At 63.5% G+C, this 54,791-nt stretch carries 56 protein-coding genes (1 of these 56 running past the window's edge); 29 read left to right on the forward strand and 27 right to left on the reverse strand.

The genetic code is table 11. The features are described 5' to 3' along the window. Positions 1-223: 223 nt before the first annotated feature. The 8 genes from ACMNAY_RS02800 to ybaK all read right to left on the reverse strand — a co-directional run bounded on the left by ACMNAY_RS02800 (position 224) and on the right by ybaK (position 7,439). Entirely contained in the window at positions 224-1,396 is a 1,173-nt protein-coding gene (locus ACMNAY_RS02800) for a phosphoribosylaminoimidazolecarboxamide formyltransferase (protein WP_418718309.1), read from the reverse strand. Positions 1,397-1,409: 13 nt separating this feature from the next. Further along, positions 1,410-2,147 carry an IMP cyclohydrolase gene (locus tag ACMNAY_RS02805; protein ID WP_418718310.1) on the reverse strand — a complete coding sequence of 246 codons (738 nt, stop codon included), beginning with the start codon at positions 2,145-2,147 and terminating at the stop codon, positions 1,410-1,412. 43 nt (positions 2,148-2,190) lie between these two features. After that, positions 2,191-2,790 carry a phosphoribosylglycinamide formyltransferase gene (purN, locus tag ACMNAY_RS02810; protein WP_418718311.1) on the reverse strand — a complete coding sequence of 200 codons (600 nt, stop codon included), beginning with the start codon at positions 2,788-2,790 and terminating at the stop codon, positions 2,191-2,193. Further along, positions 2,784-3,824, reverse strand: a complete 1,041-nt coding sequence (gene purM, locus ACMNAY_RS02815) for a phosphoribosylformylglycinamidine cyclo-ligase (RefSeq protein WP_418718312.1) — start codon at positions 3,822-3,824, stop codon at positions 2,784-2,786. Before purM ends, purN begins: the two co-directional genes overlap by 7 nt. A 17-nt stretch (positions 3,825-3,841) precedes the next feature. Next, positions 3,842-5,281 carry an amidophosphoribosyltransferase gene (purF, locus tag ACMNAY_RS02820; protein ID WP_418718313.1) on the reverse strand — a complete coding sequence of 480 codons (1,440 nt, stop codon included), beginning with the start codon at positions 5,279-5,281 and terminating at the stop codon, positions 3,842-3,844. Between the two features lie 45 nt (positions 5,282-5,326). Then, positions 5,327-6,034 (reverse strand): phosphoribosylaminoimidazolesuccinocarboxamide synthase, encoded by a 708-nt coding sequence (purC, locus tag ACMNAY_RS02825; RefSeq protein WP_394975184.1) that lies wholly within the window; start codon positions 6,032-6,034, stop codon positions 5,327-5,329. Between the two features lie 45 nt (positions 6,035-6,079). After that, entirely contained in the window at positions 6,080-6,586 is a 507-nt protein-coding gene (purE, locus tag ACMNAY_RS02830) for a 5-(carboxyamino)imidazole ribonucleotide mutase (protein ID WP_418718314.1), read from the reverse strand. A 367-nt stretch (positions 6,587-6,953) separates the two neighbouring features. Next, complete coding sequence (gene ybaK, locus ACMNAY_RS02835) at positions 6,954-7,439, reverse strand: Cys-tRNA(Pro) deacylase (RefSeq protein WP_394975190.1); 486 nt, start codon at positions 7,437-7,439, stop codon at positions 6,954-6,956. 344 nt (positions 7,440-7,783) lie between these two features. On the opposite strand from ybaK, the gene aroF reads away from it, so the two are divergent. The 7 genes from aroF (at position 7,784) to ACMNAY_RS02870 (ending at position 16,188) form a co-directional block, all read left to right on the forward strand. Then, on the forward strand, positions 7,784-8,797 hold the full coding sequence (gene aroF / locus ACMNAY_RS02840) for a 3-deoxy-7-phosphoheptulonate synthase (protein ID WP_418718315.1): 1,014 nt from the start codon (positions 7,784-7,786) through the stop codon (positions 8,795-8,797). A gap of 95 nt (positions 8,798-8,892) precedes the next feature. Beyond that, positions 8,893-10,173, forward strand: a complete 1,281-nt coding sequence (locus tag ACMNAY_RS02845; RefSeq protein ID WP_394968760.1) for an O-acetylhomoserine aminocarboxypropyltransferase/cysteine synthase family protein — start codon at positions 8,893-8,895, stop codon at positions 10,171-10,173. Positions 10,174-10,202: 29 nt separating this feature from the next. Further along, on the forward strand, positions 10,203-11,126 hold the full coding sequence (metA, locus tag ACMNAY_RS02850) for a homoserine O-acetyltransferase MetA (protein ID WP_418718316.1): 924 nt from the start codon (positions 10,203-10,205) through the stop codon (positions 11,124-11,126). A 71-nt stretch (positions 11,127-11,197) separates the two neighbouring features. Continuing rightward, entirely contained in the window at positions 11,198-11,893 is a 696-nt protein-coding gene (locus ACMNAY_RS02855) for a response regulator transcription factor (RefSeq protein WP_418718317.1), read from the forward strand. Then, the gene (locus ACMNAY_RS02860) at positions 11,890-13,236 is read left to right on the forward strand and encodes an ATP-binding protein (protein ID WP_418718318.1); all 1,347 of its coding nucleotides are present in this window, start codon (positions 11,890-11,892) and stop codon (positions 13,234-13,236) included. The genes ACMNAY_RS02855 and ACMNAY_RS02860 overlap by 4 nt, the downstream gene beginning before the upstream one ends. A gap of 160 nt (positions 13,237-13,396) precedes the next feature. Further along, positions 13,397-15,034: a SulP family inorganic anion transporter gene (locus tag ACMNAY_RS02865; protein WP_418718319.1), complete on the forward strand. Its 1,638-nt coding sequence runs from the start codon at positions 13,397-13,399 to the stop codon at positions 15,032-15,034. A gap of 137 nt (positions 15,035-15,171) precedes the next feature. Further along, complete coding sequence (locus ACMNAY_RS02870) at positions 15,172-16,188, forward strand: PepSY domain-containing protein (protein ID WP_418718320.1); 1,017 nt, start codon at positions 15,172-15,174, stop codon at positions 16,186-16,188. 58 nt (positions 16,189-16,246) lie between these two features. Here the strand turns inward: ACMNAY_RS02870 and ACMNAY_RS02875 are convergent, their stop codons facing one another. After that, entirely contained in the window at positions 16,247-17,401 is a 1,155-nt protein-coding gene (locus ACMNAY_RS02875) for an FKBP-type peptidyl-prolyl cis-trans isomerase (RefSeq protein WP_394975204.1), read from the reverse strand. A 222-nt stretch (positions 17,402-17,623) separates the two neighbouring features. On the opposite strand from ACMNAY_RS02875, the gene ACMNAY_RS02880 reads away from it, so the two are divergent. From ACMNAY_RS02880 to ACMNAY_RS02905, 6 genes are all read left to right on the forward strand, one after another. Continuing rightward, positions 17,624-18,799 carry an NAD(P)-dependent malic enzyme gene (locus ACMNAY_RS02880; RefSeq protein WP_418718321.1) on the forward strand — a complete coding sequence of 392 codons (1,176 nt, stop codon included), beginning with the start codon at positions 17,624-17,626 and terminating at the stop codon, positions 18,797-18,799. Further along, the gene (locus ACMNAY_RS02885) at positions 18,796-19,635 is read left to right on the forward strand and encodes a fumarate hydratase (protein WP_394968746.1); all 840 of its coding nucleotides are present in this window, start codon (positions 18,796-18,798) and stop codon (positions 19,633-19,635) included. Before ACMNAY_RS02880 ends, ACMNAY_RS02885 begins: the two co-directional genes overlap by 4 nt. A gap of 13 nt (positions 19,636-19,648) precedes the next feature. Next, positions 19,649-20,203: a Fe-S-containing hydro-lyase gene (locus tag ACMNAY_RS02890; protein WP_418718322.1), complete on the forward strand. Its 555-nt coding sequence runs from the start codon at positions 19,649-19,651 to the stop codon at positions 20,201-20,203. A 489-nt stretch (positions 20,204-20,692) separates the two neighbouring features. After that, positions 20,693-21,727 (forward strand): ABC transporter substrate-binding protein, encoded by a 1,035-nt coding sequence (locus tag ACMNAY_RS02895; protein WP_418718323.1) that lies wholly within the window; start codon positions 20,693-20,695, stop codon positions 21,725-21,727. 70 nt (positions 21,728-21,797) lie between these two features. Next, the gene (locus tag ACMNAY_RS02900; RefSeq protein WP_394975212.1) at positions 21,798-22,703 is read left to right on the forward strand and encodes an ABC transporter permease; all 906 of its coding nucleotides are present in this window, start codon (positions 21,798-21,800) and stop codon (positions 22,701-22,703) included. 1 nt (position 22,704) lies between these two features. Then, a complete protein-coding gene (locus ACMNAY_RS02905; RefSeq protein ID WP_418718324.1) occupies positions 22,705-23,511 on the forward strand; it encodes an ABC transporter ATP-binding protein in 807 nt (268 codons plus the stop codon). Between the two features lie 86 nt (positions 23,512-23,597). On the opposite strand, the gene ACMNAY_RS02910 is transcribed toward ACMNAY_RS02905, so the two are convergent. From ACMNAY_RS02910 to ACMNAY_RS02920, 3 genes are all read right to left on the reverse strand, one after another. Then, positions 23,598-24,713, reverse strand: coding sequence for an FAD:protein FMN transferase (locus ACMNAY_RS02910; protein WP_418718325.1), 1,116 nt, complete (start codon positions 24,711-24,713; stop codon positions 23,598-23,600). Between the two features lie 105 nt (positions 24,714-24,818). Continuing rightward, a complete protein-coding gene (locus ACMNAY_RS02915; protein ID WP_418718326.1) occupies positions 24,819-25,805 on the reverse strand; it encodes a hypothetical protein in 987 nt (328 codons plus the stop codon). A 143-nt stretch (positions 25,806-25,948) separates the two neighbouring features. After that, positions 25,949-26,335 (reverse strand): DUF3783 domain-containing protein, encoded by a 387-nt coding sequence (locus ACMNAY_RS02920; protein ID WP_394975220.1) that lies wholly within the window; start codon positions 26,333-26,335, stop codon positions 25,949-25,951. A 227-nt stretch (positions 26,336-26,562) separates the two neighbouring features. On the opposite strand from ACMNAY_RS02920, the gene clpB reads away from it, so the two are divergent. Further along, a complete protein-coding gene (gene clpB, locus ACMNAY_RS02925) occupies positions 26,563-29,163 on the forward strand; it encodes an ATP-dependent chaperone ClpB (RefSeq protein WP_418718327.1) in 2,601 nt (866 codons plus the stop codon). Between the two features lie 60 nt (positions 29,164-29,223). Here clpB and ACMNAY_RS02930 read toward each other — a convergent pair whose 3' ends face one another. Continuing rightward, the gene (locus ACMNAY_RS02930) at positions 29,224-30,744 is read right to left on the reverse strand and encodes a hypothetical protein (protein WP_418718328.1); all 1,521 of its coding nucleotides are present in this window, start codon (positions 30,742-30,744) and stop codon (positions 29,224-29,226) included. A 226-nt stretch (positions 30,745-30,970) separates the two neighbouring features. On the opposite strand from ACMNAY_RS02930, the gene ACMNAY_RS02935 reads away from it, so the two are divergent. Continuing rightward, complete coding sequence (locus ACMNAY_RS02935) at positions 30,971-32,317, forward strand: MATE family efflux transporter (RefSeq protein WP_418718329.1); 1,347 nt, start codon at positions 30,971-30,973, stop codon at positions 32,315-32,317. 41 nt (positions 32,318-32,358) lie between these two features. Here ACMNAY_RS02935 and ACMNAY_RS02940 read toward each other — a convergent pair whose 3' ends face one another. Further along, positions 32,359-32,703: a hypothetical protein gene (locus tag ACMNAY_RS02940; protein WP_394968725.1), complete on the reverse strand. Its 345-nt coding sequence runs from the start codon at positions 32,701-32,703 to the stop codon at positions 32,359-32,361. Positions 32,704-32,820: 117 nt separating this feature from the next. Here ACMNAY_RS02940 and ACMNAY_RS02945 point away from each other — a divergent pair, with 117 nt between their 5' ends. From ACMNAY_RS02945 to ACMNAY_RS02965, 5 genes are read left to right on the forward strand one after another with little or no spacing between them, the layout of a single operon-like run. Further along, positions 32,821-33,600, forward strand: a complete 780-nt coding sequence (locus ACMNAY_RS02945; RefSeq protein ID WP_394968724.1) for a threonine/serine exporter family protein — start codon at positions 32,821-32,823, stop codon at positions 33,598-33,600. Further along, positions 33,597-34,052, forward strand: a complete 456-nt coding sequence (locus ACMNAY_RS02950) for a threonine/serine exporter family protein (protein WP_394968722.1) — start codon at positions 33,597-33,599, stop codon at positions 34,050-34,052. The genes ACMNAY_RS02945 and ACMNAY_RS02950 overlap by 4 nt, the downstream gene beginning before the upstream one ends. A 17-nt stretch (positions 34,053-34,069) precedes the next feature. Further along, positions 34,070-34,936: an EamA family transporter gene (locus tag ACMNAY_RS02955; RefSeq protein WP_418718330.1), complete on the forward strand. Its 867-nt coding sequence runs from the start codon at positions 34,070-34,072 to the stop codon at positions 34,934-34,936. A 26-nt stretch (positions 34,937-34,962) separates the two neighbouring features. Then, the gene (locus ACMNAY_RS02960; protein WP_418718331.1) at positions 34,963-35,667 is read left to right on the forward strand and encodes an AzlC family ABC transporter permease; all 705 of its coding nucleotides are present in this window, start codon (positions 34,963-34,965) and stop codon (positions 35,665-35,667) included. Position 35,668: 1 nt separating this feature from the next. After that, on the forward strand, positions 35,669-35,992 hold the full coding sequence (locus tag ACMNAY_RS02965) for a branched-chain amino acid transporter permease (protein WP_418718332.1): 324 nt from the start codon (positions 35,669-35,671) through the stop codon (positions 35,990-35,992). Positions 35,993-36,038: 46 nt separating this feature from the next. Here the strand turns inward: ACMNAY_RS02965 and ACMNAY_RS02970 are convergent, their stop codons facing one another. From ACMNAY_RS02970 to ACMNAY_RS03010, 9 genes are all read right to left on the reverse strand, one after another. Next, positions 36,039-36,644 carry a helix-turn-helix domain-containing protein gene (locus ACMNAY_RS02970; RefSeq protein ID WP_394968714.1) on the reverse strand — a complete coding sequence of 202 codons (606 nt, stop codon included), beginning with the start codon at positions 36,642-36,644 and terminating at the stop codon, positions 36,039-36,041. Positions 36,645-36,793: 149 nt separating this feature from the next. Next, positions 36,794-37,750, reverse strand: a complete 957-nt coding sequence (locus ACMNAY_RS02975; RefSeq protein WP_418718333.1) for an ABC transporter permease — start codon at positions 37,748-37,750, stop codon at positions 36,794-36,796. A 2-nt stretch (positions 37,751-37,752) separates the two neighbouring features. Next, positions 37,753-38,853, reverse strand: coding sequence for an ABC transporter permease (locus tag ACMNAY_RS02980; RefSeq protein ID WP_394968710.1), 1,101 nt, complete (start codon positions 38,851-38,853; stop codon positions 37,753-37,755). Further along, positions 38,850-40,388, reverse strand: a complete 1,539-nt coding sequence (locus ACMNAY_RS02985) for an ABC transporter ATP-binding protein (protein WP_394975236.1) — start codon at positions 40,386-40,388, stop codon at positions 38,850-38,852. The genes ACMNAY_RS02980 and ACMNAY_RS02985 overlap by 4 nt, the downstream gene beginning before the upstream one ends. 93 nt (positions 40,389-40,481) lie before the next feature. Beyond that, positions 40,482-41,651, reverse strand: a complete 1,170-nt coding sequence (locus ACMNAY_RS02990; protein ID WP_418718334.1) for a BMP family ABC transporter substrate-binding protein — start codon at positions 41,649-41,651, stop codon at positions 40,482-40,484. Positions 41,652-41,939: 288 nt separating this feature from the next. After that, positions 41,940-42,719: a YhfC family glutamic-type intramembrane protease gene (locus tag ACMNAY_RS02995; protein ID WP_418718335.1), complete on the reverse strand. Its 780-nt coding sequence runs from the start codon at positions 42,717-42,719 to the stop codon at positions 41,940-41,942. 22 nt (positions 42,720-42,741) lie between these two features. Continuing rightward, positions 42,742-43,056 (reverse strand): heavy metal-binding domain-containing protein, encoded by a 315-nt coding sequence (locus tag ACMNAY_RS03000; protein WP_418718336.1) that lies wholly within the window; start codon positions 43,054-43,056, stop codon positions 42,742-42,744. Next, positions 43,037-43,678 (reverse strand): MerR family transcriptional regulator, encoded by a 642-nt coding sequence (locus ACMNAY_RS03005; protein WP_418718337.1) that lies wholly within the window; start codon positions 43,676-43,678, stop codon positions 43,037-43,039. Before ACMNAY_RS03005 ends, ACMNAY_RS03000 begins: the two co-directional genes overlap by 20 nt. A gap of 121 nt (positions 43,679-43,799) precedes the next feature. Continuing rightward, entirely contained in the window at positions 43,800-44,981 is a 1,182-nt protein-coding gene (locus ACMNAY_RS03010; protein ID WP_418718338.1) for a DEAD/DEAH box helicase, read from the reverse strand. Between the two features lie 192 nt (positions 44,982-45,173). Between ACMNAY_RS03010 and ACMNAY_RS03015 the strand changes: the two genes are divergently transcribed. From ACMNAY_RS03015 to ACMNAY_RS03045, 7 genes are all read left to right on the forward strand, one after another. Continuing rightward, positions 45,174-45,677 carry a GreA/GreB family elongation factor gene (locus tag ACMNAY_RS03015; RefSeq protein WP_418718339.1) on the forward strand — a complete coding sequence of 168 codons (504 nt, stop codon included), beginning with the start codon at positions 45,174-45,176 and terminating at the stop codon, positions 45,675-45,677. A gap of 89 nt (positions 45,678-45,766) precedes the next feature. Continuing rightward, positions 45,767-46,243, forward strand: coding sequence for a peptidylprolyl isomerase (locus ACMNAY_RS03020; RefSeq protein ID WP_418718340.1), 477 nt, complete (start codon positions 45,767-45,769; stop codon positions 46,241-46,243). After that, complete coding sequence (locus ACMNAY_RS03025) at positions 46,240-46,683, forward strand: GtrA family protein (RefSeq protein WP_394969212.1); 444 nt, start codon at positions 46,240-46,242, stop codon at positions 46,681-46,683. The genes ACMNAY_RS03020 and ACMNAY_RS03025 overlap by 4 nt, the downstream gene beginning before the upstream one ends. Positions 46,684-46,807: 124 nt before the next feature. Continuing rightward, positions 46,808-47,128 (forward strand): PadR family transcriptional regulator, encoded by a 321-nt coding sequence (locus ACMNAY_RS03030; RefSeq protein WP_418718341.1) that lies wholly within the window; start codon positions 46,808-46,810, stop codon positions 47,126-47,128. Then, positions 47,125-47,802 (forward strand): DUF1700 domain-containing protein, encoded by a 678-nt coding sequence (locus tag ACMNAY_RS03035; RefSeq protein ID WP_418718342.1) that lies wholly within the window; start codon positions 47,125-47,127, stop codon positions 47,800-47,802. The genes ACMNAY_RS03030 and ACMNAY_RS03035 overlap by 4 nt, the downstream gene beginning before the upstream one ends. A 3-nt stretch (positions 47,803-47,805) precedes the next feature. Beyond that, entirely contained in the window at positions 47,806-48,192 is a 387-nt protein-coding gene (locus ACMNAY_RS03040) for a hypothetical protein (RefSeq protein WP_418718343.1), read from the forward strand. Between the two features lie 24 nt (positions 48,193-48,216). Then, complete coding sequence (locus ACMNAY_RS03045) at positions 48,217-48,411, forward strand: PspC domain-containing protein (RefSeq protein WP_394975254.1); 195 nt, start codon at positions 48,217-48,219, stop codon at positions 48,409-48,411. 121 nt (positions 48,412-48,532) lie between these two features. Here ACMNAY_RS03045 and ACMNAY_RS03050 read toward each other — a convergent pair whose 3' ends face one another. Next, complete coding sequence (locus ACMNAY_RS03050) at positions 48,533-49,315, reverse strand: MerR family transcriptional regulator (protein ID WP_418718344.1); 783 nt, start codon at positions 49,313-49,315, stop codon at positions 48,533-48,535. Positions 49,316-49,528: 213 nt separating this feature from the next. Here ACMNAY_RS03050 and ACMNAY_RS03055 point away from each other — a divergent pair, with 213 nt between their 5' ends. Next, positions 49,529-49,978, forward strand: a complete 450-nt coding sequence (locus tag ACMNAY_RS03055; protein WP_418718345.1) for a hypothetical protein — start codon at positions 49,529-49,531, stop codon at positions 49,976-49,978. Continuing rightward, complete coding sequence (locus ACMNAY_RS03060; protein ID WP_418718346.1) at positions 49,966-51,519, forward strand: hypothetical protein; 1,554 nt, start codon at positions 49,966-49,968, stop codon at positions 51,517-51,519. The genes ACMNAY_RS03055 and ACMNAY_RS03060 overlap by 13 nt, the downstream gene beginning before the upstream one ends. A 164-nt stretch (positions 51,520-51,683) precedes the next feature. Here ACMNAY_RS03060 and ACMNAY_RS03065 read toward each other — a convergent pair whose 3' ends face one another. From ACMNAY_RS03065 to ACMNAY_RS03075, 3 genes are all read right to left on the reverse strand, one after another. Continuing rightward, positions 51,684-53,075 carry a hypothetical protein gene (locus ACMNAY_RS03065; RefSeq protein WP_418718347.1) on the reverse strand — a complete coding sequence of 464 codons (1,392 nt, stop codon included), beginning with the start codon at positions 53,073-53,075 and terminating at the stop codon, positions 51,684-51,686. A 2-nt stretch (positions 53,076-53,077) separates the two neighbouring features. Continuing rightward, positions 53,078-53,560, reverse strand: coding sequence for a sigma-70 family RNA polymerase sigma factor (locus ACMNAY_RS03070; protein ID WP_394969202.1), 483 nt, complete (start codon positions 53,558-53,560; stop codon positions 53,078-53,080). A gap of 117 nt (positions 53,561-53,677) precedes the next feature. Beyond that, positions 53,678-54,791: the 3' portion of a HAMP domain-containing sensor histidine kinase gene (locus tag ACMNAY_RS03075; protein WP_418718348.1), read on the reverse strand. Its footprint extends 440 nt past the window's final position; the window shows 1,114 of its 1,554 coding nt (coding positions 441-1,554); its start codon lies beyond the right edge, outside the window; its stop codon occupies positions 53,678-53,680.

Genomic DNA, 54,791 nt, shown 5'->3' on the forward strand with positions numbered 1-54,791 from the left:
TGAAAAACAATCTGGACCGCTACAAGCCGGACGTTTATAATCTGTAAAGGCGATACCACATAATTTCAGGTGGTGGAGCGCGCCGGAAAATTTTTTGCGGGATGAACCCAAAAGCGCAGGCAAGCCTTGGTGGCTTGACGAGCATTTTGGGAAAATCCCACGGAAAATTTTGGCGCGATACGCCGCCTGAGGCGCTCCGCCGTGAATTGTGCGGTGTTGCCTTTTAGTGATGGAACAGCCGCAGGCCGCAGAAGGCCATGGCGATGCCGTATTTGTTGCAGGTGTCGATGACCTGCTGGTCACGGATGGAGCCGCCGGGCTCCACGATGGCCACAACGCCGCTGCGGCGGGCCCGCTCGATGTTGTCGCCGAAGGGGAAGAAGGCGTCGCTGCCCAGGCACACGCCGCTCACCTGCGCCAGCCATTCCTTCTTCTCGGCGGCGGTGAAGGGCTCGGGCCGCTCGGTGAAGGTCTCGGCCCACACGTCCTCGCCGATGACGTCCTCATACTCGTCGGAGATGTAAACGTCGATGGCGTTGTCCCGGTTGGGGCGGGAGACATCATCCCTAAAGGGCAGAGCCAGCACCTTGGGATGGTGGCGCAGCTGCCAGATATCCGCCTTGTTGCCCGCCAGACGGGTGCAGTGGATGCGGCTCTGCTGGCCCGCGCCCACGCCGATGACCTGCCCGCCCTGAGCATAGCACACGGAGTTGGACTGGGTGTACTTGAGGGTGATGAGGCAGAGAACCAAATCCCGCTTCTGCTCGGGCGTGAGGGTCTTGTTCTCGGTGACGAGATTTTCCAGCATGTCCTCGCCGATGCGCAGGTCGTTGCGGCCCTGCTCGAAGGTGATGCCGAACACCTGCTTGTGCTCGATGGCGGCGGGCACATAGGAAGCGTCAATTTGCACGATGTTGTAATTGCCCTTGCGCTTGGATTTCAGAATCTCCAGCGCGGCGGGGGTGTAGCCGGGGGCGATGATGCCGTCGGACACCTCGTGCTGGATGACCTTGGCGGTGGACTCGTCACACTCGTCGGAGAGGGCGATCCAGTCGCCGAAGCTGCTCATGCGGTCGGCGCCGCGGGCCCGGGCGTAGGCGCAGGCCAGGGGGGAAAGCTCCAGCCCCTCGCAGAAGTACATTTTTTTGAGGGTGTCATCCAGAGGCAGGCCCAGAGCCGCACCCGCCGGGGAGACGTGCTTAAAGGAGGCGGCGGCGGGCAGGCCGGTGGCCTCTTTCAGCTCCTTCACCAGCTGCCAGGAGTTCAGCGCGTCCAGAAAGTTGATGTAGCCGGGCTTGCCGTTGAGAACGGTGACCGGCAGCTCGCCCTCTTCCATGTAGATGCGGGCGGGTTTCTGGTTGGGGTTGCAGCCGTATTTCAGTTCCAGTTCCTTCATCCTTCGTTCCCCCTTATTCTTCGCAGACTGCGTCGTACTTGTTGATGATGACATCTTCCGTCTCACCGGTGGCAAGGTCGATGGCCCGCACGAACAGGCTGACCTTGTTGTCCTCGTTCAAAGACTCCCACATCTTTGCCGCCAGCTCCTCCGCCTCTTCCGGCAGGGCCACCCGCTCCGGCTCGCCCTCAAAGCTGGGGATGGGGCTGCCGTCGCACTTGTAGGTGTGGAGGAAGTGGCCTTCGCCGGCCACCGGCTGGGGATACTCGAAGAAGTACCGCCGGCAGCTTTCGCCGTTGCCGTCGGCGCTCTTCAAAATGGACAGCTTGTAGCTGCAGGCGCCTTCGGCCAGCTCCACCACGCCGCTGATGCGGGGGGTCCAGTTGGGGCCGTCCGGCTCGAAGGTGCGGGTGCGCAGGGCCGCCTCGAAGCTCTCGCCCCTGGCCATGAAGTCATACACCGTGTCGGTCTGGTCGCCGTTGGTCACGATGTGGGTATTCTCCCCCACCGTGCGCACCGGGTTATAGATGATGAGGCTGGGGTCCTGGAGCTTTGCCGGGTCGGCCGCCAGGGTGCGGATGCCGCCGATGGCCTCCACCGGGTCGAACACCCGGTTGCGGCTGTTGGCGCTGCGGCCCATGATGAAGTAGGCGATGAGCGCCTTTTTGCCGCTGGGGGCAAGGCCCAGAACGATGCCCCGGCCGGGGTAGGCGTTGGTCTTCAGCTGTTCGTACAGGTTCAGCAGTTCCATTTCCTCATTCTCCCTTTGTGTTCTCGCGCGCCGGGGCGCGGGTTCAGCCTTTGTCGTAATCAGCGCACACCTTGGCCAGCGCCGCGGGCAGCAGCAGCCATTCGGCCTGCTCCATCACCCGCCGCTGCAAAGTCTCGGGGGTGTCGCCCTCGGCCACCTCCACCGCCTTCTGGGCGATGATGCGCCCGCCGTCGCACACTTCGTTGACAAAGTGAACGGTGGCGCCGGTGACCTTGACCCCTTTGGCCAGGGCCGCTTCGTGCACCTTGAGGCCGTACATCCCCTCGCCGCAGAAGCTGGGGATGAGGCTGGGGTGCACATTCAAAATGCGCTCGGGATAGGCGGCGATGACGCTCGGCCCCAGAATGGAGAGGAAGCCCGCCAGCACCACCACGTCGATGCCGTTTTCTTTCAAAGTGCCCAGCAGGGCCGCGTCGAATTCCTCGGCGGTGGCGTAGTCCTTGCGGCGGACCACCACGCCGGGCACGCCGGCGTTCTTGGCCCGTTCGAGGGCGTAGACGCCGGGCTTCGAAGCCACCACCAGGCTGATTTTGCCGTGGGGGTTTTCGCCCCGGGCCTCGCTGTCCAGCAGGGCCTGGAGGTTGGTGCCTCCGCCACTTATCAGCACCGCTACCTTCAGCATAACTCCACCCCGTCGCCGGCGACGATTTCGCCCAGGACCCAGGCGGCCTCGCCGTTCTTTTCGAGGATCTCAACGGCACGGCCGGCGTCCTCTTTGGCCACCACCAGGATCATGCCAACGCCCATGTTGAAGGTGTTGAACATGTCCCGCTCGGGGATATTGCCGGCGGTCTGGATGTGCTTGAAGAGGGCGGGGGTGCGCACGTCGCTCTTGGCGATGCGGGCGGCGCAGCCTTTTTTGAGGCAGCGGGGGATGTTCTCATAGAAGCCGCCGCCGGTGATGTGGCTCACGCCCTTGACGGTGACTTCCTCCATCACCGCCAGCACGGGCTTGACGTAAATCTTGGTGGGGGCCAGCAGGGCCTCGCCCAGGGTGCAGCCCAGGTCGGCGTGATACTCTTTCAGCACCTCGGGGTGGTTTTCCAGGTCAAAGACCCGGCGCACCAGCGAGAAGCCGTTGGAGTGAACGCCGGAGGAAGGCAGGGCGATGATGACGTCGCCCTCCTGCATGGTGCTGTTGTCCAAAAGTTTGCCCTTGTCCACAGCGCCCACGGTGAAGCCCGCCAGGTCGTATTCGTCCTCGGGGTAGAAACCGGGCATCTCGGCAGTCTCGCCGCCCACCAGGGCGCAGCCGGCCTGCACACAGCCCTCGGCCACGCCGGCCACCAGCTGGGCAATTTTTTCCGGCACGTTTTTGCCGCAGGCGATGTAGTCCAGAAAAATCAGAGGCTTGGCGCCGGCGCAGATGACGTCGTTGACGCACATGGCCACGCAGTCGATGCCCACGGTGTCGTGCTTGTCCATCAAAAAGGCGATTTTCAGCTTGGTGCCCACGCCGTCGGTGCCAGAGACCAGCACGGGGTGGGGCATATCGGTGCAGTCCAGCTCAAACAGGCCGCCGAAGCCGCCCAGACCGCCGATGCAGCCGGAGGTCATGGTGCGGGCAACGTGCTGTTTCATCAGTTCCACCGCCTTGTAGCCGGCGGTGATGTCCACTCCGGCGGCGGCGTAGCTGGCGGAATAACTCTTTTCCATGGCGCGCTCCTTTGCGTTCATTCAGTCACTTCGGGGATCTTGCTTTCAAATTTGCTCTTTTCGGTCACAGCGGGGGTATCGGCGGGGTACTTGCCGGTGAAGCAGCCGGTGCACAGGCCCACCTTGCAGCCCTCGGCGATGTTCTTCACGCCCTCCACGCTGAGGAAGCCCAGGCTGTCCACGCCCAGAATTTCCCGCATCTCCTCCAGGGTGTGGTTGGCGGCGATGAGGTTCTCGCGGCTGTCCACATCCACGCCGAAGTAGCAGGGATAGAGGAACTCCGGCGCGCTGGAGAGGAAGTGCACCTGGGTGGCGCCGGCCTCCCGCAGCAGCTGCACGATCTGGCGGCTGGTGGTGCCGCGGACGATGGAGTCGTCCACCAGGACCACCCGCTTGCCCCGCACCGTGTCGGCGATGGGGTTCAGCTTGATGCGCACGGTGTTCTCACGCAGCTTCTGGTCGGGCTGGATGAAGGTGCGGCCGATGTATTTGTTCTTCAAAAATCCGATGCCGTAGGGGATGCCGCTCTGCTGGGAATAGCCGAGAGCCGCGTCCAGGCCGGAGTCGGGCACGCCGATGACCACATCCGCCTGGATGGGGTGCTCCAGCGCCAGCATGGCGCCGGCGCGGCGGCGGGCACGGTGGACGGAAGCGCCGTCCACCACCGAGTCGGGCCGGGCGATGTAGACGAACTCAAAGACGCACAGGCTGCTGGGCTTGCCGCAGTGGGTGCGGATGGAGCGCATGCCGTTCTCGTCAAAGACGATGATCTCGCCGGGCTCCACGTCCCGCACGAACTCGCCGCCGGCGGCGGCAATGGCACAGCTCTCGCTGGCGATGACGTCGCTGCCGTGCAGCTTGCCGATGCACAGGGGCCTAAAGCCATTGGGATCGCGGGCGGCGATGAGCTTGCGGGGGCTCATGATGACCAGGCTGTAGGCGCCTTTCAGCATGGGCATGGTCTTTTCCACCGCTTCCTCGATGCTGCCGCTGGAAAGGCGCTGGCGGGTGATGGTATAGGCGATGACCTCGGTGTCGCTGGTGGAGTGGAAGATGCCGCCCTCCAGCTCGATGGCCCGCCGCAGCTCGTAGGAGTTGGTCAGGTTGCCGTTGTGAGCCAGGGCCATGGGGCCCTTCACATGGCGGATGACGAAGGGCTGGGCGTTGGACCGCAGGGGGGTGCCGGTGGTGGCATAGCGGCAGTGGCCGATGCACATCTGGCCCCGGGGCATGGTCTCCAGCACGTCCTTGGTGAACACCTCGTTCACAAGGCCCAGTTCACGGCGCTTGTAGATCACGCCGCCGTCGTTCACCGCCATGCCGCAGCTCTCCTGGCCGCGGTGCTGCAAGGCGTACAGGCCGTAGTAGGTGGCGGCCACCACATCCTGACTCTCGTCCCGGCGGTAGATGCCGAACACGCCGCACTCCTCGTGCAGTTTTGCGTCAAATTGTTCCATAGTTTCCCTTTCTTTGCCTTAAGTCGTGCCGGACGGATGGGCAGCTCAGCCCAGAAGACGGGCCATGACCTCCTGATACGCCTCTTCCTCACCGCCCAGGTCGCGGCGGAACAGGTCCTTGTCCAGGTGCGCGCCGGTGGTGGCGTCCCAGAAGCGGCAGGTGTCGGGGCTGATCTCGTCGGCCAGCACGATGGTGCCGTCGGCAAGGCGGCCGAACTCCAGCTTGAAGTCGATGAGGCGGATGCCAAAGCCCAGCAGGTACTCGCTGAGGATGCTGTTCACCTTGAAGGCGTACTCGCTGATGGTGTCGATCTCGGCCTGGGTGGCAAGGCCCAGAGCCAGGGCATGGTAGTGGTTGATGAGGGGATCGTGCAGATCGTCGTTCTTGTAGCTGAACTCCAGGGTGGGGCACTGGAGAACGGTGCCCTCTGGCACGCCCAGGCGCTTGGTGAAGCTGCCGGCGGCCACGTTGCGCACGATGACCTCCAGAGGCACGATCTCAACCTTCTTCACCAGGGTCTCACGGTCGCTGAGCTCCTCCACGAAGTGGGTGGGAACGCCCTTTTCCTCCAGCATCTTCATCAGGTTGTTGGACAGGCGGTTGTTCACAACACCCTTGCCCCGGATGGTGCCCTTCTTGGCGCCGTCGCCGGCGGTGGCGTCGTCCTTATAATCCACGATGACCAGGTTCGCGTCGTCGGTGGCGAACACTTTCTTGGCTTTGCCTTCGTACAGCTGCTCCATCTTTTTCATCGTTATACTCTCCTTTTTATTGTAAAAGTTCGTGATGGGTTTTTATCACAGCTCGGCAAGCTGGGCCTGCAGGGCTTCTTCCTTTTTGGCGATCTGGGCGGCCATGGCGGCGCGGTCGGCGGCCAGCAGGGCGGCCAGGCGCTCGTCGGTGACGGCCAGGATCTGGACGGCCAGCACGGCGGCGTTCTTCGCGCCGTTCAGCGCCACGGTGGCCACGGGGATGCCGCTGGGCATCTGCACGGTGGCAAGCAGGGCGTCCAGCCCGTCCACAGCGCCGCCCTTCATGGGAATGCCCACCACCGGCAGGGTGGTGTTGGCGGCAACGGCGCCGGCCAGATGGGCGGCCATACCCGCCGCGCACAGGATGACGCCAAAGCCCTTGTCCCGGGCAGTTTTAGAGAATTCCGCCGCCTCGGCGGGGGTGCGGTGGGCGCTGAGGATGTGGGCCTCGAAGGGGATGTCCAGCCGTTTCAGCTCGGCGCAGGCGGCTTTCACCACCGGCCAGTCACTGTCGCTGCCCATCAAAACGGCCACTTTTTTCGTCTGTGTCACCTTTGTTCGACCTCCCTGTTTTAAAAAAAGAAAAGGCGTGGTGCGCACTTACACCACGGCCTTTGGTTTACTTTGTGATAGGGGTGCTCTTTCCCCGCTGCTTGCGGATGCGGCACTTCGCCCCGCCACGGGAACCGGGCCGCCCGAAGAAACAACGTCCCATGCCGCGCACCTCCTGCAAAAAAATCTTGCCCACCGCCGCAAAAGTGCGGCGCGCGGGCGTGCTTTCTACCCTTTCAGTTTAAAGGGTGCGGCGGCAAAATGCAACCAGTTTCGCACCCCCGAAAACATTTTCAGAACATTTGCTTCGGGCGCATTGTTTTCCCCGCGCTTTTTTGGCACGATTACCAATCAAATCGCTTGGTAGTCATACTTTCCCGGCGGTGATGGCGGCGTATTTTGCGCCGGTGACGGCCAGCAGATCGGCGGGGGCGAGCTCCACCTGGGCCCCGATGCGCCCGGCGCTGACCATGATGGTCTCCTTGTCCTCGGCGGAGGCGTCCACGGTGGTAACGAAGGCCTTTTTCATGCCCACCGGGCTGCACCCGCCCCGGATATAGCCGGTGGTCTTGAGCAGGTCGGCCACATGGAGCATGGCCACGCTCTTCTCCCCCACCGCCCGGGCGGCGGCTTTCAGGTCCAGTTCTTCCGCCACCGGGATGACGAACACATAAAAGGCCCGGCTGGCCCCCTGGGTCACCAGTGTTTTGAACACCCGCGCCGGGTCCTGCCCCAGCTTTGCCGCCACGGCCACGCCGTCGATGGCCCCGTCGGAATGGTCGTACTCGTGGAACGTATAATTCACCTTCGCCTTGTCCAGCATGCGCATGGCGTTGGTCTTGGGCTGCGCCATTGTTTCTTTCCCCTTTTTGCCGCCGCGGCCATTGAGCCGGGCGCTTTTTTCTTTTATTGTAGCACGGGATGCAAGGGGGGGCGCTTTTTCTTGACAAAGCGTGCGGGGCGTGCTATGCTTTGCACAAATCTTTCGAACGCGCGAGGTGCGCCATGACCACTCTGTTCACCGCCGGCATGTATTATTACGGCTTTTCCTTCATGATGGGGAAAGGTCTTGTTTGCTGCGGTCAGCCGGGAGTGTAAGGGCGCCGAGGGGCGCGTTCCAACGCACAAAACCACCGGGAAGTCTGCGGCAGCAGGCTTCCCGGTTTTTTGTTTTGACAAACAAGGGGGTTTTTCCAAATGATCATCATTCTGAAGCAGAACGCCGACCAGGCGGCGGTAAAGGACCTTTGCAAAGAGCTGGAGGGCCGGGGGCTTTCCATCCACGAGAGCCAGGGCGCGGAGACCCACATTCTGGGCCTTGTGGGCGACACCAAATCCATCGCCGAGAGCTGGCTGCGGGCCAGCCCGGTGGTGGAGGACGTGCGCCGGGTGAGCGAGCCCTACAAAAAGGCCAACCGCAAGTTCCACCCGGAGGACACGGTGGTGGACGTGAGCGGTGTGAAGGTGGGCGGCGGGCACTTCGCGGTCATCGCCGGGCCCTGCAGCGTGGAGAGCGAAAGCCAGATCGAGACGGTGGCCGCCTCGGTGCAGGCGGCGGGGGCCAAACTTCTGCGGGGCGGCGCCTTCAAGCCCCGCACCTCTCCCTACTCCTTCCAGGGCATGCGGGCGGAAGGGCTGGAGCTGCTGCGCCACGCCCGGGCAAAGACCGGCATGCCCATCGTGACCGAGATCATGAACAACGAGCATCTGCCCCTCTTCGCCGACGTGGACCTCATCCAGATCGGCGCGCGGAACATGCAGAACTTCGAGCTGCTCAAGGCCGTGGGCCGCAGCGGGCGGCCGGTGCTGCTCAAACGGGGACTTTCCGCCACGCTGGAGGAGCTGGTGATGAGCGCCGAGTACATCATGGCCGAGGGCAACGACCAGGTCATTCTGTGCGAGCGGGGCATCCGTACCTTTGAGACCAGCATGCGCAACACGCTGGACATCAGCGCCGTGCCCATGCTGAAAAAGATGACCCACCTGCCGGTGGTCATCGACCCCAGCCACGCGGCGGGCATCGCCTGGATGGTGGAGCCGCTGGCGGCCGCCGCGGTGGCCGCCGGGGCGGACGGTCTGATGGTGGAAGTGCACAACGACCCCGCCCACGCTCTGTGCGACGGGGCCCAGAGCCTGACGCCGGCGCAGTTCTCCGCTTTGATGGACAAGCTGCGCCCGCTGGTGAGCCTGATGGGCAAGACGCTGGACTGAATCGCCTTGCAACGCCGGCACAGATAGGCTAAAATAATAAAGTAACGTGTTTTTTTCCGCCCGCCGGGCGGAACCTATATGGGGAGGGTTTTAAAATGGATCTGCATCTCAACAGCATCTGCGTACAGGGCGGCTACACGCCGGGCAACGGCGAGCCCCGCCAGGTGCCCATCATTCAGAGCACCACCTTTAAATACGCCACCAGCGAGGACATGGGCAAACTGTTCGACCTGGAGGCCAGCGGCTACTTCTACAGCCGGCTGCAGAACCCCACCTGCGACACGGTGGCCGCCAAGATCTGCGCGCTGGAGGGCGGCACCGCCGCCATGCTCACCAGCTCCGGCCAGGCCGCCAGCTTCTATTCCGTGTTCAACATCGCCGGCTGCGGCGACCACGTGGTGAGCAGCAGCACCATCTACGGCGGCACCTACAACCTCTTTGCCGTGACCATGAAGCGGATGGGCATCGAGTTCACCTTCGTGGACCCGGACTGCACCGAGGAAGAGCTGAACGCCGCCTTCCGCCCCAACACCAAGGCCGTGTTCGGCGAGACCATCGCCAACCCCGCCCTCACCGTGCTGGACATTGAAAAGTTCGCCAAGGCCGCCCACGCCCACGGCGTGCCCCTCATCATCGACAACACCTTCGCCACCCCGGTGAACTGCCGGCCCTTCGAGTGGGGCGCGGACATCGTGACCCACTCCACCACCAAGTACATGGACGGCCACGGCTCGGCGGTGGGCGGCGCCATCGTGGACAGCGGCCGCTTCGACTGGACCAAGTACCCCGACAAGTTCCCCGGTCTGTGCACCCCCGACGAGAGCTACCACGGCGTGGTGTACACCGAGCGTTTCGGCCTTGCCGGCGCCTACATCACCAAGGCCACCGCTCAGCTGATGCGTGACTTTGGCAGCGTGCAGAGCCCCCAGAGCGCCTACCTTTTGAACCTGGGCCTTGAGAGCCTGCACGTGCGCATGAAGCGCCACTGCGAGAACGCCCAGGCCGTGGCGGAATTCCTCCATGACCACCCGAAGGTGGCCTGGGTGAGCTACTCCGGCCTGCCCGACGACAAGCACTACGCTCTGGCGCAGAAGTATCTGCCCAACGGCGGCTGCGGCGTGGTGAGCTTCGGCGTGAAGGGCGGGCGCAAGGCCGCCGAGACCTTCATGAAGCATCTGAAGCTGGCGGCCATCGAGACCCATGTGGCCGACGCCCGCACCTGCTGCTTGCATCCCGCCAGCGCCACCCACCGCCAGATGAACGACGAGGAGCTGGCAGCCGCCGGCGTGAGCCCCGATCTTGTCCGCTTCAGCTGCGGTCTCGAGGACAGCCGCGACCTCATCGCCGACATCGCCCAGGCGCTGGAGCAGGCCTGACCATTCCCATTTGAAAGGAGAGCGGCAGCGTGCCCCTCATCATTCCCAAAACACTGCCCGCCTACGGGGTGCTGGGCAGCGAGAACGTCTTTGTCATGCACGAGCGCCGGGCCCGCACCCAGCACATCCGGCCGCTGCGCATCGTGGCGCTGAACCTGATGCCCACCAAAATCGCCACCGAGACCCAGCTGGCGCGCCTGTTGGCCAACAGCCCGCTGCAGGTGCAGCTGACCCTGCTGCACACCGCCAGCCACGCCGCCAGCCATGTGCCCGGCGGCCACATGGAGGCCTTTTACAAGACCTTTGACGAAATTCGCAATGAGCGGTTCGATGGCATGATCATCACCGGCGCGCCGGTGGAGCAGATGCCCTTTGAGGAAGTGGACTACTGGCAGGAGCTGTGCGAGATCATGGACTTCACCCGCACCAATGTCTACTCCACCCTCCATGTCTGCTGGGGGGCCCAGGCGGCGCTCTACCACCACTTCGGCATCGAGAAGCGCCCTCTGCCCGAAAAGTTGTTCGGCATCTTCCCCCACCGGGTCACCCGGCCCTCGAATCCGTTGGTGCGTGGCTTCGACGAGGAGTTCTGGGCGCCCCACTCCCGCCACACCGGCGTGGACGAGGAGCAGGTGAAAGCCTGCGAGGCCCTGCGGGTGCTGGCGGAGAGCGACGAGGCGGGCATCTACCTGATGAGCACCGACAGCGGCCGGCAAATTTTCGTCACCGGACATCCGGAGTATGAGCGGCTGACGCTGGACGCGGAGTACCGCCGGGACGTGGCCAAAGGCCTGCCCATCGCCCCGCCCAAGCACTACTACCCCGGCGACGACCCATCCAAAGAGCCGGTCTACCGCTGGCGGGCCCACGCCTTCCTGCTCTACACCAACTGGCTGAACTATTATGTGTACCAGAACACCCCCTACGACCTGGGCGAGCTGGACACCCTGTGACCTGACGCGCGCGCCGGGGGCCCTCACCGGCCTGCCCGGCGCGCTTTTTTATAAAGGAAAGGAGTGGTCTCATGCGCATCCTCGTGGTGGAGGACACCCGGGACATGAACCGGCTCATCGTCAAAGCCCTCACCAAGGCGGGCTACAGCGTGGACGGCTGCTATGACGGCGAAGAGGCGCTGGACTATCTGGCCGGGGCGGAATACGACGCCATGGTGCTGGACGTGATGATGCCCAAACTGGACGGCCACCAGCTCCTGGCAAAGCTGCGGGCCGAGGGCAGCGACCTGCCGGTGCTGTTCCTCACCGCCCGGGACTCCATCGCCGACCGGGTGGAGGGGCTGGATCTCGGGGCGGACGACTATCTGGTGAAGCCCTTCGCCTTTGAAGAGCTGCTGGCCCGCATCCGGGCCATGACCCGCAAGCACGCGGGCAGCCGAACCGACACGCTGACGGTGGGCGATCTTGTGCTGGACACCCGGGGCCGCACCGCATCCCGGGCCGGGCGGGATATCCCCCTGCTGCCCAAGGAATACACCATTCTGGAACACCTGATGCGCAACCCCGGCGCGGTGCTCAGCCGGGAACAGCTGGAGGACCGCATCTGGAACTACGAAAAGGCGGGCAGCTCCAACAACATCGACGGCTACATGAGCCGCCTGCGTAAGAAGATTGACGCGGACGTGCCCGACGAGCAGCGCCTGCTGCACACGGTGCGGGGCTCCGGCTGGGTGCTGCGCCCGCCCAAGGAAGGAGGCGCGCTGTGAAGCCTTCTTCCATCAAAACGCGCATCGCCCTGCTCATCACCCTGCTGGTGGTGGCGCTTTTTTCGCTGATGCTGCTCTTTGCCTTCAGCATGAGCAATTCGGTGGTGCAGCGCACCGCCCGCCAGCAGCTGGCGGACACGGTGCGGGCCAACGCCGCCTTTGTAAGCCTTGGGGACGACGGCAAACTCGCCACCGCCGAGGGTTTTGCCTTCTCCCGCGGGGGCGTGACGTGTCTTGTCTACAGCAAGGCCGAAGCCCTGTTGGCGGGGCAGCTGCCGGTGGGCTTTTCCGGCGCCGTCTCCTTTGAGAACGGCACGGTGCGCACGGTGGAGGCCGCCGGCGGGGACTGGTATCTGCTGGACCTGTGGGTAGCCCACGGCTGGGAGGACGGCGTGTGGCTGCGGGGGCTGATGGAGGTGCCGGACACGGCGGCCGCCGCCCGCAACCTGCTGCTGGCCGCGGCGGTGGCCCTGCCCCTCTTTGTGCTGGCGGGGGCGCTGGGCTGCTATTTCATCCTGCGCCGCTCGCTGCGGGGGCTGGACACGGTGAACGCCGCGGCGGCCTCCATCGGCGAGGGCAAAGACCTCTCGGTGCGCATCGGGCCGGTGCCCGGCGGGCGGGAGCTGACCAAACTGGCGGAAAACTTCGACGCCCTTCTCGAACGGCTGCAGCGCAGCTTTGAGGCGGAGCGCCGCTTCACCGCCGACGCGTCCCACGAACTGCGCACCCCGGTGGCGGTCATCAAGAGCGCCTGCGAGTACGCCGAGGCCTTTGACGAGACCGACGAGGAACGCCGGGAGACGCTGGGCATGATCCGCCGCCAGGCGGACAAGATGACGGCCCTCATCGGCCAGCTGCTGGCCCTCACCCGGCTGGACCAGGGCACCGAGCCCCTGCGCGCCGTGCCGCTGGACCTGGGTCAGCTGGCCCGCAAGACGCTGGAAGAGCAGGGCTGCGACCCCGCCCGGCTGCGCCTTGCGCTGGCCGAGGGGGTGACGGTGAAGGGGGACGAGGCGCTGCTGGGGCGGCTGATCGCGAACCTTGCGGACAACGCTTTCAAATACGGTCTGCCCGGCGGCACGGTGACGGTGGAGGTGCGCGCCGAAAACGGCGAAGGGCTGCTCACCGTGGCCGACGAGGGCCCGGGCATCCCCGCCGACCAGCAGGAGAAAATCTGGCGGCGGTTCTACCAGGTGGACGCCGCCCGGGGCGACGAGCAGCAGGGCGTGGGGCTGGGCCTCTCGCTGGTGCAGCGCATCGCCCAGCTTCACGGCGGGCGCATGACGCTGGAGAGCGCCGAGGGCGCGCCCAGCGCCTTCACCCTCCACCTGCCGCTGGCGTAAAATCACATTACAGGACGGGAAACCGGCGGTTTCCCGTCTTTTTTTGTTTTTCCGCCTTGCCAAGCGGCTACCCCGGTGGTACACTGGAAGGGCTGCGCCCGGGCCGCTTGCGGTTTTTGGCCCGGCGCAGCCATCGCTTTGAGAAAATGAGGGAGCAAACATGAAACAGTTTTGGAGCAGCCTTCGGGCTGAGTTCAAGGGCTACAACGCCGCCCGCCTGGGCGGCGACGTGATGGCCGGCCTCACGGTGTGCGCCGTGGCGCTGCCGCTGGCGCTGGCCTTCGGCGTGTCCAGCGGGGCCTCCGCCGCCTCCGGCCTTGTCACCGCCATCGTGGCCGGCGTGGTCATCGCCCTGCTGGGCGGCGCATCCTACCAGGTGTCCGGCCCCACCGGCGCCATGAGCGCCGTGCTGGTGGGCATCGTGGCCCGCTACGGCCTGCAGGGCGTGTTCCTGGCCTGCTTTGCCGCCGGCGCACTGCTGCTGGCCGCCGGCGTGCTGCGGCTGGGCAAGCTCATCAGCTTCATCCCCATGCCGGTCATCATGGGCTTCACCTCCGGCATCGCGCTGGTCATCGCCCTGGGCCAGGTGGACAACTTCTTCGGCACTGTGTCCGAAGGGGCTTCCAATCTGGAAAAGCTGGCCTCCTACGCCCGGCTGGGTTTCCGGCCCCAGTGGCAGTCGGTGCTCATCGGCGCGCTGGTGGTGGCGGTGATGGTGCTGTGGCCCAAAAAGTGGGGCGCACGGGTGCCCGGCTCGCTGGTGGGCATCGTGCTGGCCACCGTGGTGGCCACCGTCGCCGGCTTTGATGAGCTGGCGCTGGTGGGCGACATCCCCCGCACCCTGCTGCTGGAGGACCGGCTGGACCTGATGAAACTTGACCTCTCCATGCTCAGCGGCCTTGTCTCCCCCATCGTGACCATCGCCGCCCTGGCCATGATCGAGAGCCTGCTCTGCGGCGCTTCCGCCAGCCGGATGAAGGGCGAAAAGTTCAACGCGGATCAGGAACTCATCGCCCAGGGCGCGGGCAACATGGTGCTGCCTCTCTTGGGCGGCGTGCCCGCCACCGCCGCCATCGCCCGCACCAGCGTGGCGGTGAAGAGCGGCCAGCAGACCCGTCTGACCAGCGTGTTCCATGCGGTGTTCCTGCTGGCCTCCATGTTCCTCTTAGGCGGGGTGATGGCCCGGCTGCCCCTGGCGGCGCTGGCCGGCGTGCTGATGGTCACCGCCTGGCGCATGAACGACTGGGAGGGCATCCGCTACCTGCTGGGCCACCGCTTCAAGTCCGGCATCAGCCAGTTCTTCATCACCATGGTCGCCACCGTTGTGGCGGACCTGACGGTGGCCATTCTGGTGGGCATCGTCTATTCGGCCATTCTCTACATCGCCAAGGCCAGCCACATCAACGTGAGCTTTTCCCACATCGACGCCTCCCGGCTGCCCGGCGAGCCGGCGGCTGCGATGCCCAACGCAGGCGTGGCCTATGTGACCGGCTCGCTGTTCTTCGGCGCGGTGGACGAGTTCAATCGTCTGATGGAACAGATGCCGGCCTACGACCAGGTCATCTTCTCGCTGCGGGGCATGCCCACCATGGACGTGTCCGGCGCGCAGGCGATGATGGAACTGTGCGCAAAGCTCAAAGAGCGGGGCTGCGGCGTGGCCTTCTGCGGCGTTGCGCCGGAGGTGCGCGTTTACTTCGACCGGGCAGGTATCACCGAGCTGGTGGGCGAGGAGGCCTTTTTCTGGAGCGCGGACCAGGCCATCTTCGCGCTGCTGGAACAGCAGGGCGCGGCGGTCTGAAACATTCAACGGGGCGGCTTTTGAGCCGCCCCCGTTTTCTTTGAAAAAATTTTTGAGAATTCCTCTCAAATTTCATGTTCGTTTCATGTTGGGGGCCTATACTGGCATCAGAACAAAACAGGAAGGAGAATCCCCTGATGAAAAAATTGATCGCTGCGGCCCTTGCCGCTCTCACCATCGCCCTTTTCACCGCCTGCGCCAACGCCGGCCAGCTGGCCTACATCGGCGACGAAGCCGCCCGGGCCGCCGCCCTTTCCGGAGCGGGGCTTTCCGCCGACGCGGTGACCTTCACCGGAATCGAACTTACCCGCCGGGACGGCGTGGAATACTACGTCGTTTCCTTCACCTCCGGCGACAGCCGCTACGAAAGCCAGGTGGACGCGCTTTCCGGCGTGGTCATCCAGTCCGAGACCGCGCCCCTGAGCCAGAGCGCTTCCTCCGCTTCCGGCGCCTCCATCACCGCCGAGGACGCCAAGGCCAAGGCGCTGGCCCACGCGGGCCTTGCCGCCGCCGACGTGACCTTCATCAAAGCCGAACTGGACCGGGACGACGGCCGCCTTGTTTACGACGTGGAGTTCTACACCGCTGACAACAAGGAATACGATTACGAGATCGACGCGGCCACCGGCGATGTGGTGAACTTTGACTACGACGTGGAGCACTACGCTCCGCCCGCTGCCTCCGGCAACCAGTCCGGCGCCGCTTCCGCCGCCTCCCTCACCGCTGAGGACGCCAAGGCCAAGGCGCTGGCCCACGCGGGCCTTGCCGCCGCCGACGTGACCTTTGTGAAGGCCGAGCTGGACCGGGACGACGGCCGCCTTGTCTACGACGTGGAGTTCTACACCGCCGACTATAAAGAATACGACTACGAGATCGACGCGGCCACCGGCGACGTGGTGAGCTACGACTACGACGCCGAAAGCTACGCCCCGCCCGCCGCCTCCGGCACCATCAGCGCCGAGGACGCCAAGGCTCTGGCGCTGGCTCAGGTGCCCGGCGCCGCTGCTTCGGACATCCGGGAGTTTGAGACCGACCGGGACGACGGTCGCGTGGAGTACGAGGGCAAGATCGTCTACGGCGGCATGGAGTACGAGTTTGAGATCGACGGCTACAGCGGCGCCATCCGCAGCTGGGAGGCCGAACCGCTGCACTGACAACCACACAGAAAAAGAGCGCCGGGCGTTGCCGCCCGGCGCTCTTTTTTGTTGATGCTCAGTTCTCGTCCAGCAGCAGCTGGTCCACTTTGCCGATCATCACGTCCTGCTTGATGTAGTTCAGGCCGTAGGTCTCCACATAGCTGTCGTAGTTGTCGCCCAGCATCTCTTTCAGCTCGGCTTCCTCCACGGTCATGCCCTCCTGCTCGGCGATGGCCTGACGGATCAGGCTGAACTTGGCCGCCTCGGGCAGCTGCTCGTCCAGCATGGCCAGGTAGTCGGCCTCGCTGCCGTAGCCGGACAGCATCATCAGCATATCCACAGACAGGCCGTAGCTGGCCGCCTGGTTGTTGATGGCCGCCAGCTGGGCCTCCCGCATGTTCTCAGAGATAGAGGCGGGCACCTCGGTGATCTCGCTGTTCTCAGACAGGTAGTCCAGCATATAGTTGTACTTCTTGGTGTTGCGGATGGCCTCGGCGATGCCCTCCTCCGCCTCGGCGGCGGTGGTCCAGCCGTAGGTGGCCTGCAGGTTCTCCGCCACGAAGGCGTCGTCCATCTCAGGGTAGTTCAGCGTGTCGCCCTGGATGTAGTTGATGGTGGTGGTGAACACGGCGTCCTTGCCCGCCAGCACGATGGTGTTGCCGTCGGCGTCGGTGGAGTCGTTGTAGTCCTCGGGGAAGGTCACGTTCACGTCAAAGGTCTCGCCGGGCTTGTGGCCGATGAGCTGCTCCAGGAAATCGTCGATGTAGCTGGTCACGCCGATGGTCACGGTGGTGCCGGCGCCATTGGTGTTGCCGCCGGTGAACTCCACGCCGTCCACGCTGCCCACATAGTCGATGTTCACGGTGTCGCCGTCCTCCACCGCGCGGTCGGTGATCTCATCGTAGTAGGCCCACTGACTCAGCAGGCTCTCGCGGTTGCTCTGCAGCTCCTCCTCGGTGGGCTCGATCTCCTCAGAGGGGATCTCCACGCCCTTGTACTCGGGCAGGGTGACGTAGTCCAGCGCGTGGATGTCCTTCCAGAAGCCGTTCTCGTCAATGTACTTGCTGTAGTCGATCTCCACCATCTCGGGCACGTCCTGAGAGGCGGAAGAGCCGGAAGTGGAAGAAGAGCCGGAGGCGGAGTTGCTGCCGGCCGTGCCGCAGCCCGCCAGCGCGGCGGTCATGGTAAGCGCCAGGGCAGCAGCGCCCAGGCGGATCATCTTGCTTTTCAAGGTGGTATTCCCTCCTGTAATTTCGCGGCCCGAAGCACCGCGCAGTATCGGTTTTTATTATATCACGCCTTGTCAAACCGTCGAGGGCTGCCGCCATAAATTCACAAATTTGTATCTATTTTTATACCTTTTGTAAATTTCATTCCGGGTTATACCTGTTTTTGTTTGGCTCGGGCCGGGGAATGCGCTATAATTGAAAAAAACGGGAAAGAGGGGCACAACATGGATTACAACAAGGAATCGCTGGCGCTGCACGCCGCGCACAAAGGCAAACTGGAAGTGGTGGGCAAGGTGCCGGTGAAAACCCGGGACGACCTTTCCCTGGCCTACACTCCCGGCGTGGCGGAGCCCTGCCGGCGCATCGCCCAGGACCCGGACGCAGTCTATGACTACACCGGCAAGGGCAATCTGGTGGCGGTGGTGACCAACGGCACGGCGGTGCTGGGCCTGGGGGACATCGGCCCCAAGGCGGGCCTGCCGGTGATGGAGGGCAAGGCGCTGCTGTTCAAGGCCTTCGCCGGGGTGGACGCCTTCCCCATCTGCCTGGACACGAAGGACCCCGCCGAGGTGGTGCGGGCGGTGGAGCTCATCGCCCCCGGTTTTGGCGGCGTGAATCTGGAGGACATCCGCAGCCCCGAGTGCTTTGAAATTGAACGCATTCTGCAGGAAAAGCTGGACATCCCCGTGTTCCACGACGACCAGCACGGCACCGCCATCGTGGTGACGGCGGCGCTGTTGAACGCCCTGAAGCTGGTGGGCAAACAGCTGGAAAGCGTGCGCATCGTGCTGAACGGCCCCGGCGCGGCGGGTACCGCCATCATCAAGATGCTGCTGGCTGCGGGCGCCACCGACGTGACCGCCGTGGACGAGCACGGCATCCTGGTGGAGGGCCGGCCGGCGGGCCTGGCCGACCACAAGGCCTCGCTTGCCACCGTGACCAACCCCCGCCATCTCACCGGCGGCCTTGCGGAGGCGGTGAAGGACGCGGACGTGTTCATCGGTGTGTCGGTGCCCGGGGCGCTGAAACAGGAAATGGCCGCGAGCATGGCCAAGGACGCGGTGGTGTTCGCCATGGCCAACCCCACCCCGGAAATTCTGCCCGACGAGGCCAAGGCCGCCGGCGTGCGGGTGATGGGCACCGGCCGCAGCGACTTTGCCAACCAGATCAACAACGTGCTGGCCTTCCCCGGCGTGTTCAAGGGCGCGCTGTCGGTGCGGGCGAAGTGCATCAACGACGCGATGAAGGTGGCGGCGGCGAAGGCCATCGCCGGCCTCATCGGCGTCGACGAGCTGAACGAGGACTACATCATCCCCGGCGCCTTTGACGAGCGGGTGGCCGGTGCGGTGGCTGACGCGGTGGCCGCCGCCGCCCGGGAAAGCGGGGTGGCCCGGCTGTGAGAGAGATCAAAGCCGCAGCCGTCACCGAAGCGGTGGCCGCCCTGTGCATCGAGGCCAACGCCCATCTGCCTGCGGATGTAGCGGCGGCCCTTGCCGCCGCCCGGGCCGCCGAGCCCTGGCCGCTGGCAAAGCACACCCTGGGCCTTCTGGAACAAAATCTGGAAATGGCAAACGCCTGCGCCCTGCCCATCTGCCAGGACACCGGCATGGCCGTGGTCTTTGCGGAAGTGGGCCAGGAGGTGCACATCGACGGCGATTTTGAGGCCGCGGTGAACGAGGGTGTGCGCCGGGGCTACGGAGACGGGTACCTGCGCAAGAGCATCGTGGGCGACCCGCTGCGCCGGGTCAACACCGGCGACAATACCCCCGCCGCGCTGCACCTGCGCCTTGTGCCCGGCGACAAGCTGCGGCTGACGGTGGCCCCCAAGGGCTTCGGCAGCGAAAACATGAGCCGCCTTGCCATGCTGCGCCCCGCCGACGGGGTGGAAGGGGTGGAGCGCTTCGTGCTGGAAACGGTGCGGCTGGCGGGCCCGAACCCCTGCCCGCCCATGGTGCTGGGCGTTGGCATCGGCGGCAGCTTTGACGGGGTGGCCCTGCTGGCAAAGCAGGCGCTGCTGCGCCCGCTGGACAAACCCAACCCGGACGAATACTACGCCGCTTTGGAGAAAAAGCTGCTGGCGGCGGTGAACGAACTGGGCATCGGGCCCCAGGGCTTCGGCGGCAAGACCACCGCCCTGGGCCTTGCCATCGAGACGGCCCCCACCCACGTGGCAGGGCTGCCGGTGGCGGTGAACGTGAGCTGCCACGCCACACGGCGGGCCAGCGCGGAACTGTGAGAGGGGTGCAAAGATGGAACACAGACTGACCACTCCCTGCACCCGCGAGGCGCTGGCTGCCCTGCGGGCGGGAGACACGGTGCTGCTCTCGGGCGTCGTTTACACCGCCCGGGACGCGGCCCACAAACGAATGATGGAGTGTTTGGACAAGGGCGAGGCTCTCCCCTTCCCCCTGGAGGGCAGTGCGGTCTACTACGTGGGCCCCACGCCGGAACAGCCCGGCCGGGTCATCGGCTCGGCGGGCCCCACCACCAGCGGCCGGATGGACCCCTACTCCCCCCGGCTCATACGGCTGGGCCAGCGGGTGATGATCGGCAAAGGCGCCCGGGACAAGGCCGTGAAAGAGGCCCTGAAACAAGAGGGCGGCGTGTACCTGGCGGCGCTGGGCGGCGCGGGCGCGCTGATGGCCGCCTGCGTGAAGGAGCTGGAGGTAATCGCCTGGCCGGATCTGGGCTGCGAGGCGGTGCGGCGGCTGGTGGTGGAGGACATGCCTCTCACCGTGGTGCTGGACCCCATGGGCGGCGATCTTTACGAAAGCGGCCCGGCGGCCTATCTGGCCGCGCGGTAACGGCCCTTCACTTTCCCGCTTTAAACTGGTAAAAATTTTATGCTTGACAAATGACGCCGGCTGTGGTTTAATGTCAATAAATCAATGAGGCGGAGATAAAACTGCACAGCGCGCCTACAGAGAGCCCGGAGGCTGGAAACGGGCGGAAAGCGGGGCAGACAAATGGACCGCCGAGAGCAAGGTGAACGGGGCATCCCCCTCAGTAGCTGCGCCGGGAGGCTCCCGTTACAGGGCGCAGGGCGTGTTGGCGCCCTCACGAGTGGCCCGCCTTTTATGGCCGGGCAAACAAGGTGGCACCGCAGGTTTTTTCAAAGACCTGTCCTTGTAGCAATGCAAGGACAGGTCTTTTTTTATTTCTTTTTCGAAGGGAGGCGCCGGACATGGCAAAACTCAAACCCCGCAACCGTTTCTCCACACGATGGCGCCGATGGCGTCCTTTCAGCTGACCGCCATCCACCCTTTGACCACAAAAGAAATGAGGTACATACCATGAAAAAGAATCGTCTGTTTGCCGCTTTCACCGCCGCCGCTCTGGCCCTGTCGCTGGCTGCCTGCGGCTCCGCCCCCGCTTCCACCCCGGCTTCCGCCTCCGGCAGCGCCGACGGCGAGAGCTTTAAGGTGGGCATCGTGCAGTACACCAGCCACTCCAGTCTGGACGAAATTTGCACCGCCATCCAGAGCGAGCTGACCGCCCTTTCCGAAGCCAGCGTCGCCGCCGGCGGCCCGGCCATCGAGTTTGAGGTGCAGAACGGCCAGGCGGACACCGCCACCCTGAATGACATCTGCAAGCTGTTCGTCTCCGAGGGCGTGGACCTCATCATCCCCATCGCCACCCCCGCTGCCACTGCCGCGGCCGCCGCGGTGCAGGGCACCGACATTCCCCTGGTCTACAGCGCCGTGACCGACCCGGTGGGCGCTCAGCTGGCGGACAGCATGGACGCCCCCGGCCAGAACATGACCGGCACCAGCGACTACATCGACACCAATAAGATCCTGGATTTGGCCCTGGCCGCCGACCCCGACCTCAAGACTCTGGGCCTCATCTACAATCTGGGCGAGCCCAACAGCGTGACCACCATCGGCAACATGAAGCCGGTGCTGGAGGAAACGGGCATCGCCGCGGTGGAGAGCACCGTGACCAACGCCGGCGAAGTGCAGCTGGCGGTGCAGAACCTGCTGGCCCAGGGCGCCGAGGCCATCTTTGTGCCCATCGACAACACCGTGGCCGACGGCATGGCCGTGCTGGCCTCCACCGCCATTGAGGCGGGCGTGCCGGTGTACACCGCCGCGGACAGTCTGGTGCGGGACGGCGGCCTTGCCACCACCGGCGTGAACTACACGAAACTCGGCGAGCTGACCGCCCAGATGGCAGCGGACGTGCTGAACGGGGCCGACCCCGCCACCACCCCGGTGCAGGTGCTGAACGACGGCATCACCACCGTGAACACCACCACCGCCGCGGCTCTCGGCATCGACCCGGAGATCTTTGACCTGACCGGCGAAGGCTACATCGCCGTGGAGTAAATCGTTTTTCGCCCCCGGCGCGGCTCACCCGCGCCGGGGCACTGACTTTGTTTTGTAAGGAGCGTTTTTCATGACCGCAATGCTTTTAGAGAGCGCGGTGGAGCAGGGCTTCATCTACGCGCTGGTGGCGCTGGCGCTGTACCTTTCCTACCGGGTGCTGGACATCGCCGACCTCACCACCGACGGCACCTTTGTGCTGGGCAGCGCCGTATCCGCCGTTTTTTCCGCCGCGGGCAAGCCGGTGCTGGGCCTTGTGCTGGCCTTCTTTGCCGGCTGCGGGGCGGGCTTCGTCACCGCCTTCCTCCACACCCGCATGAAGGTGCAGGCCATTCTTGCGGGCATCATCACCATGACCGGCCTTTACACCATCAACCTGTGGACCATGGGCAACCGGGCGGACCTGCCTCTGCTCAAGGCGGACACGGTGTTCACCCGGGCGGCGGCCCTGCTGGGCAGCGACTGGAGCAAGCTCATCGTCTGCGCCGCCATCACGCTGGCCGCCGCCGCGGCCATGGCCCTCTTCCTCAAGACCCAGATCGGCCTGTCCATCCGGGCCACCGGCGACAACCGTGACATGGTTTCCGCCTCCTCCATCGACCCGGCCTTCACCATCACCGTGGGCCTGTGCATCGCCAACGGCTGCACCGCCCTCTCCGGCGGCGTTCTGGCCCAGTACCAGATGTCCAGCAGCATGAGCCTGGGCACCGGTGTGGTGGTCATCGGCCTGGCCAGCCTCATCATCGGCGAGATGTTCACCCGCCGGGGCGGCGTGTGGCGCGGGGTGGCCGCAGCGGTCATCGGTTCCATCGTCTACCGTGTGCTGATGGTGTTCGCTTTGCGCACCAGCGCCAACCCCTCCAACCTCAAGCTCATCAGCGCCGCCATCGTGGCGGTGGCCATCAGCTGGCCCGCCCTTACCGGCTGGGTCAAACTGACCCGGCGCAAACTGGCCGCCAAGGGAAAGGAGGCGCGCTGAAATGCTCACTCTGACCAACATCACCAAGACCTTCAACCCCGGCACGCTGAATGAAAAAAAGGCGCTGCGGGGCATCGACCTGCATCTGGAGGCAGGCGATTTTGCCGCCATCGTTGGTTCCAACGGCGCGGGCAAATCCACCCTGTTCAATGCCATCGCCGGCAACTTCTTCACCGACACCGGCCGCATCGAGCTGGACGGGCGGGACATCACCTTTGAAAAAGATTTCCGCCGCAGCCGCGAGATCGGCCGTCTGTTCCAGGATCCTCTGCGGGGCACCGCTCCCCGCATGACCATTGAGGAAAATCTGGCTCTGGCCTATCTGCGGGCCTCCCGGGTCGGCTCGGGCTTTTCCCGCATCTCCGCCAGAGAACGGGCGCTTTTCCGCGAGCGGCTGGCTCAGCTCGGTCTGGGCCTTGAGGACCGGATGAAGCAGCCGGTGGGCCTGCTCAGCGGCGGCCAGCGGCAGGCGCTGACCCTTTTGATGGCCACGCTGGTGACCCCGAAGCTGCTGCTTCTGGACGAACACACCGCCGCCCTGGACCCGGCCACCGCCGAGAAGGTGCTGGCGCTGACCACCTCCATCGTGGCCGAGCGGAAGCTCACCTGCCTGATGATCACCCACAACATGCACAGCGCGCTGGCGCTGGGCAACCGCACGCTGATGATGGACGACGGCCGCATCGTGCTGGACGTGAAGGGTGAGGAGCGGGCGAAGATGACGGTGGAGGACCTGCTGGCCGCCTTCAGCAAAAACGCCGGCCGCGCCATGGAAAGCGACCGCATCCTGCTTTCCACCGTGGAGTGAACCGCCCCGGCGCTTATCCAAAACCAAAAGGCCCCCGGCCGCGCTGAACGCGCGGGCCGGGGGCCTTCTCTTATGCATAAAAGGATTCAGGAGATCTGCTTCAGATGGGTCTCAAAGCCGCTGGAATAGACGACTTCGTCCTCCTCGTTCATCATCCACATGGCCTCCACGTTCTCCAGGCTCTCCACCAGGGCCTGTCCTTCCTCCAGCGGCATGCAGTAAAGGCCGGTGGACAGGCAGTCGGCAAGGCCGGAGTCCGGCGCGAGAACGCTCACCGCCGAATAGTAGTTGGCGGGCATGAGGGTGTCCGGGTCGATGAGGTGGTGGTAGCGCACGCCGTCCAGCTCGTAGTAGCGCTGGTAGTTGCCGCTGGTGACCAGCGACATATCCTCCACCTCCACCACCGCCACATAACCGCCGCTCTCGGAGGGCACAATATCCGCGGTAGTAGTCCAGGGGTTCTGGATGCCGCCGGTCCAACGGGAGTAGTCCGGCTTGTGGCCGATGCTGCGCAGGTTGCCGCCCACGCTGATGAGGGCGCTCTTGAGTCCCCGCTCTTCGGCGGCCCGGGCCACCATCTCCACGGCATAGCCCTTGCCCACGCTGCCCACATCCAGCTGCATCTCCGGGTCGGCAAAATACACGGTGGAGGCCTCTTCGTCCAGAATGAGGTCGTTCATGTCGCAATGCCGGGCGGCAGCCTCCAGCTCCTCCATGGAGGGCACCGCGGCCTTGGAAGGGTCGTCCATCGCCGTTTCCCGGTAGTCGTGCCAGATCTTGAGCACGGTGCCGAAGGCCACGTTCATCTTGCCGCCGGTGGTCTCGTGCATGGTCTTGGCTTCGGTGAGAAGCCCCATGATGCGCGCGTCCACCGTCACCGGCTCCTGGCCCGCCCGCTCGTTCACGTCCCGCAGGTTGGTCACGCCGGAATAGGAATAGTAGATATCATACAGCTGATGGTACTCCACCAGATCAGCGTGGAGGGCCTCCATCTGGCGGTTCCACTCCTCCTCGCTCTCGGCATAGCCGATCACGGTGGTCACGGTGTCGAACACGTCGAACCAGCTCACGGTGTAGCGCTCGTACCCGGCCAGTTCCGGATCCTGAGGCGCGGAGGAAGAGGCCGCCCCGCCGCCGCAGCCGCTCAGCAGCCCGGCGCACACAGCGAGGCTCAGCACAAAACTCACAACACGTTTGCCCATGGCGTCTCCTTTTGCAAAGCGGCTCCGCCGCCGAATGGAAAAAAGGGGCCGGGCCTTGCGGCCCAGCCCCGGGGTTCTATCTCGATCTCAGACGTTGGTCGTCGATCAGGCCATGGCGCGGCCCACCGCGTCGATGAAGCCCACCACGTTCATGGTGCAGGAAGCAGCCAGGTCGGCCACGTCGGGAGCGCTGTGCTCGCCGGTCACGCCGATGGCGCTGACCTCAGAAGCGGTCTTGCCGGTCAGGTAAGCAGCGAAGGCGTTGGCCTGCTCGTTCCACTCCTTGCCGATGGGGCTGGCGCCACGCATGCCGTAGTCGTCGCCCTGCTCCATCTTGGGAACGATGGTCTCGCTCTTGGGAGTCACGGCGCCCTCGGTGGTGACGTCGAACTTGGCCTGGGTGCAGTTCAGCAGGGTGCTGGTGATCTTGCCGTCCTTGTCGTAGGTGACAGCGGCGTAGGTGGTGTCGGTCTGAACCAGGCCGGCCTCGTCAGCGGTGGGCAGCTTGGAAGAGCTCATCCCGGTGGACAGGCCCAGGCCCAGGGTGTCGTCGGCGGAAGCGCCCAGATCCTGAGCGTTGTTGCAAGCCTCAACGATGGCGGCCTTGATGTCAACAACGTTCATGGTGCAGGAAGCAGCCAGGTCGGCCACGTCGGGAGCATTGTGCTCGCCGGTCACGCCGATGGCCTCGACCTCAGCAGCGGTCTTGCCAACAACGTAAGCAGCGAAGGCGTCAGCCTGCTCGTTCCACTCCTTGCCGATGGGGCTGGCGGGGGTCATGCCGTAGTCGGTGCCCAGCTCCTGCTTGGACTTGAAGGTCAGGGAGGTGTCGAAGCTGCCGTCAGCGTTCACGGGCACCTTGTTCTGAGCCACGTCGATCTTGCAGGAAACGATCTTGCCGCTCTCGTCCACGGTCACGGCGGCGACAGTGCTGTCGACCTGAGCCAGACCGGTCTCATCGGCAGAAGCGTTGGTGCCGCTGAGGCTGGAAACGATGGCGATACCGGTCTTGACCTTCTTGCCAGAGCCGCCGCAAGCGGTGAAGCTCAGAGCCAGAGCCAGGACCATGACCAAAGCCAAAACTTTTTTCATGTTGTCTTACTCCTCTCAAAAACGAACATATACATCCATGCCCTTTTGGGCAGCACCCCTATTATACCTGTGCGTCAGATGTTTGTCAATGTCAATTGGTGGGTAAAAGATGACAGAATGGTTCCAATCGTGCAAAACTTTTCTCATTTTTGCCGCTGTTCCACTTCCCTGCGCTCCGCCGCCAGCTCTTTCAGCAGGCTGTCAAACGTCCAGGAGCGGTTGGTGTCGGTGACCACAGCCTTCAGCGGGATGCTCACCTGCGCCTGGCACAGCCGGTCGAGAAAGCCGTCCAGCGCCTTGCGGTCCAGCCCCCAGAGCACCAGCGCCGGCACATCCTCCGCCGCGCCCTCTCCGCGGCCTTTCGGCGCGCCCGGCAAACCGCACAGTTCGCCCACCGTCCGGCCCAGCTCCCCGGGCTCCACGGTGCGCAGGCGCACCCCCGCGGCGGCGCAGACGGTTTCCAGCCCCGGCGCGGTCACGTTCCAGGCAAGGGCCGTGGGCGGGGGCAGCGTGGCAATGTGTGCTTTCATAGTGGACCTCCCGGGGCTGCGCGCCCCTTATTATATAATAATATAAAGGGATTATACCCCATCCGCCGCCCGGAGGCAACGAAAGCCGGCCGGCGTTTATAAATTTTTTGTGAAAGCCCTTGACATTCCGCAGTGCCGGGAATACAATATTAGCAGTCGAGGCGTGAGAGTGCTAAAACTAAGAATATCTCCAAGCAAGTTTGCTTTTGTAAAGGGGGACGGACTGTATGAATCCCAATAAATATACCCAAAAGACGCTGGAAGCGCTGCAGAGCGCCCAGCAGCTGGCCATCGAGTACCAGAACCAGGCGCTGGAGCCTGAGCACCTTCTGGCCGCGACTGCCAGCCAGCAGGACGGGCTGATCCCGCAGCTTCTGGTGAAGCTTGGCGTGGAGCCCGGCAATTTCGCTGCGGCCGCCGCCCAGAAGGTGGCCGCCCTGCCCCACGTGACGGGCACCGGCCGCGAGGCGGACAAGATCTACATCTCGCCGGCCACCGACAAGGTGCTCACCGCCGCCGAGCACACCGCCGAATCCATGAAGGACGAGTACGTCAGCGTGGAGCATCTGTTCCTGGCGCTGATCGAGCAGCCCAATGAGGCGGTGCGGCAGGTGCTGCACAGCTTCGGCATTGACAAGAACCGCTTTCTGGAGCAGCTGGCCACCGTGCGCGGCAGCCAGCGGGTGACCAGCGACCACCCGGAAGAGACCTACGACGCGCTGAAGAAGTACGGCCAGGATCTGGTGGAGCTGGCCCGCCAGCAGAAGCTGGACCCGGTCATCGGCCGTGACACCGAGATCCGGAACGTCATCCGCATCCTGTGCCGCAAGCGCAAGAACAACCCCTGCCTCATCGGTGAGGCCGGCGTGGGCAAGACCGCCATCGCCGAGGGCCTGGCCCAGCGTATCGTGCGGGGCGACGTGCCGGAGAACCTGAAAGACCGCACCATCTTCAGCCTGGACATGGGCGCGCTGGTTGCGGGCGCCAAGTACCGGGGCGAGTTTGAGGAGCGACTGAAGAGCGTTCTGAACGAGGTGAAGAAGAGCGAGGGGCAGATCATCCTGTTCATCGACGAGCTGCACACCATCGTGGGCGCGGGCAAGACCGACGGCGCCATGGACGCGAGCAACCTGCTGAAACCCCTGCTGGCCCGGGGCGAGCTGCACTGCATCGGCGCCACCACTCTGGACGAGTACCGCCAGTACATCGAGAAGGACCCGGCGCTGGAGCGCCGGTTCCAGCCGGTGCAGGTGGACCAGCCCACCGTAGAGGACACCATCTCCATCCTGCGCGGCCTGAAGGAGCGCTACGAGGTGTTCCACGGCGTGAAAATCCAGGACAGCGCCCTCATCGCGGCGGCCACCCTTTCCGACCGCTACATCACCGACCGGTTCCTGCCGGACAAAGCCATCGACCTGGTGGACGAGGCCTGCGCCATGATCCGCACCGAGATGGACTCCATGCCCTCGGAGCTGGACGATCTGCGCCGCAAGATCATGCAGCACGAAATTGAGGAAGCCGCCCTGAAGAAGGAGACCGACACCCTCAGCGCCCAGCGGCTGGCGGCGCTGCAGAAGGAACTGGCCGAGATGCGCGCTCAGTTCAGCGCCATGAAGGCCCAGTGGGACAACGAGAAGTCCAGCATCGGCAGCGTGCAGAGCCTGCGGGAAGAAATCGAAAAAACGAACGCGGCCATCGAAAAGGCCGAGCGGGAGTACGACCTGAACAAGGCCGCCGAGCTGAAGTACGGCAAGCTGCCGGAGCTGAAAAAGCAGCTGGCGGAGCAGGAGAAAAAGGCCGAGACCGCCGGCGAAAAGCAGGACACCCTGCTGCGTGACCGGGTGACCGATGAGGAGATCGCCCGCATCGTGGCCCGCTGGACCGGCATCCCCGTGGAGAAGCTGGTGGAGGGCGAGCGTGAGAAGCTGCTGGGGCTGGAGAACATCCTGCACCAGCGCGTCATCGGCCAGGACGAGGCCGTGCAGAAGGTCACCGAGGCCATCCTGCGCAGCCGGGCCGGCATTGCCGACCCGAACCGCCCCATCGGCAGTTTCCTGTTCCTGGGCCCCACCGGCGTGGGCAAGACCGAGCTGGCCAAAGCGCTGGCCCAGGCCCTGTTCGACGACGAGAAGAACATGATCCGCATCGACATGACCGAGTATATGGAGAAGTTCAGCGTCAGCCGGCTCATCGGCGCGCCTCCAGGATACGTGGGTTATGAAGAGGGCGGCCAGCTGACCGAGGCGGTGCGCCGCCATCCCTACAGCGTGGTGCTGTTCGACGAGGTGGAAAAAGCCCATCCCGACGTGTTCAACATCCTGCTGCAGGTGCTGGACGACGGCCGCATCACCGACAGCCAGGGCCGTGTGGTGGACTTCAAGAACACCATCATCATCCTCACCAGCAATCTGGGCAGCCAGTACATCCTGGACGGCATCGGCCCCGACGGCTCCATCAGCGCCGAGGCCCGCACCGAGGTGGAGGGCCTGCTCAAGACCCAGTTCCGGCCGGAGTTTTTGAACCGGCTGGACGAGATCGTCTTCTACAAGCCCCTGACCCGGGAAGAGATCGGCGGCATCGTGGAGCTGCAGCTGGCCGACCTGCGCCGCCGTCTGGCGGAAAAGCAGCTGAACCTGGCGGTGACCGACGCGGCCAAGGCCTTCATCATCGACGCGGGCTACGACCCCATCTATGGCGCCCGGCCGCTGAAGCGGTTCATCCAGAGCAAGGTGGAGACCCTCATCGCCCGTCAGATCATCGGCGGCAGCCACAATGCCGGCGACACCCTGACGGTGGACGTGGAGAACGGCCAGCTGGTGCTGCGCTGACAGTTTTGAACAAAGAGCGGCCCGTCCCGTGGAAAACACGGGGCGGGCCGCTCTCTTTTTTCAGTTGTGCCGGTAGAGGGTGTAGCCGGCGAACATATAGAAGCCGGCCCGGCTGCTGACGGCAGTGTACTCCTGCTCCAAAAGCTCGCTCAGCGTCGGGGTGACGCTGTCCGCCACCACCATCCAGCGGGGCGGGTCCTCGGTGAGCAGCTGCGCCTGCTCGGCGGCCATGTCCGGGTCCGCCACGCTCTGCCACACCTGGTGGACGAAGTAGGGCTGGCAGGGCCGCACGTCGGTGGCCAGGTACCACTGGGCGTCCACTTCCCAGCCCAGCACCGAATCCCGGTCCTCCACCGGGATGACCGCCGACATGCTGCGGGCGATGTTGTTGTAGTCCAGCACCTCGTAGGGGTAGCGGGTCATGAGGCCGTCGTCCTCCCAGTAGGACAGCCACGCCCCCAGGCTCACCAGATAGACGCCGGCCAGCACCAGCCCCGGCAGGCCCATCACCAGCCTGCCGCCGGCCCGGTTCTCGGCCCACAGCCGCCAGGCAAGGCCCAGGCACAGGGGCAACAGCGGAGCCACGATCTGGAAATAGTGCATATAGGGCCGGTTGGTGAACAACAGGTACATATTCAGCACCGCGGCCAGCAGACAGGCCCAGCCCAGCAGGCGGCGGGGCTTGTGCAGGATGCACACCAGCGCCAGCACCGCCAGCAGCAGAAGGGGCGCGCCGAAGTCGAAGATGACCCGCCAGAAGGTGGAGGACAGCCAGGGCGCGCCGCCGTAGTACTCGGTCAGGGAGAACTCGGTGGCGTAGAGCAGGTTATAGCCGATCATGCCGTAGAACAGCCGGCCCAGCACCCCGTAGTATGCAAAATAGGCAAAAAACGGCGCGGTGATGACGGCGAATCCGCCCAGAAAAGCGGCGGCGTTCTGCGCCAGCGCACGCCACTGGCGTTTGCCGATGGTGTACAGGGTGATGACCAGCACGAAGCTGCAGATGCTCACCGCACTGGTGACCCGCAGCATCAGGATGGCCCCGAAGGAAAGGCCGTAGACTGCGGCGCTGCGCCAGGGATGGGGCGCGTCGGGCGTTTCCCGCAGGCTCTCGCACCAGCGCACGGCCAGCCACAGGCTGGCGGCGATGAAGGGCAGGGCGTACTCCTCGGTCATGTTGCCCTCGTCGAAGGTGCGGGCCAGATACACCAGCGCCACCCCCGCGGCGGCGGCTGCCCCCAGCGGCGGCAGATACACCCGGCCCAGCTTCCAGAAAAAGAAAAGGGTCACGGCGAGGCTGATGGTCTGAGGCACCAGGATGCCCGCCCGGCCCCAGATGAGATAGCCGATCATGTCGATGAAGAAGATGAGCGGCCCCTTGTGGTCAAACAGGTCCCGGTAAGGCACAGACCCTTGCGCCCAATACTTGCCGATGGTCTGGAAAATGGCCGAATCGTAACCACAGTACTCCGGCCACTTGAAGCTGGTGGAATAGGAAAAACGCAGCAGGAATGCCGCCGCCAGAACCAGCAGCCCCACGGCCGCGGCCGCAGCGGCCAGCCGTCGTTTCGTCGCGCTCATGCGCTCTCCCCCTTTCGTGCAATAACAGAAACAGCGTACCACAAAACACCGCAAAAGTAAATCCGCGAACCGTCGCTGCCCTCCCCTATTATGAGCACATCGCACAAAACCATATCCTATTTTTTGTAAACATCGGCGTTTTTCCCTCTACCAAAGGCAGGGCGGCGGGGTGTATAATGGCCGTTGGATCAAATCGGGCCGCTTTTGGCCGGAGGGAGGAACGGATATGGAACGCACCGCCACAGGCGAAATGCAGTTTTCGCTGCTGAAAATGACCTGGCCGGTCTTCATCGAGCTGTTGCTGCAGATGCTGGTGGGCAACATCGACCAGATCATGCTCAGCCACTACAACGAAACGGCAGTGGCAGCCGTGGGCAACGCCAACCAGATCATGAACACGCTGATCCTGACCTTCACGGTCATCAGCCTGGCGGCCACCATCCTGCTGAGCCAGTATCTGGGGGCGCGTCAGTTCGGCAAGGTGCGCCAGATCTATACCCTTGCCGCCGGGCTGAACCTGGTGCTGAGTTTTGTCATCACCCTGGGGCTGCTGCTGGGGGCGGACGGCCTGTTCGCCCTGATGCAGGTGCCGCCCGAGGCGGTGCCGGAGGCCCGCAGCTACCTGCTCATCGCGGCGCTGAGCCTGCCCTGCCAGGCGCTGATGCTCACCTTCAGCGCTTTCCTGCGGGCCCACGCCCACATGCTGGTCATCATGTGCTCCACCGGCGTCATCAACCTCATCAACATCGTGGGCAACACCGCCTTCATCTACGGCCTCGGGCCGCTGCCCCGCATGGGCGCGGCGGGCGCGGCGCTGAGCACCAGCCTGTGCCGCACGGCGGGTATGCTGATGATGCTGTTCGCCTTCTTCAAGAGCGTGGAGGGCGCCACCTTGAGCCCCAAGGTGCTTCGCCCCTTCCCCACCGACCTGCTGCGCCGGCTGTTGAGCATCGGCCTGCCCGCCGGGGGCGAGGGCCTTTCCTACAATCTGTCCCAGAGCACCAGCCTGGTGTTCGTGAACACCATCGGCACCTACGCGGTGACCGCCCGGATGTACATGAACATGTTCGCCCAGGTGTGCTACATGCTGGTGAACGCGGTGAGCCAGGCGGCGGGCATCATCATTGGCTACTGCATCGGCGCCAGAGACTTTGACCGGGCCGACCGGGAGAACTGGCGGGTGCTGCGCCTCTTCGCCCCGGTGACGGTGGGCATCGCCCTGCTGCTGGCCATCTTTGCAAGGCCGTTGTTCAGCCTGTTCACCACCGACGAGCGGGTCATCGCGCTGGGCTGCCGCACCATGTGGGTGGAGGTGGTGCTGGAGATCGGCCGCGCCTTCAACATCGTGCTGGTGCGCAACCTGCAGGCGGTGGGCGACGTGAAGTTCCCGGTGGCGCTGGGCATTCTCAGCCAGTGGATCGTGGGCGTGGGCATCGCCTGGCTGTTCGGCATTTATCTGGGCTGGGGCCTGGTGGGCATCTGGATGGCCTTTGCCCTGGACGAGAACCTGCGCGCCGTGCTGTTCATCATCCGCTGGAAGGCGGGCAAGTGGCGCAGCATCAAAACCGTATAAAAAATGCCTGCGGCAGTTTTTGCCGCAGGCGTTTTTGTTTTTCAGAAGGGCGGGGCGTCCTCGTCCTTTTCCTCCTCCGGGGCCGGAGGCGTCCAGGGCTCCGAGTCCAGAAAGGCGCTTTTCGCCTCGATGGTGTCCCGGGGGATGGCGTTGAACGCCTCCTCCAGCCAGCCTCTGGCCGCGTCGATGCCCTCCTGCCCGAAGGGGAAGGTCTGTGTTTCCACGTGCTCGGTCTTTTCCATGCACCAGGGGCCCAGCCACCACCAAGCGCGCAGCTCGTCGCCCTGGCGCAGGGTCTTGTAGTTGAACTGGCCCGCGTTGCCCGAAACGGGGTTGCCGTTTTTATACCACTGGAGGGGATAATAGGGATAGTTGAACCGGATCATGCACCGCGCCGCCTTTCCGCTTTTGAGTGGGGCCGCCTCTTGCATCCCGGCCCGGATTATTTTATTATAGTGAAGAAATGCAGACTTTGCAAATCCTCTTCAGAGGGAGGGCGGGCCATGGAGGCCGAGCAGAACCAACTGGTGTTTGAAACGGTGGCGCTGGCGGGAGAAATCCTTGTGTCCAGCGGGGCGGAGATTTTCCGTGTCACCGAGACGATGGAGCGCATCGCCGCGGCCTACGGCTGCGAGGGATTCGAGCCTTTTGTGCTGAGCAACGGCATCATGATGACCGCCAGCGACGGCCGGCAGCACTGCCTTGCCAAGGTGCGGCACATCCCCCTCACCGGCAGCCGGCTGGACAAGGTGGACGCGGTGAATCAGCTCAGCCGGGAGATCGCCCGGGGGCTGCACACCCCCGAGGAAGCTCACGCCCGCCTTCTGGAGATCCAGGACATGCCCCGCAAACCCCGCTGGCAGCAGGTGTTGGCCAGCGGCGTGGGCGCGGGATCCTTCTGCTACATCTTCGGCGGCACTCTGGCGGACGGCGCCGCCGCCTTTGTTGCGGGCCTTTTGCTCTACCTCTACCTGCTGGTGGCGGTGCGGGGCCGGCTTTCCAAAATCGCCGCCAACATCAGCGGCGGTGCGCTGGTGTGCGCGGTGGCCATTCTGCTTACCAACCTGGGCCTTGGCAGCCAGCTGAGCATGGTGACGGTTGGCTCGCTGGTGCCCCTGCTGCCGGGCGTGGCCTTCACCAACGCCATCCGGGACATCGCCGACCAGGACTACATCTCCGGCGCGGTGCGCATGCTGGACGTATTCCTGGTGGTGGTGTGCATGGCCTTCGGCGTGGGGCTTGTGATGACCCTCTGGGCCCGGCTGGGAGGTGTGCTGGCATGACCGTGTGGCGTTTTTGTTCCGAAGTGTTTTTCGCGGGCCTTGGCACCATGGCCTTCTCCCTCATCTTCCATGTGCCCGCCCGCTACTATCCCCGCTGCGGCCTCACCGGCGCCGCCGGGTGGCTGGTGTTCATCGCCCTGAAGGGGCCGGTGGGCACCCTGACGGCCACCTTTTTCGCCACCCTGGCGGTGGTGCTCATCAGCCGGTTTTCCTCGGTGCAGCAGCGCTGCCCGGTGACCATCTTCCTCATCTCCGGCATCTTTCCGCTGGTGCCGGGCCTCGGCATCTACCAGACGGCCTACGCTCTGGTGGAGGGGGACCTGGCCGGGGCAAGCCTCACCGGTTTTGAGACAGTAAAGCTTGCAGCCGCCATGGTGCTGGCCATTCTGGTGGGCTTTGAAGCGCCCGCCGGATGGTTTGCCCGGCTGGCCGCGCCCTTCCGCAAAGGCTGAAAAAGGAGGCGTTTGGCATGTGGGTCCTGTGGGCCTTCGGCTCGGCGCTGTGCGCCGGGCTGTCCTCGGTGCTGGCCAAGTGCGGCGTGAAGCACACCGACTCCACCCTGGCCACCGCTCTGCGCACCGTGGTGGTGCTGGCCATGGCCTGGGCCGTGGTGTTCCTTGCGGGGGCGCAGGCGGGCGTGGCGGCCATCTCCCCCGCCGGGTGGGCCTTTCTGGTGCTCTCCGGCCTTGCCACCGGCGCGTCCTGGCTGTGCTACTTCAAGGCGCTGCAGCTGGGGGACGTGAACCGGGTGGTGCCGGTGGACAAGCTGAGCACCGTACTTACCATTCTCTTGGCCTTCGCTTTCCTGGGCGAGGAGCCCAGCGCCCTTCGCCTTGTGTGCACGGCGGCCATCGGCGCGGGCAGCTGGCTGATGGCATGGAACCCCGGCGAGCGGGCCCCGCGGCCCGCGTCGGGCCACGGCTGGCTGTTCTACGCCCTGCTCTCCGCCCTTTTCGCCGCCCTCACCTCCATTCTGGCAAAGCTGGGCATGGCGGGCATCGACTCGAATCTGGGCACCGCCATCCGCACGGCGGTGGTGCTGGTGATGGCCTGGGCGGTGGCGCTGGCCACCGGCAAGACAAAGGGCCTGCGGGCCATGAGCGGCCGGGAGGGCTGGTTCATCGCCCTGTCCGGCCTTGCCACCGGCGGCTCCTGGCTGTGCTACTTCCGGGCGCTGCAGCTGGGCCCTGCCAGCGCGGTGGCTCCCATTGACAAATTGAGCATTCTGGTGACGGTGGCCTTCTCCTGGCTGGTGCTGGGCGAGCGGCTGAGCCGCCGGGCGGCGCTGGGCCTCGGGCTTTTGTGCGCCGGTACGCTGGGCATGCTGGCGGCATGAGATCTTTTTTGTGTGAGGTGTTGTTCATGGAGACGAACTGGCGGCAGACCGCCCGGTTTGCCTTCCGCCAGTCGCTGGGGGTGCTGTTCGGCTATGTGTTTCTGGGCACGGCCTTCGGCATCCTGCTGCGGCAGGCGGGGTTCGGGGCGCTGTGGTCCCTGGCTTTCAGCGGCCTTGTCTACGCGGGCAGCCTGCAGTTTGTGCTGGCGGGCTTTCTGGCCGCGCCAACAGCTCTGCCCACCGTGGCGCTGATGAGCCTGTTCATCAACGCCCGGCACCTGTTCTATGGTCTTTCCTTCATCGAGCGCTTCCGCTCCATGGGCAAAAAGCGTCCTTACATGATCTTCTCCCTCACCGACGAGACCTATTCCGTGCTCTGCGGCATGGACGAGGTGCCCGCCGGGGTGGACAAAAACGGCGCCATGTTCCTGGTGGCCCTGCTGGACCAGCTCTACTGGGTGGCGGGCAGCCTGCTGGGCATCTTTGCCGGCGGCCTGCCGCTGGACTTCACCGGCATCGACTTTTCCATGACGGCTTTGTTCCTTGTGATTTTTCTGGAGCAGTGGCGGGGGGCGAAAAGCCACCTGCCCGCCCTGCTGGGCCTTTGCTGCGCCGGCGTTTTCCTGCTGGTGCTGGGAGCGGACAACTTCCTGCTGCCCGCGCTCTGCACCACGGTGGCGGTGCTGCTGCTGGCGCGGCCGGTGCTGAACCGTGAAAAGGAGGCGGCGTAACATGGAACTGTATCCTTTGTGGGTGCTGCTCATCGCCGCCGGGGTGACCCTGTTCACCCGGGCGCTGCCCTTCGCGGTGTTCGGCGGCAAGCGCGCCATGCCCGGTGCGGTGCGGTATCTGGGTGGGGTGCTGCCCGGAGCCATCATCACCATTCTGGTCATCTACTGCCTGAAGGGCCTGCCCGCCGCCGGCGGCATGGAGGCCGCCTTTCAGCTGGGGGCGCTGGCGGTGACGGCGGTGCTGCACCTGTGGCGGCGCAACACCCTTTTGAGCATTTTCGGAGGCACTGCGGTGTATATGCTGCTCATCCGGCTGCCTCTGTGAGAGAAAACGGGAAGGGCGGCCCCGCGTTCGCGGGGCCGCCCTTTTGTTATTTTCGCTTTCTCAACAGAATGAAGCTGACCGCCAGCACCATCAGATACACCGGCCAATAGAGCAGGCTGTGGAGGATCTTCCCCACCTCAAAGGGCACAAAACCCGCCATGAGTGTGAGAAAAATGCTCCGTCTCATCACAAAGCGCACCGGCAGAAAGGCGATGCACGCCACGTCCAGCCAGGCGGCCCAGAAGGGGCCCTTCTCCCCGGTGAGCGTCCGGCCGATGAAATAGAGGGCCACGCTGACCACCTGCACGATGAGGCCGGCACAGCTCGCAAAGGAGCTGCCCTCCCAGTCTCCCGCCACGGCCAGCATCAGCCCCGCGGCCGCAAAGGCGGGCGAGGCGGCAAAGAGGATGCGCCCCGCCAGCTTTCGCTTTGCGCAGGCGGTTTCCTCTGCCGGCAAAACGCCCTTCAAAAGCCAGTCGGTGGTCACGCCGAACTCTTCGCTGGCGGCCACAATCTTTTCCACGTCCGGCGTGCTCTGGCCGCTCTCCCATTTGGACACCGCCTGCCGGGAGACGCCCAGCCGCTCGGCCAGCTCCTCCTGGGACATTCCTTTTTCCTTCCGCAGCTGCTGCAGCCGCTGTGCTGTGTTCATGGGGCAGCGCCTCCTTTCGTTTCTCCCTCATCATAGCAGAAAGGGCGGTTGCAGGGCTACCCCCTTTGCCTGCCCTTTTGTCAACCGGCGGTTGCAATGCCCAAAAAAGCGCCCGGACCGATGGGTCCGGGCGCTTTTGTCTGTGATTTTTACCGCTCCTCGCGGAAGTAGTTCACGCCGAGGCTGGCGGGGATGTGGGCGCCCTTGCTGCCCCGGATGCTGGTGATGACCAGAATGAGGGCAGTGATGAGGAAGGGCAGCATATCGAAGAAGGCGTCGGGCCAGCCGGCCATGAAGCCCATCTTGTAGTATTTCAGCACCCGCAGCGCGCCGAACACGAAGGAGCCCAGGATGGCCACATGGGGCTTCCAGGCGGCGAAGATGACCAGAGCCACGGCGATCCAGCCCAGGCCGTTCACGCTGTTGGAGATCCACACGCCGCTGTTGATGATCATGGAGCAGTAGGCGCCGCCGATGCCGCAGATGCCGCCGCCCAGGAGGATGTTGATGTACTTCCAGCGGGTGACCTGGATGGAGGCGGCGTCCGCCGCGGCGGGGTTCTCGCCGATGGCCTGCACGTTCAGGCCGGTCTTGGTGCGGTAGAGGTAGAAGCCGCAGACGGCGGCCACCAGGATGCCGATGTAGACGAAGGGGTTATAGCTGAACAGCAGATTGCCCACCACCGGCAGGTCGCTCAGGCCGGGGATGGTCACGCTGCGCATCTGGGCGGTGACGTTCTCCGGCAGTTTGAGGGTGGTGGCGCCGCTCTTGTCCAGCATGTAGACGCCGATGAAGTTGGACAGGCCCACGCCGAAGATGGTCATGGTGAGGCCCGCCACGTTCTGGTTGGCCATGAAGGTGACGGTGAGCACCGCGTAGACCAGGGCGCTGAGCACGCCCGCGCCGAAGGCCGCCAGCAGGGCCAGGGCAAAGTTATCGGTGAGGTAGCCCGCCATGAAGCCGGCGCAGGCGCCGATGGCCATCATGCCCTCCACGCCCAGGTTCAAATGACCCACTTTTTCGTTGAGGATTTCGCCCACGGTGCCAAAGAGCAGCGGAGTGCCCGCGCCCACGGCGGCCACCAGGAATTTGATGAACAGATCCATGCTCACGCGCCTCCTTTCGGCTGCTTTTTGCGCACAGCGAAGCCGTAGCGCACGAAGAACTCACTGGCCAGGATGAAGAAGAGGATGACGCCCTGGAGCACGTCGGCGCTGTCGGCCGAGAGGCCGAACTCGCTCTGCACCACGCCGCTGCCCTTTTCCAGCACGCTGAACAGGAAGGAGACCACCAGGATCATGCCGGGGTTCAGCTGGCACAGCCAGGCCACGATGATGGCGGTGAAGCCCACGCCGCCGGCCACGCCCATGGACAGGGTCATGTCGCTGCCGCCCACCTGGCACACGCCGGCGATGCCGGCAATGGCGCCGGAGAGGAACATGGTGCGAAGCACCACCTTTTTCACGTGGATGCCGGCGTAGCGGGCGGTGTCCTGGCTTTCGCCCACCACGCTGATCTCGTAGCCCTGCTTGGTGTATTTCAGATACACCCAAACCAGCACCACCAGCACCAGCATGATGATCCAGCCGAAGTGCACGCCCAGCACCTTGTCCAGGCCGGCGTTTTTGTCAAAGCGGGCAATTTTGTTGAAACCGTTGGCCCCTTCGTCCCGCCAGGGGCCGGACTGCAGCCAGGAGACGATGTGCAGCGCGATGTAGTTGAGCATCAGGGTGAACAGGGTCTCGTTGGTGTTCCAGCGGCTTTTGAACACCGCGGGCACAAGGCCCCACAGGCCGCCGCCGATGGCGCCCGCCACGAACATCACCGCCAGCAGCAGCGGATGGGGCCAGTCGGTGCAGAACAGGGCAAAGAAGCTGGCGAACACGCCGCCCATGATGAGCTGGCCCTCGCCGCCGATGTTCCAAAAGCGCATCTTGAAGGCCAGGGTCACGCCCAGCGCGCAGATGCACAGGGGGATGGTGTACTTGATGGTGGCCTGAATGGCCAGCGGGCTGCGGAACGCGCCCTTGACGATGGTGGCGTAGACCGCGAAGGGGTTCTGGCCGATGGCCAGGATGAAGATGCCGCCGGCCACAAGGCTCAAAGCCACCGCCGCAAGGCGCAGGGCCACCGTCTGGCGACTGCTGCGCTCGGCGTGCTTCACCGTGTGCAGCAGCGGCTCACGGTGGGTCTTGACAGTTGTGCTCATCGGTCGGCCGCCTCCTTCTGCTTTTCTTCCTCGCTCATTTCGCCGGTCATCATTAGACCGATCTGCTCTTTGGTGACCTCACCGGCCTTGACCACGCCGGTGACCTTGCCGTGGCAGAGCACCAGGATGCGGTCGCACAATTCCAGCAGCACGTCCAGGTCCTCGCCGATGAACATCACCGCCACGCCCTTTTCCTTCTGCTTGTTCAGAAGGTCGTAGATGAGGTAGCTGGAGTTGATGTCCAGGCCGCGCACCGGGTAGGCAGTGATGAGAAGGTTCGGGTCGGATTCGATTTCCCGGCCCAGCAGCACCTTCTGCACGTTGCCGCCGCTCATCAGACGCACCGGGGTCTCGATGCCCGGCGTGACGATGGACAGTTCCTCCACCAGCTTTTTGGCCAGCGCACGGGCGGGGGCACGGTCCACGAAGGGGCCCTTGCCGGAGCGGTAGCTCTTCAGCAGCATGTTGTCGGTCATGCCCATGCTGGCCACAAGGCCCATGCCCAGACGGTCCTCGGGCACAAAGCTCATGGAGATGCCCAAGTCGATGATGGCCTCGGGGCTTTTGCCCAGGATGTTCTCCTTTTTATAGAGCACCGCGCCCTTTTTGGCGGGCAGCAGGCCGGCGATGGCCTCGCACAGCTCCTTCTGGCCGCTGCCGGCAACGCCCGCCACGCCCAAAATCTCGCCGCTGTGGATGTGGAAACTCACGTCGTCCAGCCCGAGGCTGCCGTCCGGCTTTTCCACCGTCAGGTCCACCACCTTGAGGATGGTGTGCACGTCCTTGGGCTCGGGGCGGCGGATGGCCAGGCTCACCGCGTGGCCCACCATCAGCTCGGTGAGCTTGTTCGCGTCCACGCCGGCGGTAGCCACGGTGTCCACGCTTTTGCCCTTGCGCAGGATGGTCACCCGGTCGCTGATGGCCAGCACCTCGTTCAGCTTGTGGGTGATGATGATGACCGCGCAGCCCTTGGCCTTCATCTGCCGCAGGATGTCAAAGAGCTTTTCGGTCTCCTGGGGGGTGAGCACGGCGGTGGGCTCGTCCAGGATCAGAATTTTTGCGCCCCGATAGAGCACCTTCAGAATTTCCACCGTCTGCTTTTCGGAAACGCTCATCTCCCAGACGGGCTTTTCCGGGTCGATCTCCAGACCGTAGGTGTCACACAGGTTCTTCACCTCGGCCCGCAGGGCCTTGCGGGAGGGCATTTTGCCGGGCATGCCCAGCACGATGTTCTCCATGGCGGTGAACACCTCCACCAGCTTGAAGTGCTGGTGGATCATGCCGATGCCCAGAGCCCGGGCGTCCACGGGGGACGCGATGGACACCGGCTGGCCGTTCACGAAGATCTGGCCGGCGTCCGGGTGGTAGATGCCCGAAAGCATGTTCATCAATGTGGTCTTGCCGCTGCCGTTCTCGCCCAGCAGGGCCAGCACCTCGCCGTAGTTGACCTCCAGGTCGATGGCGTCGTTGGCCACCACGGAGCCGAAGGTCTTGGTGATGCCGCTGCACCGGATGGCGCACTGCATTTCTGCCATAGTCCTTTTACCTCCTCGGGGTGTTGTGAAGGGGAAAAACCGGAAAAAGGGCGGTCAGAGACCGCCCTTTTCTGAGCTTTGTAAAAGCCGGCCTTACAGAACGTTCACGTTCTCGTAGTACCAGTTGCAGCTGCCGTAATCGGCGCCTTCCAGAGTGTGGGCGTTGCCCTCGTTGTCCATGATCTCGGTCTTGCCGTCGAACACGTCCCACTCGCCGGAAACGATCTGAGCCTTGACTTCCTCCACCTTGGCGATCATCTCGTCGGTCACCAGGTCGGAGTTGAACTCGCCCAGAGTCACCAGGCCGTCGGCCATGTCGCCGAAGTAGTTGTCAACCTTCTCACCGGCCACCCAGGTGCCGTCGATGACGTTCTGAACAGCCTTGGTGTAGTAAACGCTCCAGTCCCACATCACGCTGGTGAGGGTGGCGCCGGGGGCGTCCTTGGTCATGTCGCTGTTGTAGCCCACGCCCCAAACACCGTGCTCCTCGGCAGCGGTCTGGGGGTTGGGGGTGTCGCAGTGCTGGCCGATGACGTCGCAGCCCTCGGCGATCAGGCGCTCGGCGGCCTGCTTCTCGCCTTCGGGATCGAACCAGCTGTTGGTCACGCTCACATAGACCTCGGCGTCGGGGTTCACGCTGGCCACGCCCATGGCAAAGGCGTTGCAGCCGCTGGTAACCTCGCCGTTCTCCTGGCCCATGGCGGCCACGTAGCCGATCTTATTGGACTCGGTCTTCATGCCGGCGATGATGCCGCTCAGGTAGCGGGCCTGGTAGATGCGGCCGAAGTAGTTGTTGAAGTTGGTGCCGTTGGACTTATAGCCGGTGCCGTGGCTGAAGATGACCTCGGGGAACTCCTCGGCCAGAGCCTCGCAGGTGTCCATATAGCCCCAGGAGGTGGCGAAGATGATGTTGCAGCCTTCCTCCACGCACTCGGTGATGGCGGTCTCCACGGCGGCGGCGTCGGTGTCGTCCACGGAGATCTTGCGCACGATCTGGTCATCGCGCAGGCCCAGATTCTGCTGCATGCCGATGATGCCCTGGTCGTGGGTGTAGGTGTAGCCGCTGCCCTCGGCAGGGTCGGACAGGTGGATGACGCCCACCTTGATCTCGTCCTTGGGAATGCCGCCGGTGGCGGAGGCGGGCTCGCTGGTGCCGGTGGAGGCGGAAGCGGGCTCGCTGGTGCTGGTGCCGGTGTCGCCGCCGCAGGCAGCGAGGCTCAGGACCATGGCGCCGGCCAGCAGGATGCTGAGAAGCTTTTTCATGTTCGGTTTCCCCCTGTTTTTATTGTTACAAGAAAACAAGAAACGGGGTAAGCCGGAACACTTACCTCCGTTCGGAATACTATCATTTTAGCCTGCGTTGTTCACGATTTCAACACATTTCGCCAACTTCGGCGCTTTCGCCAACGGCGCGCCCCTTTTGCACAATGGTTTTTGTTCGTCTGCCCCAAACAAAAACCCGCACAGCGGCTTGCCGTGCGGGTTTGCGGGCTTTTTTCGAGCCCAAAAGTATGACTTTTCACTTTCTGCACTTCGGACGATAGTGCAAACTCACGCAGGCCATCTGCGCCGCTGGGCCAGCACATACGCGCCCATGGCAAGTCCGGCCGCAAAGAGCACCAGCTCCACCGCAAGAATGCCCAGACCGCTCAGCAGCACCGCCAGCGAGTTGAACAGGGTGTGGGCGCCCACCGCCGCGAAATACCAGCCGGGCTTTCGCCGGATGACGGCGGTGAACACAAGGCTGGTGGCAAACAGGTGGAAAAGCACCGCGCTCACCCGCTCCAGCAGGCCCAGAGCCACCACGCCCGGCGTGGCCGCCGCCAGCTGACTGGCGACGAGTTCCAGGGTGGCGCTGTCCACCCCTGCCAGCAGCGCGCCCATCGGGCCATCGGAGGCGGACAGGGCGGCGCTCAGCAACAGGTTGTTCACATGGGTCATGCCGGCGATGAACATCACCTCGCACAGGCCGTGGCCCAGGCCGAAGCTGATCATGTCCTTATAGCTGCGCTGGCCCTTGAGAATGGACGCGCCCGCCAGACGGGCGGTCTCCTCAAAGAGGCCGGCGGACAGCCCGCCCACCACCACGGCGTAGAGCACCGTGTGGGCGGCGAAGGTCTTCAGCGCACCGGTGGCGGTGAGCAGCTGCAGCAGCGGGATACGCAGCACCATCTGACTGACAAAAAAGCTCACGAAGCCCAGCGCCAGCGGAGCCATGCGAATCTTTTTCATCACGCCCAAAACGATGAGCAGCACCACCGGCAGCGCCAGGGTGCAGAAGGCGGCGACGGCAAAGGAAGCCGTCTGCACGCCGGAAAGCGCGAATGTCATGGCCGTTCCTCCCCGCCTTCGCTCAGTCGATGAACTTGACGGCGGTGCCGTAGGCAATGCACTCGGCCGCGCTCTGCATCACGCTGGAAGAAGCGTAGCGCATGCATACCACGGCGTCCGCGCCGATGGCCTCCGCCTCGGCCACCATGCGGCCGGAGGCGATCTGCCGCGCCTCGCCCAGCATCTCGGTGTAGGCGGTAATCTCGCCGCCCACCAGGGTCTTCATGGCGCTCATGAAGTCCTTGCCGAAGTTCTTGCTCTGCACCACGTTGCCTTTCACAACGCCCAGCACCTCATAGCGGCGGCCGGGGATATTCTCAGTAGTTACGATAAGCATCCTCTTCACCCTTTCGAATTTCTTTGAGCCGCTGGCGCAGCGCCAGCAGCGCGCCCGCGACGAACACCAGCGGCCAGCCCGCCAGCAGCAGCGCCACCGGCAGGGGCACCGGGTCCACCGTGAGGGCCCACACCATCAGCCCTTCCACCATGGCCATCAAACCGATGAACACCAAAGCGGACAGCCAGGCCCCGTGGGCCTTGCGTTTGCGGTCAGTCTTTTGCACGTCGATAAAGCGCACCCCCTTTTGTTCCAAACGGGCCACCTCCGCCAGCGCGGCCTCCGGGTCCAGCGCGGCCAGCAGGCCGGGCGCTTTCGCCAGCTCGGCGCAAAGCTGCCGGGCGGTGTCCAGATTCTTTTGGCGGCTCTCCAGCACCACCAGGTGACGGCGCATCCCCTCGTCCAGGGTCAGCGTGCCCTCCAGCATGGCGCCTATCTCCTCCAGCGGCACATCCAGCTTGCGCAAAAGCTTGATGCGCCGCAGCCGCGAGAGGTCTTCCTCGTTGTAGTCGCGGTAGCCGTTTCCGGCCTGCCGCCGGGGGGCCAGCAGGCCCTCCTTTTCATAGAAACGGATGTTCTTGGCGGAAAGGCCCACCCGGGCCTCCACCTCCTTGATGCGCACCCCTCTCTCCCCCTTTCTACGCTCAGTGTAAACCATCCACAAAGGGGAAGGTCAAGTGTTTTTTGAAAAAAAGCGGGCCGAACGCGGGGAGCGCGCTCGGCCCGCGGCCTGCGCGGTGGTGTTAGAAATAGCTGCGGATCTGGAACTTGTCGCCGGTGTCCACTTCTTCCTCGATGAGGCTGGTGTGGCTTTCGTCCCAGTGAACCGGGGTGGCCGTGCTGCGGGTCAGGCGCAGCAGCTCGTCCACCCGCTTTTTCTCGCTGGCGTCGTACAGCAGGTAGGACACGCCCTCTTTCTTGGCGCGGCCGGTGCGGCCGATGCGGTGGGTATAGTACTCGTTGGAGGAGGGCACCTCGTAGTTGATGACCGCGTCCACATCCTCCACGTCGATGCCCCGGGCGGCCACGTCGGTGGCCACCAGCACGGCGATCTTGCCCTCACGGAAGGCGGCCATAATTTTGTTGCGCTCGCCCTGGGACAGGTCGCCGTGGAGGCAGTCGGTGACGAAGTTCAGCCGCGCCAGCTGGTTGGTGAGAGTGGCGGTGGTGAACTTGGTGTTGCAGAACACCATCACCCGCTTGTAACCGCCGGAGATGATGATCTGGGCCACGTCCGCCAGTTTGGAGCGGCCGGTGGTGCACAGGGTGTACTGGGTAATTTTGGGCTGGCTGGCCTGCACCGGCTGGACGATAATTTCTTCCGCGTCCCGCTGGTAGAGCCAGCCGATGTCCATCACCTCGCGGCTGATGGTGGCGCTGAACATGCACAGGCTCTTGCGGGCCTTCATGACGTCGATGATCTTGCGCACGTCCTTATAAAAGCCCATGTTCAGCATCTCGTCCGCCTCGTCCAGCACGATGCTGGTGACGGCGCTCACGTCGATGCTCTTGTGGCGCATGTGGTCCATCAGGCGGCCGGGGGTGGCCACCACGATCTGGCAGCCCTTCTTCAGGCGGTTGGCCTGCTTTTGCATGTCCGCCCCACCGTAGACGCAGACGGTGCGCACGTCGGGCAGAAAGTGGGTCAGCTCCTCCAGGTCGCCGGCGATCTGCTGGGCCAGCTCACGGGTGGGGGCCAGGATGACCGCCTGGGGCAGCGGACGGGAGGGGTCGATGCGCTCGATGATGGGGATGCCGAAGGCGCAGGTCTTGCCGGTGCCGGTGGGGGCCTTGGCAATGACGTCGTGGCCCGCCATCATCACAGGGATGGTCTTTTCCTGCACTTCGGTCATCTCGGTGAAGCCCATGCGCTCCACCGCCTGCAAAATCTCCGGCCGCACGCCGGTGAGGTCTTTGTACAGCATAGTCGTTTTCTCCGTTCTGCGCCCCGCCCCAGCCGACGCCGGGCCGCGGGGTCCTTTATTTTATGTTCAACAGAGGTATTATACCACAAAGCAACCCTTGCAGAAAGGCCTTATTTGCGGCTTTTGCTTTGCAGGGTGGCGGCGGGTGTGGTATAGTAAAAGGCAGACAACGGGCAAAAGGAGGCGGCGGTTTTGTACGACGAGCTGACCGAGGTAGACATCAAAAAGATGCAGGAGGAGATCGACCACCGCATTCTGGTGCTGCGCCCCCAGTACATCAAGGATGTGCAGGAGGCCCGGGCCTTCGGCGACTTGAGCGAGAACTTTGAATACAAGGAAGCCAAGCGCCAGAAAAACCGCAACGAGAGCCGCATCCGTTATCTGCAGCGGATGATACGAACCGCCCGGGTGGTGAAGACCGACCACGCCGAGGGCAAGGTGGGCCTGTTCGACTATGTGACCCTCTACCTGCCCGAGGACGACGAGGAGATGGAGGTGCACCTGGTGACCACCCTGCGGGTGGACGCGGGGGGCGGCCACATCAGCCGGGAGTCGCCCCTGGGCCGGGCCATCTTCGGCCGCAAGGTGGGCGACACGGTGACGGTGCAGGTGAACGCCGACGTTTCCTATCCGGTGACCATCCGCGGCATCCGCCCCGGCGCCGACGACGATTCCCTGCCCATCAGCCAGTACTGATTGCCCCCGGCGCGCCGGTGTGGTATACTGACGATACATAATAAAATACAAAACGGGCGGCCCCGCCGCCCGGGAACGGAGTGACAACTATGGTACGCATCACCATGCAGGACGGCGGCGTCATCGACCTGGAGCTGGACGCTCAGGCCGCCCCCATCACCGTGGAAAACTTTCTGAAACTGGTGAACGACGGCTTCTACGACGGCCTGACCTTCCACCGCATCATCCCCGGCTTCATGATCCAGGGCGGCTGCCCGGAGGGCACCGGCATGGGCGGCCCCGGCTGGCACATCAAGGGCGAGTTTGCCCGCAACGGCGTTGCCAACCCCATCAAGCACACCCGGGGCGTCATCAGCATGGCCCGCGCCATGGACCCCAACTCCGCCGGCAGCCAGTTCTTTATCATGCACGACGACGCGCCTCATCTGGACGGCGGCTATGCCGCTTTCGGCCATGTGGTGGCCGGCATGGACGTGGTGGACCGCATCGCCGACGTTGCCACCGACTACAACGACCGTCCCCTCACCCCCGTGGTGATGGAGAGCGTGCGGGTGGTGGAGGAATGATCGCCAAGGCCAAGGCGCTGCTTTTGAAATACCGCGAGGGCATCGCCTATCTGTTCTTCGGCGGGCTTGCCACCCTGCTGAACATCGTGCTGGCCATGGTGTTCCGCTTCATCGGCCTGCCCACCACCGTGAACACCGTGCTGGACAACATCCTGTGCATCCTGTTTGCCTATGTCACCAACCGGCTGTGGGTGTTCTGCAGCAGCGCGAAGGGCATGGCCGCGGTGCGGGAGTTCGTCTCCTTCGTCACCTGCCGCCTGGGCACCCTGGTGCTGGACGTTGTGGTGATGTGGCTGGGCGCGGACCTGCTTGGCCCGATGCTCATTGCCCCCGAACGCCAGAACCTCTGGTTTTTGGGCGTGAAGGTGTTCTCCAACGTGCTGGTCATCGTGGCGAACTACGTTTTCTCCAAACTCATCATCTTTAAAAAGAAGGGCTGAACCGTCAGCCCTCTTCCCCCTTTCCGCTTTGGCGGAAGGGGGATTTTTTATTTCTGCAATATACTGTTGACAAACAATATTATACGGAATATAATATTGCCATAATCACAAAGGAGGCGATGGCATGGCGTTTAACACAGGGGCTGCTCTGATGGACGCGTTGGTGCTGAGCACCGCCGAGCGGGAACCCACCTATGGCTATCGCATCACCCAGCAGGTGCGTCAGATCATGGTGGTCAGCGAGAGCACCCTCTATCCGGTGCTGCGCAGGCTGCAAAAGGAAGGCTGTCTTGAAACCTACGACCAGGAGTTCGCCGGGCGCAACCGGCGCTACTACCGGCTCACCGAGACAGGCGCTGAGACGCTGGCGAAGCTGCGGGAGGAATGGGTGGAATACCGGCAGGCGATCGACGCAATGCTATTGAACGAGGGGGATGGAGAATGACCCGGGAAGAATTTTTGAAGCGGCTGGAAGAGCTGCTGGCGGATGTGACGGCCGAAGAGCGGGCTGAGGCCATCCGTTTTTACGAAGAATATCTGGATGACGCCGGCCCGGAGCAGGAGGCGCAGGTGCTGGCGGAGCTGGGCAGCCCGGAAAAGGTGGCGGCCATCATCCGCGCCAACGTACCCGGCAGCCGTGTGCAGCCCGAACCGGCGGCACAGGAGGCGGGGCCCGGACCCGGCGCCGCTGCCGCCGCCATCCCGCTGCCGCCCTGCGCGCGGCCGGGCGCTGTGCCGCCTCCGCTGCCGCGGAAAGGCATGAGCGACCGCACCATCCTGCTCATCATTCTGGCGGTGGTGCTGTTCCCGCTGTGGATCGGCCTGGCGGGCACCATCTTCGGCATCTTCATGGGCGTTGTGGGCGCGGCCATCGGTTTCTTCTTCGGCGGTGTGGGCACCGTTGTGGGCATTGTGGCGGTGCTGGTGGCCAACACCCCCGCCGCCTTTGCCGCCGGCTGGCCCACGGGCCTGTTCATGGTGGGCCTGTGCCTGCTGGCGCTGGCGCTGGGCGTCGCCCTCATCGCGGTGGCGGTGTGGCTGGTGGCCTGGCTGCTGCCGGCGTGCTGGCGGCTGACAAATCGGGCCTGGCGGGCCCTGACCGGCAAAAAGGAGGCTTAAGTGATGAAAGGCATTCTGAAAGTTTTTGCCGTGGCCGCCGCGCTGGCGGTGCTGGGCATCACGCTGATGCTGATGGGCTTTGCCACCGGCGGCCCGTCGGCGGCGCGGCAGGCGCTGAACTACACCAATCTCACCCAGCGGCACTACCACGGCTGGGTGCCCGGCTGGCTGGAGCGGGCGCTGGGCTGGTCCGACGAGGCGGAGTGCTGGGCCGAAACGTTTGGCAACGACGTGGACCGCTGGACCGAGGACTTCGAGGACGACGTGGATCGCTGGGCGGACGATTTTGAGAACGAAATGGACGCCTGGTCCGAGGATGTGGAGCATTGGGCAGAGGGCGTGGGCTTCCGCTATCGCTTTGGCTGGGGCCCCGGCATCTGCTTATTCTGACCCGGCGGCAGCAAGGAGGAGCAAATGGAACCGAAACGGCTTTACAAAGGGCACAGCAAGATGCTGTGCGGCGTGTGCAGCGGCATCGCTGAGTACTTCAATCTGGACCCCACGCTGGTGCGGCTGGCCACCGTGGCCCTGACCATCTGGTGGGGCAGCGGCCTCATCGCCTACATCGTGGCGGCCATCATCATGCCCGAACCGCCCTACAACGGATAACAAAAGCGCCCGGCCTGCCTTTCGCATCTGCGTGCGGTCGTAAGGGCTGAAAGAAACAACCGAAGAGTAAAAACAGAAAGCAAGCCGTTAATCGTACTGATTAACGGCTTGCTTTCTGTTTTTACTCAACAAATTTGATCGGTAGCGCAATCTGCGTGATATACGCGTCCTTGTTGCCACCGTGTGTGGGCGGTCCCTCCATGAAAATGTTACTGAAATATCCATGCAGCGTCATGCCGTTCATTCTGGCGTATTCCAGCAGCCGCGCATGGACAGCCGGGAAATTCTCATAGGCGCCGCGGTAGTAGATACAGATTGCCGACACCTGCGGAAAGGTACGGATGTCTTTCCCTTTGCTTTCTGATACAACAGGAATAATATACGTCCCATCCAAATTGGAATCAACGGGTATCTGTATGCGCATTCTATTATGCAAATCGATCTGATAATGTTTTACAGCATGAATATATGTCTGACGAAGTTCCGCTGTCTTTCTTTCTAAATCCACACCGTGGAATTCACGGCAGAAAGCGGTAAATGCCGGAAAGGTAACATGGCAAACTTCCGGAGCAGAAGTATGTATCTGTCGGAGCTTCAACTGCGCAATATATTGGTCAAGCTGATTGCGCAGTTGAAGCAGTCGCTCGATCTGCTCATCCAAATGCGTTGTATCATCAAAATAACTTCGGATTTCCGGCAAGGAGAGTCCAAGATCCTGCAAAGTTCTGATGATACGGATATGAACCATGTTGTCGGCAGAATAATACCGGAAGCTGCGGTTATCGTGCCTGACTGCGGGGGTCAGCAGGCCAAGGTTCTCATAGTTTATCAGCATCCTGCGGGTCACGCCAAGCGCTTTGGTGACCTCTCCTATCTGAAACAAATTCTTGTCTGTTTGTTCCATATCATTATAAATTCCTCTCAGAAAACTTTTTGGAAAAATCAAAAACGCTTGACTTGAACATTGATGTTCGATTTATGCTTATTGTATTGAAAAGGTATTATTCTGTCAAGAACACAGGCAGAAGATGATTGCATATGCCGCACGGATAATACAGATCTCCCATGGACGGTAGGCAAGAATACCTTTTCAAGAATTCGAGAAAGGGGAATCATTATGAACATGAAGCAAAGAATTTTCAGCCTGCTACTGGCAATCTGTCTTGTAACAGGGCTTTTCCCGACTGTCGCTATGGCGGAGGGACAAGCCTTTCAAATTTGGATTGGCGGCGTGCAGGTTACGGAGGCAAATTGCTCGGATGTGCTGGCTGGTACCGAAAATGCAGGGAAAGTTTCTTTTGACAGCGAGCACAAAATTTTAACGCTGAATGGCGTTCAACTGGCGAAAGAAAGCGATATGAATGGCATTTTATGCATTGAAGAAGACGGAGTAACCGTCCGCTTGGCAGGGGAAAATTCATTTGAAGAACAAGGACTTTTAAAATATTATCAATTGAATACCGTAAAAAGCAGCGGTGATTTAACCTTTGACGGAACCGGAAGCCTTTCCATCAAAAATGAATCCTCCAAAAAAACGTATATGGTATCTACTGTATGGGAGATCTGACAATCAACGGTGGAAATATTTCCATCCACAACGGGGAGTGCACGGCAGCCAGCGGCTCTTATAACAACCAGGCGGTATATGTCAGTGGGAAAATTGACATTCTGGGCGGCAGATTAGAAACCGTTTCCGGAACCGCACCAGAGCTTTCTTCCGGCATGATAACCACAAGGGACATTACGATACGGAATGCGGAAGTCTTTGCACAAGCTGGGAAAGGTAAGAATTCCTATGGAGTCTATACGAATCAGCCTATTGTTTGCGAGCAGGCCAAAGTAACGGGAATCGGCGGAGAAGCGAAGAATTGGAGCGAGGGCATCCATTGCGAAGGCAGTAACATGCAGATTGCCGGTTCTGTAGTAACTGCAAAAGGAGGCACGGCAGGCTCCGGATCTTATGGCATAGAAGCAATACAGAAATTGACCCTGCAAAGCGGACAGATTATTGCAGGAGCAGGTGAAGCACCGTTCAGCGTTCCTGTTTGGTGCCCTGCAATGGAAGTGATGGACGGAAAGGTTGACGTCAAAGGCGGGACGGCCACGGAGGAATCGTATGGAATATCGGCCGCAGAATTTACAATGAAAGGCGGAGAAGTCCGTGTAGAAGCCGGCAACGCAGCAAACTGGAGCATTGGTCTTTGGAGCAATGATGTTACCATTTCCGGCGGGTTGCTTACCGCCGTTGCAGGCCAGGCGAATGGCACGAATGCCATTACAGTTTCACCGGTATTTTCGGATTACGAGGCGGTTGTAAAAGCTGGTGCAAGTGAAGCAGATGCTGTGAAAGTAGCCACCCCAACCGATGAAACATATTGGGCCAGCCGGTATGTCCGGATTGAGAAGTTTGTTCACGAGCATGCATGGTTGGAAAGTTTTGAATCTGACACTCAGCACCATTGGCACGAATGTACTGCGGAAGACTGCCCGATTACGGACAACAGCGGTAAAGACGGCTATGCAGAACATTCCTACAATCAGGAGATAGCGTCGGATGATTATCTGAAAACCGCAGCCACCTGTCTATCCCCTGCGGTCTATTATAAATCCTGCATCTGCGGCGCAAAAGGGACGCAAACCTTTACAGCAGCGGATGTCGGCAGCGCTCTCGGCCATGATTTAGGTGAATGGCAGACGATAAATTCCCCGACCTGCACCGAGAAAGGTTTGAGGAAACGAAGCTGTTCCAGGTGTGACTATTTCGAAACTGAAGGTTTGAACCCGAATGGTCACGATTGGGAAACCGAATTTACCATTGACAAGAAGCCAACCTGTGTAACAGATGGAAGCAAATCACTCCACTGCAAGAATTGTGCTGAAACAAAAGACAACACGGTAATTCCTGCGACTGGTCACAGCTTCGAGAACGGCGTATGCAGCATATGCGGAAAAGCCGACCCGGATTACAGCAAACCAGCCACTCCTGTGCCCCCTCAGACGGGCGACAACCGCAATCCATGGCTGTGGTTTGCACTGGCGTTCATCAGCGGCGGCGCAGTACTGACGCTGAACGTCATGGGAAGAAAGAAGAAGGAAGGCGGAAAATAAGCACACGCGCCCTTCTCGGTCGCAGCCCTCGCCACCGTGGCCCTGACCATCTGGTGGGGCAGCGGCCTCATCGCCTACATCGTGGCGGCCATCATCATGCCCGAACCGCCCTACAACGGCTGACAACGAAAACTCCCCCGCCCGAACCGGGCGGGGGAGTTTTTTCAGCTGAACACTTCTTCAAAGGGGATGCAGTATCCCTCGGGCAGGGCGCTGACGGTGCAGCTCACATACACATTGCCCTCGGCGTTTTCAAAAAACATATCCTCGGGGGTCAGCTCCGTTTTGAGCCAGAAGCGGTAGACCGGCTGGATGTAGGGGTTGAGGCTGCTCTGGGCGTATTCCAGCTGCCAGCCCTCCACCTGCTCCACCGTGAGGTCGTATTCCCGCATGCCGCTGGCCTGCTCCTCGGCCAGGATGACCTGGAGGGCTGCCTTCGCCTCCTCCACGGAGCGCAGGGGGTAGTCCCCCACCTGCTGTGTCTCCGGAGGCAGGGTCAGGGAGAAGCTGCGCAGCGCGCCGGTGGAATCCACCGCGCCGGATACCCGGCGGAAGCTGTAGTTCAAAAGCCGCTCGGCCACGGTGCTGCCGCTGTTCTCATAGTAGAAATGCCCGCCGGGCGTCCCGTGGGTCTGCCCATCGTAGCCGGTGGTCACGGCGTACTGATGGGCGGGCTGTTCGATGCCCGCCGCCCCGGCCAGCAGGGCCAGCGCCGCGTCATCGCCCGCCTGGGGATCGTCCGACTCCCCTTCCCCGTTCCGGTAGCCGGAGACGGTGGTGCCGGAGGCGGAAACGCTCCAGACTTTTGCTTTGGAGGGGTCCGTCTGTTCGTGCAGGGGGAGTTCCTCGTCCCAGTGCTCCGGGTCCATCAGGCTGCCGGACAGGTTATAGGGCCACAGATCCGGGCTGGGATAGCCGGTGGGCGCTTCCTCCGTCTCGTCCTGCACCAGGGGCAGGCCGAGGGCTTCGGCGGCCAGGTTCAAAAGGTCGGTGAGGGGGCCGGCGTTCTCGCCGCTCTGGGCGTGCCACACCGGCAGGGTCTCGGGCAGTTCAGACGGGGAGAGGTTCCAGGTGGGGTTATCGCCCCGCACATCGTCCACGCTGTCGGCCACGAAGGTCACCCCGCCGCCCATGCCGCCGGAGTCGTCCCCCAGCACCAGCACCGGCAGGCCCTCATACTCGCCCAGGTCAAAGTCCCGGGGGGCCGTGGGAGCGGCCTTGGCCTGCGCCTCGTCCTGCAGGGCGTCCTCGGTCCTGGCGGTCCCGGGGGCGGCAGCGTCACAGGCGGCGTTGTACATCGCCACGGAGGGGGCCGCCGCGCTGCCGGAGGCGTCAAACAACCCGCTTTGCACAGCCGCGGGCACCGCCAGCAGAGCCACCGCGGCGGCCGCAGCCAGGGGGATGCCCACTTTCTTTGCCACCCGCAGCCGGGGCGCGGCCTTGGGTTTTTCCTGCTGGGCGCGGGCGGCGGCCATTTTTTCCAGCGTGGCCGCTTTCCACGCGTCGCTGGGAGCGACCTTGTCCATGGCGCTCTGGTAGTCTTTATGATCGGGCATGGTCAAAACTCCCCTTTCAGTGTGTTTTTCAGCATCGCCCGCCCCCGGGCCAGCTGGCTGAGCACGGTGTTCTGGTTCAGCTCCAGCAGCTTTGCGATCTCGGCGGTGGTGTAGCCTTGTATGTAGTGCAGATAGATGACCTGACGGTACTTCATGGGCAGATCGCCCACCGCCTTCATCACCTCGCTCTCGGCGGGGGTGAAGGGAATGCTCAAGGTTTCGTCCAGGCCGTCGGTGCGGCTCTGCCACACGCTGCGGAAGTGGCTTTTGCAGCGGTTGATGGTGCAGCGCAGCAGCCAGGCCTGCTGATGGTCGGGGCCGTCAAAGGCCGGGTCTTTTTTGAGCAGGGTCAAAAACACCTCCTGCGCAATATCCTCGGCGTCCTGCATGTTCTTCACAAGGCCAAAGGCCGTGCGCAGCACCAGCGGGCCGTAATGCTCCAGCGCCTCTTCCGCCGTGAGCACTCTGTCTGCCGCAGCGTTCATGCCACGCGCCCCCTTCCGTTCTGTATACTTTATTTCTCCGCCTATTATTGCACAGGCAGGCAAAAAAAGCAAAAGAAACCGCCCCGCGCACCTTGCGCGGGGCGGTTTTGTGCCGGTTTATTTCCGTTTTGCGTCCTTGGGCGGCTCATCGGTGGCCTCGAACCAGAAGGTCGTGCCCTTGCCCACGGTGCTGTCCACCCCGAAGCGGAAGCCGTGGCCCCGCAGGATGGCCTTGGTGATGGACAGGCCCAGGCCGGTGCCCACCTTGCCCGCGTCGGAGCGGCTGCAGTAGTAGCGGTCGAAGATGTAGGGCAGGTCCTCGGGGGCGATGCCCGCGCCGTGGTCCTCCACCTCCACCCGGGCGCTGCCCTCTTTGGGCACCACCCGCAGGATGAACACGCCGTCCTCGCCCACATGGTGCATGGCGTTGCCCAGCAGGTTATGGAGCACCCGCTCCATCATGGCCGGGTCGGCGCTGACCATGGCGGGGGTATCCGCCTGCAGCTGCAGCTGGCAGCCGCTCTGGGCGCAGACCGCCTCGTAGCGCTGGGCCACCTCCTCGCAGAGCTGGCTCATGTCGAAGCGCACCCGCTGGGGCTGCTCGGTGCCGCTGGACACCTTGGACAATTCCATCACGCTGTTCACCAGGCCGGACAGCCGGTCGGTCTCGTCCACGATGACGTTCAGCTGGTCGGTGCGTTTGGCCGCGTCGTCGCCGGTGAGGTCGCGCACCGTCTCGGCGTAGCCCTTGATGAGGGTGAGCGGAGTGCGCAGGTCGTGGCTGACGTTGGCCAGCAGCTCCCTCTGGAGCTGGGCCGAGCGGGACACCTGATCCGCCATGTGGTTGAACTCGTCCGCCAGGCGGCCGATCTCGTCGGAGTGGGGCACGCTGACCCGCACCGAGTAGTCGCCGTCGGCCATCTTCTTGGCGGCGGCGGAGAGCTGGCTCAGCGGGCGGGTGAGCCAGCGGCTGACCAGCCAGGAGACCGGCACCACCAGCGCCAGCATGCACACGAACAGGGCGGGCATCAGCTGGCCCTGCACCACCGCCGCCTCACTGACACGGGTGAGGGTGGTGGAAATGATGACCGAGTAGCTGCCCCACTGGCCGTTCTGGGCCACCTTGCCCACCACCATCTGCTGGGCGCCGCTGGCGGTGCCCACGATCTGACGCACCGAGCCATTGGTCATCACCGCCTGACGCAGGGCGGTGATGGTGTCGCTGTCCCGC

This window comes from Candidatus Allofournierella merdipullorum, from assembly GCF_048426865.1.
Taxonomy (GTDB): Bacteria; Bacillota; Clostridia; order Oscillospirales; family Ruminococcaceae; genus Allofournierella_A; species Allofournierella_A merdipullorum.

Excerpts from the sequence above, each read along its gene's own strand:
- ACMNAY_RS02910 (WP_418718325.1), bottom strand. The coding sequence starts at position 24,713 with ATGGGCAAACGTGTTGTGAGTTTTGTGCTGAGCCTCGCTGTGTGCGCC.
- ACMNAY_RS02920 (WP_394975220.1), bottom strand. The coding sequence starts at position 26,335 with ATGAAAGCACACATTGCCACGCTGCCCCCGCCCACGGCCCTTGCCTGG.
- ACMNAY_RS03070 (WP_394969202.1), bottom strand. The coding sequence starts at position 53,560 with ATGAACGCTGCGGCAGACAGAGTGCTCACGGCGGAAGAGGCGCTGGAG.
- ACMNAY_RS03010 (WP_418718338.1), bottom strand. The coding sequence starts at position 44,981 with ATGCTGTACAAAGACCTCACCGGCGTGCGGCCGGAGATTTTGCAGGCG.
- aroF (WP_418718315.1), top strand. The coding sequence starts at position 7,784 with ATGATCATCATTCTGAAGCAGAACGCCGACCAGGCGGCGGTAAAGGAC.
- ybaK (WP_394975190.1), bottom strand. The coding sequence starts at position 7,439 with ATGGCGCAGCCCAAGACCAACGCCATGCGCATGCTGGACAAGGCGAAG.
- ACMNAY_RS02905 (WP_418718324.1), top strand. The coding sequence starts at position 22,705 with ATGCTCACTCTGACCAACATCACCAAGACCTTCAACCCCGGCACGCTG.
- ACMNAY_RS02855 (WP_418718317.1), top strand. The coding sequence starts at position 11,198 with ATGCGCATCCTCGTGGTGGAGGACACCCGGGACATGAACCGGCTCATC.
- purN (WP_418718311.1), bottom strand. The coding sequence starts at position 2,790 with ATGCTGAAGGTAGCGGTGCTGATAAGTGGCGGAGGCACCAACCTCCAG.
- ACMNAY_RS02940 (WP_394968725.1), bottom strand. The coding sequence starts at position 32,703 with ATGATCCGGTTCAACTATCCCTATTATCCCCTCCAGTGGTATAAAAAC.
- ACMNAY_RS02995 (WP_418718335.1), bottom strand. The coding sequence starts at position 42,719 with ATGACATTCGCGCTTTCCGGCGTGCAGACGGCTTCCTTTGCCGTCGCC.
- ACMNAY_RS02935 (WP_418718329.1), top strand. The coding sequence starts at position 30,971 with ATGGAACGCACCGCCACAGGCGAAATGCAGTTTTCGCTGCTGAAAATG.
- ACMNAY_RS02900 (WP_394975212.1), top strand. The coding sequence starts at position 21,798 with ATGACCGCAATGCTTTTAGAGAGCGCGGTGGAGCAGGGCTTCATCTAC.
- ACMNAY_RS02800 (WP_418718309.1), bottom strand. The coding sequence starts at position 1,396 with ATGAAGGAACTGGAACTGAAATACGGCTGCAACCCCAACCAGAAACCC.
- ACMNAY_RS03050 (WP_418718344.1), bottom strand. The coding sequence starts at position 49,315 with ATGGAACAAACAGACAAGAATTTGTTTCAGATAGGAGAGGTCACCAAA.
- ACMNAY_RS03025 (WP_394969212.1), top strand. The coding sequence starts at position 46,240 with ATGATCGCCAAGGCCAAGGCGCTGCTTTTGAAATACCGCGAGGGCATC.
- ACMNAY_RS02870 (WP_418718320.1), top strand. The coding sequence starts at position 15,172 with ATGAAAAAATTGATCGCTGCGGCCCTTGCCGCTCTCACCATCGCCCTT.
- ACMNAY_RS03055 (WP_418718345.1), top strand. The coding sequence starts at position 49,529 with ATGAACATGAAGCAAAGAATTTTCAGCCTGCTACTGGCAATCTGTCTT.
- ACMNAY_RS03045 (WP_394975254.1), top strand. The coding sequence starts at position 48,217 with ATGGAACCGAAACGGCTTTACAAAGGGCACAGCAAGATGCTGTGCGGC.
- purM (WP_418718312.1), bottom strand. The coding sequence starts at position 3,824 with ATGGAAAAGAGTTATTCCGCCAGCTACGCCGCCGCCGGAGTGGACATC.
- ACMNAY_RS03065 (WP_418718347.1), bottom strand. The coding sequence starts at position 53,075 with ATGCCCGATCATAAAGACTACCAGAGCGCCATGGACAAGGTCGCTCCC.
- ACMNAY_RS02890 (WP_418718322.1), top strand. The coding sequence starts at position 19,649 with ATGGAACACAGACTGACCACTCCCTGCACCCGCGAGGCGCTGGCTGCC.
- ACMNAY_RS02880 (WP_418718321.1), top strand. The coding sequence starts at position 17,624 with ATGGATTACAACAAGGAATCGCTGGCGCTGCACGCCGCGCACAAAGGC.
- ACMNAY_RS02805 (WP_418718310.1), bottom strand. The coding sequence starts at position 2,147 with ATGGAACTGCTGAACCTGTACGAACAGCTGAAGACCAACGCCTACCCC.
- ACMNAY_RS02930 (WP_418718328.1), bottom strand. The coding sequence starts at position 30,744 with ATGAGCGCGACGAAACGACGGCTGGCCGCTGCGGCCGCGGCCGTGGGG.
- ACMNAY_RS03040 (WP_418718343.1), top strand. The coding sequence starts at position 47,806 with ATGAAAGGCATTCTGAAAGTTTTTGCCGTGGCCGCCGCGCTGGCGGTG.
- purC (WP_394975184.1), bottom strand. The coding sequence starts at position 6,034 with ATGAAAAAGATGGAGCAGCTGTACGAAGGCAAAGCCAAGAAAGTGTTC.
- ACMNAY_RS02970 (WP_394968714.1), bottom strand. The coding sequence starts at position 36,644 with ATGAACACAGCACAGCGGCTGCAGCAGCTGCGGAAGGAAAAAGGAATG.
- ACMNAY_RS02960 (WP_418718331.1), top strand. The coding sequence starts at position 34,963 with ATGGAGACGAACTGGCGGCAGACCGCCCGGTTTGCCTTCCGCCAGTCG.
- ACMNAY_RS02955 (WP_418718330.1), top strand. The coding sequence starts at position 34,070 with ATGTGGGTCCTGTGGGCCTTCGGCTCGGCGCTGTGCGCCGGGCTGTCC.
- ACMNAY_RS02980 (WP_394968710.1), bottom strand. The coding sequence starts at position 38,853 with ATGAGCACAACTGTCAAGACCCACCGTGAGCCGCTGCTGCACACGGTG.
- ACMNAY_RS03030 (WP_418718341.1), top strand. The coding sequence starts at position 46,808 with ATGGCGTTTAACACAGGGGCTGCTCTGATGGACGCGTTGGTGCTGAGC.
- ACMNAY_RS02945 (WP_394968724.1), top strand. The coding sequence starts at position 32,821 with ATGGAGGCCGAGCAGAACCAACTGGTGTTTGAAACGGTGGCGCTGGCG.
- ACMNAY_RS02990 (WP_418718334.1), bottom strand. The coding sequence starts at position 41,651 with ATGAAAAAGCTTCTCAGCATCCTGCTGGCCGGCGCCATGGTCCTGAGC.
- ACMNAY_RS03035 (WP_418718342.1), top strand. The coding sequence starts at position 47,125 with ATGACCCGGGAAGAATTTTTGAAGCGGCTGGAAGAGCTGCTGGCGGAT.
- purF (WP_418718313.1), bottom strand. The coding sequence starts at position 5,281 with ATGGAACAATTTGACGCAAAACTGCACGAGGAGTGCGGCGTGTTCGGC.
- ACMNAY_RS03000 (WP_418718336.1), bottom strand. The coding sequence starts at position 43,056 with ATGCTTATCGTAACTACTGAGAATATCCCCGGCCGCCGCTATGAGGTG.
- ACMNAY_RS02865 (WP_418718319.1), top strand. The coding sequence starts at position 13,397 with ATGAAACAGTTTTGGAGCAGCCTTCGGGCTGAGTTCAAGGGCTACAAC.
- ACMNAY_RS03020 (WP_418718340.1), top strand. The coding sequence starts at position 45,767 with ATGGTACGCATCACCATGCAGGACGGCGGCGTCATCGACCTGGAGCTG.
- ACMNAY_RS02950 (WP_394968722.1), top strand. The coding sequence starts at position 33,597 with ATGACCGTGTGGCGTTTTTGTTCCGAAGTGTTTTTCGCGGGCCTTGGC.
- ACMNAY_RS02915 (WP_418718326.1), bottom strand. The coding sequence starts at position 25,805 with ATGAAAAAAGTTTTGGCTTTGGTCATGGTCCTGGCTCTGGCTCTGAGC.
- ACMNAY_RS02965 (WP_418718332.1), top strand. The coding sequence starts at position 35,669 with ATGGAACTGTATCCTTTGTGGGTGCTGCTCATCGCCGCCGGGGTGACC.
- ACMNAY_RS02985 (WP_394975236.1), bottom strand. The coding sequence starts at position 40,388 with ATGGCAGAAATGCAGTGCGCCATCCGGTGCAGCGGCATCACCAAGACC.
- clpB (WP_418718327.1), top strand. The coding sequence starts at position 26,563 with ATGAATCCCAATAAATATACCCAAAAGACGCTGGAAGCGCTGCAGAGC.
- ACMNAY_RS02895 (WP_418718323.1), top strand. The coding sequence starts at position 20,693 with ATGAAAAAGAATCGTCTGTTTGCCGCTTTCACCGCCGCCGCTCTGGCC.
- ACMNAY_RS03060 (WP_418718346.1), top strand. The coding sequence starts at position 49,966 with ATGGGAGATCTGACAATCAACGGTGGAAATATTTCCATCCACAACGGG.
- ACMNAY_RS02845 (WP_394968760.1), top strand. The coding sequence starts at position 8,893 with ATGGATCTGCATCTCAACAGCATCTGCGTACAGGGCGGCTACACGCCG.
- ACMNAY_RS02975 (WP_418718333.1), bottom strand. The coding sequence starts at position 37,750 with ATGGATCTGTTCATCAAATTCCTGGTGGCCGCCGTGGGCGCGGGCACT.